A 40,701-nucleotide genomic window follows, 5' to 3' on the forward strand; every position below is an offset into this window, starting at 1 on the left:
CGTCGACAACTGCTACTTCCCGCTGTTCATCCCCCTGGGCTTCTTCGCCAAGGAGGCCGAGCACGTGGAGGGCTTCGCCAAGGAGATGGCGGTGGTCACCCACCACCGGCTGAAGCTGATCGACGGCAAGCTGCAGCCCGATCCGGACGCCAAGCTCGACGAGCCGCTGATCGTGCGGCCGACCTCCGAGACCATCATCGGCGATGCCTTCTCGCGCTGGATCAAGAGCCACCGCGACCTGCCCATGAAGATCAACCAGTGGGCCAATGTGGTCCGCTGGGAGATGCGCACGCGGCTGTTCCTGCGGACCTCGGAATTCCTCTGGCAGGAGGGCCACACGGCCCATGCCAGCCGCGAGGACGCGCTGAAGTCGACGCTGGAAGCCCTGGAGATGTACCGCGAGTTCTCCGAGACCGTGCTGGCTGTGCCGGTGATCGCCGGCGAGAAGCCGGAGAACGAGCGCTTTCCCGGGGCCGACAACACCTTCTCCATCGAGGCCATGATGCAGGACGGCAAGGCCCTGCAGGCCGGGACCTCGCACTATCTGGGCACCAGCTTCGCCCGCGCCCAGAACATCCGCTACCAGGGCGACGCCGGAGAGCTGGAGTTCTGCCACACCTCCAGCTGGGGGACGTCCACCCGGCTGATCGGCGGGCTGATCATGACCCACGGCGACGACGACGGCCTGCGCCTGCCGCCGGCCGTCGCGCCCCGCCAGGTGGTGGTGGTGCCCATGCTGCGCGGCAAGCCCGAGGACGCCGAGGTCCTGGCCTATGGCCAGGCCCTGGTGAAGGACCTGGAGCAGCAGTTCGCCCTGGGCGAGCCGATCCGCGCCCTGCTGGACGTCAAGGACCAGAAGTCGGCCGACAAGCGCTGGAACTGGGTGCGCCGGGGCGCGCCGATCATCGTCGAGCTGGGTCCCCGCGACGCCGCCGGCGGCCAGGTGACCTTCATGCGCCGCGACGACCTGCGCGACGGCGACCGGGTGAAGAACCAGGTCATGGGCCGCGAAGACTTCGTCACCGCCGCGCCCGGCCTGCTGGCGTCCATCCAGCAGACCCTGTTCGGCGAGGCCAAGGCGCGCCTGGACGCCAATATCGTCACCGACCTGACCACCTTCGACCAGGTGGCCGAGCACTTCGGCCAGGTGGCCGACGAGGACGAGGAGGCCAGCCCCTTCCGCGGCTGGATCCGCGCGTCCTGGTCGCGGCCGAGCGGCGACGAACTGGAGGCGGTGGTGCAGAAGCTGAAGGCCTTCAAGCTCACCCTGCGCAACGCGCCGATGGATCAGCCGGCAACCTTCGGTCCCTGCATCTTCACCGGCGCCCCGGGCGTCGAGGAGATCCTGATCGGGCGGGCCTACTAGGCGGGCCGTTCGGCCAGATAGGTTGCGTAGACCGGTTCCTCATAGCTCGCTCGGAGCAAGGTGAAACCGGCCTCCGTGATCAACCGCTCCAGGACCCAGCCGAAGGTGGAATGCTCGTCGCGGACGTGACAGGCCACGTCCTCGCGCGTGTAGCCGGTTTGGGCCGTCATGTAGTCGATCCAGGCCTCGACGGTCTCGGCGATCGCCGTCGGCGCGCAGTTGAAGACCACATCCTCGATGTAGAGCCGACCGCCTGGCTTCAAGGCGTCATGGATCCGCACGAGGGCCGCCGCCTTCCAGAAATCGGGAAGGTGGTGCAGGGCGAACTTGCTGGTCACCAGGTCGAGACCGGAGGCCTCGAACGTCAGGAATCCGGCGTGCTGTAGACCGAGCGCCACGCCTGAATCACGAGTCCTCCGCTCGACCGCCCGCAGCATGGTCTTCGAGACATCGACGGCCTGGACCTGGGCGCCCATGGCGGCGGCCTGGCAGGCCATGATCCCGGTGCCGCAGCCGATGTCGGCCATGGCTGTTCCCGGGCCGACGCCGAGGCGTTCCAGCAGCATGGCGTCCTTCGCGGCGGAACCGCCTTGCCGGACGTCGTAGGTTTCGACCTCGCCTTCGTCCTCGAAATCGAGGCCGACCTGGCGAAGGTCATCGTAGAACCAGTCTTGCATGTGTCTCTCCATCGAGGGGCGCGGATGGAGAATTTGGCCGGTCTCCATCCGCCAGGGGCGGGGGACCGGCCGTTCACGACCTAGTTCAAGGCCGCACGCGTCCGTTGACCCCCGGGGAGGGGGCTACTTGGCGGCGGAGAATGGCGTGGGAACAGCTCACACGGCGAAGCTTAGACCGATCCGGCGCCGCGCGCGAGGGTCCCTAGCCGCCGGTCGAGCGCGCTTGGGCCCGCTGGTAGGCTGGTCTTTCCGCCAGGCGTTCGCGGTAGGCCACCAGGCGGTCGGGGATCGCGCCGTTCAGCGCGCCGCGCCAGATCCCGAGCGCGGTGCTGACGGCGATGTCGGCCAGGCTGAACGCCTCGCCCGCCAGGTAGGGTTGGTCGCCCAGGGTGTCGGAGACATAGCCCAGGGCGTGGGCCATGCGCTCCTCCAGGCCGAGCACCGACCAGTTGCGCTTGTCGACCTCGGGGGCGACGAAGTGCGCGGCCATCAGGGTGTTCATGCTTCCACCGAGCGTCGCCTCGGTCAGCACGGTCATCTGCAGAACTCGGGCGAGCGCCGCCGGATCGTCCCCGACCGGGAGCAGCGGCGTCGGGCCGTAGCGCTCAGCCAGGTAGAGCATGATGGCCACCGACTCGTTGATCGCCACGCCGCCGTCGTCCTCCAGGAACGGCACGCCGCCGGCCGGATTGCGGGCCCGGTAGTCGTCGGGGAACGGGAAGGGGAGGATCTTCACCTCGTATGGCAGGCCCATCTCCTCGCATTGCCAGAAGATGCGCAGGCCCCGGGCGCCGCGGGCGAAGTTGTAGACCTTGATCATTTGGAGCCCCGATAGAGATAGCCGCCGAGCCAGGTGAGCGGCAGGCCGGTGACGGCGAGCGCGATGGGGTACCAGCGCGGCCCCAGTCCCATGTTCCAGGTGGCGACCACGGCCGCCGTGCCGATGGCCGTGCCGATGACGCCCAGGATGAAGGCGTGGCGCAGGGGCCGGCTGGGGGCGAGCCGAGCGCAGACATAGCCGCCGAGCACGGTGATGACGCAGCGATAGGCCAGGGCCAGGGCGTTCAGGGCGGGATCGTGCATGCCCTGCTCAGGGGGCGGGAGGACCTTCAGCGCGTGGAGCACGGCGTCCGTGGCGGTGGACAGCGCCACCACCGTGACAAGGCCCGCGATCACCGCGAGCACGCTTCGCCCGATGCGGCGGGGAGGGGATGCGACATCCATGGTCATTGGAGTTCCTCGGTCTTGGCCGGCGGGGTCCGCCGGGGCTTGGGGGTGCGTGTGAGGTCCCGTAGGGCGTCCTTGCCGATCCAGCGGGCCGTCGGGTCGGCGGAAGCCGCCAGGCGGCGGGCGGTTTCCAGGGCGGCGGCCTTAAGCACGGGACTGCGCTTGCCGCCGATGGCGCGCAGGGCCCAGCTGACCCCCTTCTTGACGAAGTTGCGGTCGTCGTGCGCGGCGGCCTCGATCAGCGCCAGGCCCCGAAGGAAGGGCTCGTCGCCCTCGCCCTTGGCGTGCAGGGCCAGGCTGGCCAGCAGGGCGAAGGCCGCGCGCTTCTGGAATTCGTCGGTCCGCTGCGCCCACGGCGCGACCATGCCGAAGGCGTCGGCGGCCTGGTCGAACAGCTTGAAGCAGACGGTGTCGACGATGCCCCAGTTGTCGAAGTCGGCGCACCAGAGGTCCATCTGTTCCGGCGTCACCTGGGCCGGGTCGTCGATCAGCGAGGCCAGCATCCGCGCCTCGTACCAGCCGGTTTCCCACAGGGCCTGGGCCAGGTCGTGCCGCCGGCCGATGGGCTTGGCGATCTTCTGCATATTGGCCATGGAGACGCCCATGGCTTTCGGCGCATCGATGCCGAAGCGGACCATGTTCTCGCGGTCGTGGTTGGTGGCCCTGGCCCGCAGCGCTTCGAGCGCGGCGGCGACCTCATCCTCCAGCGCGGCCATGGTTCAGGCGGCCAACAGGGCGTCGAGCCGGGCGTAACCCGCCTCCATGCCCGCGGCCATGTCGGTGGCCAGCATGGCGTCGCGCACCGCCTTGGAGGGGTAGAGGATGGAGGTGGTCAGGGTCGTGCGACCGCCGTGCTCGACAAGTTCGGACGTGACCAGGCTGGGGTCCTCGGCCCCGTCAAACAGCTCCGTGGCGACCAGCCGATCCGGCGGGGCGACCTCCTGATAGACGCCGCCCATGCCCATCTCCTCGCCGTTCTCGCCATGCCAGACGTAGCGATAGGCGCCGCCCACCCGTAGGTCGATCTCGCAGACCGGCATGGTCCAGCCGGGCGGGCCAAGCATCCAGCGCCGCAGCAGGTCCGGCTTGGTCATGCAGTCGAACACCAGGCGGCGCGGCGCGTCGAAGTCGCGGACCACGACGATCTCCCGGTCGCTCGGCGCCGTGATCTCCAGTGTCTTTTCCATAGTCACGGTGTTCGTCCTCACGTCTGCTTTTCGTCCGAAGGACGAACGGGGGCGGGGCTATCCGACAGGGGCCTCAACTATCGTGGCGGCGGCGGGTCACGGGCAGGCCCTCCTTCGCCTTCAGTTCGTCCAGCAGGTTGTCCAGCCGCTGGAAGTTGGCGTCCCAGACCTGCCGGTAGCGCTCCAGCCAGTCGTTCACCCCGGCCAGGGCCTGCGCCTCGATACGGCAGGGCCGCCGCTGGGCGTCGCGGCCCCGCGAGATCAGCCCGGCCCGTTCCAGCACCTTCAGGTGCTTGGAGATCGCCGGCTGGCTCATGGCGAACGGCTCGGCCAGCTCCGTCACCGAGGCCTCGCCGGCCACCAGTCGGGCGAGGATCGCCCGCCGGGTCGGGTCGGCCAGGGCCGCAAAGGTGGCGTCGAGCTGGTCGGAATGCGTCATTACATAACTCATTAGTTCTAGAACTATATGGTTATGTACAACGCCTGGGCCGCCGTCAAGCCCCGGTTGGCCGCTAGCTCGGGCGCGGGCGGCCCGGGACGCCGAACGGGCACTCCAGGGCGTCTCGGTCCCAGTTCGCCGCATCGGCCGCCGCAGCGTAGGTAGAGGCGAGAAAGGCCAGCAGGATCGCGTCGGGGTCCCTCGACGTGCGCACAGCCTCGTAGGGCAGAACGAACTCGCCCAGACCAGGATCGAACCTCGCCCCGGCCGGGGCCACGGCTGCCGTCCGGAACCCCGCCGGCTCCGGATAGGCGTAGGAGTAGAAGACCGCCTCCTCGCAGCCTGGCCCGCCGGGCCAGAAGCCGGCGCTGCTGACCTCGTGCGAATAGGCTTCGCGGGCCACGACGTCGGGCAAGTTCGGCACGCCTCCGGGATGGGGAGGCGCGGGCCGGCCCGAAAACCGCGTCACCGCCAGGTCGAAGCTGCCCCAGAAGAAATGCACCGGGCTGGCCTTGCCGAGGAAGCCGGTACGGAAGGTCTTAAACACGCGATCGGCCTGCAGCAGCGCGCGCCAGAACCGCTGCGCCTGGTCGGGATCATAGGTCCGCGGCGCCCGGTCTTGCTCGAACGGCACCGCCTGCGGCAGCTCGTTGGGGGCGCCGTGAATGGTCACCGGGGTCCCCAGGGCCTGCAGAGCTTCCAGCACCTGGATGTGGAACTCAGCGACCGACATCGGCGCCAGGGGCAGGGCGGTCGTGGGTCCGTCGGTGCGAATCCTGAGCACCTGGTCGACGAAGTCGAACTCCAGGTCCAGCGTCCGGGCGCCATGGTGGATGATCCCCGTCGTAAGGCCCCGCGGCGTCACATAGAGCGGCGTCTGCCAGGAGTGGTTCAGCCAGGGGGTCCGAGCCAGGCGCACCTTGCCGACGATCTGGGTCCAGAGGTGCAGGGTGGCGTAGGTGTCCTTCCACGCCGCATAAGGCAGGGCGGGCCAGGCCGTCATGGGTCGATCTCCAACGCGGGCTGTCAGTCGGTCTTGAATCTCAGCGTCCAGGCCAGCAGGGCGGCGAGATAGCGCCGCAGGTGCTGCGTCGTCGCCTCGTCGGTGAGCGCGCCCTCCGCGTCGAACTTCTCGTGGGCCCGGAACACCAGGATCTCCGGCTGGGGCATGGCGAAGGAGTTGGTGAACTCGAAGGCCTGGCGAAGCTGGCTCTGGCCCCGCGCGCTGCCGGTCATGCCGGGCGAGGCGCCGATGATCCCCACCGGCTTGCCGTTCAGGGGCGAGTCCTGGGGCGGGCGGGAGGCCCAGTCGACGGCGTTCTTCATCACGCCCGGGACGCCGTGATTGTACTCCGGGGTGACCATCAGGACGGCGTCGGCGCGGCGCAGGGCCTGCTTGAAGGCGGCCACGCCCTCGGGATCGCCGGCGGCTTCGACGTCGCCGTTGTAGAGCGGGATCGCCGCCAGGTCGAAGGTCTCGAGGACCATCCCGTCAGGGACCAGGCCCTGGGCGGCGCGCAGCAGGGCCCGGTTGTAGGAGCCCTGGCGGAGGCTGCCGGCGAAACCCAGTACGCTTATGGTCATCTGCCTCGCCCTTGCTCGATCCTCGACCAATAGGCGGCGCGGATCAGGTGCTTGTAAAGCCGGCTGGCCGGGATTCGCCCATGCCGCGGCCCTGGGTGATCAGACGCGCGCTGCGCTGGTCGCGGGTGTGGATCCATAGCCAGCTGATCGCCACGCTGAGCCGGTTGCGCACGCCGATCAGGAAGTAGATATGGGCAAGGCCCCAGATCCACCAGGCCAGGGCGCCGCGCAGCTTGATGCGCCCGAAATCGATCACCGCCAGCCGCTTGCCGATCGTCGCCAGGCTGCCGGCATGCTTGTAGCGGAAGGGGATGGGCGCGGTGTCGCCGCGCAGGCGCGCCTTGATGGCCTGGGCCACGTGCTGGCCCTGCTGCTTGGCGGCCGGCGCTATGCCGGGGACCGGCCGGCCGTCGGGGCCGGCGATCGTCACGGTGTCGCCGACGGCGAAGATCTCCGGCCGGCCCGGAACCGTGAGGTCCAGCCCCACCATCAGCCGCCCGGCGCGGTCGGCGGGTGCGCCCAGCCATTCGGCCGCTGGCGAGGCCCGCACCCCGGCGGCCCAGATGATGGTCTTCGCCTCCAGGCTTCGATATCCGTAGACCACGCCCCCGGCCGTGCATGCGGAGACCGGCTGGTCGAGTTCGACCTCCACCCCGAGACCTTGCAGCGCGCGCAGGGCGTAGGCCGAGAGGTCCTCGTCATAGCCCGCCAGCACCCGCGGCCCGGCCTCGATCAGGACCACGCGGGCCTGGCGGGTGTCGATGTTGCGGAAGTCGGGGGGCAGGGTGTCGCGGGCCAGTTCGGCGATGGTGCCCGCCAGCTCCACCCCGGTCGGGCCCGCGCCGACGATGACGAAGGTCAGCAGGGCCGCGCGGCGCGCCGGGTCGGTCTCGCATTCCGCGCGCTCGAAGGCGAGCAGGATGCGGCGGCGGACGGTGGTGGCGTCCTCGAGGGTCTTCAGGCCGGGGGCGAACGGCTCCCACTCGTCATGGCCGAAATAGGCGTGGCGGCATCCGGTGGCCAGAACCAGGGTGTCGTAGGCCAGGGCCTGGCCATCCTCGAGATGGACGCGGCGGGCGTCGGCGCCGATCCCCACCACCGTAGCCAGCAGGGTGGTGACCTCCGGCCGCCCGCGCAGCAAGTGGCGGATCGGCCAGGCGATCTCCGAGGTCGCCAGCGAGGCCGTGGCGACCTGGTAGAGCAGCGGCTGGAAGAGGTGGTGGTTGCGCCGGTCCACCAGGGTGATGTCGACCGGCGCCCCAGCGAGCTGATGGACCGCCTGCAGGCCGCCGAAGCCGCCGCCGACGATCACCACGCGATGGCGGCCTCCGGCTTGAACGTCGGTCGACAGGGTCATGGGGCCAGGCTCCGGGATGCGCGGCGCGCAGCCGACGACGGCGCGCCGTCCCGGTCAAGGCGCGGCTAGACGATCTTCGAGCCTTCCTTGCCCCAATAGGCGTCGCGGATCAGCCGCTTGTAGAGCTTGCCGGTGGGATGGCGCGGCAGCTCCTGCATGAAGTCGATCACCCGCGGCGACTTCACATGGCTGAGATTGGCGCGGCAGAAGGCGGCGAGTTCGGCCTTGAGCTCTTCCCCGGCCGCGGCCCAGTCCATCGGCTGGATCACCGCCACGACCTGCTCGCCCATCTCCTCGTGCGGCGCGCCGACCACGGCGGCGTCGGCGACCTTGGGGTGGGTGATCAGCAGGTTCTCGAGTTCCTGCGGATAGATGTTCACCCCGCCGGAGATGATCATGAAGCTCTTTCGGTCGGTGAGGTAGAGGAAGCCATCTTCGTCCACCCAACCCACGTCGCCCAGCGTCGTCCAGCCGTACTTGTTGGTGTTCTCGGCGATCTTCTCGGGGGCGTTGTGATAGGTGAGCGGCGTGCCGCCCCCGAAATAGACCGTGCCTTCGGTGCGCGGCGGAACCTCCTCGCCGTCCTCGCCGACAATGTGCAGTTCGGCCGTCGTGGCCTTGCCCACCGAACCCTTGTGGGTCAGCCAGTCGTGCGGGCCGATGTAGCAGAAGCCGTTGCCCTCGCTGCCGGCGTAGTACTCGTGGATCACCGGCCCCCACCAGGCGAGCATCTGCTCCTTCACCGGGATGGGGCAGGGGGCCGCGGCGTGCACCGCCGAGCGGAGGGACGAGACGTCGTACCTGGCCCGGACTTCCGGCGGCAGCTTCAGCATCCGCACGAAATGGGTGGGCACGAACTGGCCGACGTCGATCCTGTGTTTCTCGATCAGCCGTAGGGCCTGCTCGGGATCGAACTTCTCCATCTGCACCACCGTGCCCCCCAGGCGCTGGACGCTCATGCACCAGCGCAGCGGGGCGGCGTGATAGAGCGGGGCGGGGGACAGGTAGATGCTGTCCTCCCGGAAGCCGAACAGGCCCATGGCCATCATCGCCAGGGGACTGGGGGCGTCGATGGGGCCCCCGGTCAGCGGCGGCTTTATGCCCTTGGGCCGGCCCGTGGTGCCCGACGAATAGAGCATGTCGGCGCCGGCGGTCTCGTCGGCGACCGGCGTGGTCGGCATCGGCGCGCGGGCGGCCTCGAAGCTCGCATAGGGCGGTCGCGCCTCGCCCACCATGAACAGCTTCACGCCGGGCAGCAGGGCGGGCAATTCGTCGACCACGGCGCCGACCCCGGCGGAGGTGATCAGCACCTGCGCCTCGCAGTCCTTCATGATGTACTCGATCTCGCCCGCGGTGAGCTTGGACGAGACGCAGGCGTAGTAGAGGCCGCAGCGCTGGGCCGCCCAGGTGATCTCGAAGAACCGTGGATGGTTCTCCATCAGGATGGCGATGACGTCCCCGGCCTTCAGGCCCATGGACCGGAACAGGTGCGCCCCCTGGTTGGATCGCTCGTCCAGCTCCTTGTAGGTCACCGTCTCGCCGGACCCGGCCATGATGTAGGCGGCGCGGTCGGGGTAGGTCTTGGCGTGTGTGGCCGGGTGCATTCTGTTCTTCCTCGCGGCGCCCGGACGCGTGTCGCCGCGCCTCGGCCGTCCTCCCAAACTTATCGTTGTTCAGGCACATATGCGGCGCTTGACGGACCGTCCGTCAAGCGGGGCGAGATGCGGAAAATCGCGAGGGAGAACCAGATGGCGGCCCAGACTTTCGAAACCCTGAAACTCGAGGTCGAGGACGGCGTCGCGGTCCTGACCCTCAACCGGCCCGAGAAGCTGAACGCCTTCAACACCCAGATGATGAAGGACTTGATCGCCGCCTTCGACGTCACCGACGCCGACGACGCGGTCAAGGCGGTGATCGTCACCGGGGCTGGACGCGGTTTCTGCGCCGGGGCCGACCTGTCGGCCGGCGCCAAGACCTTCGACTACGAGGCGCGGGGCGGCGAAGACAAGGCCGCTCGCACCCGCGAGGGCGTGCAGCGCGACGGCGGCGGTCTGGTGACCCTGCGGATCTATGAGAGTCTGAAGCCGGTGATCGCCGCGGTGAACGGACCGGCGGTGGGCATCGGGGTGACCATGCAGCTGGCCATGGACATCCGCATGGCTTCGACCGAGGCGCGGTTCGGCCTGGTGTTCGCCCGCCGCGGGCTCAATCCGGAGGCGGCCTCGTCCTGGTTCCTGCCCAAGCTGGTGGGCGTCCAGACCGCCCTGGAGTGGTGCTATACGGGCCGGGTCTTCCCGGCCCAGGAAGCCCTAGACCGCGGCCTCGTCCGCTCTCTGCACGCGCCTGAGGATCTGCTGCCGGCCGCCATGGCCCTGGCGCGCGAGATCGCCGACAATACCGCCCCCGTCTCGATCGCCATCACCCGCCAGCTCATCTGGCGCATGGCCGGCGCCTCGCATCCGATGGAGGCCCACCGCGCCGACAGCCGCGGCATCCAGATCCGCGGCGCCATGGCCGACGCCCGTGAGGGCGTGATGTCGTTCCTCGAGAAACGGCCTCCCGCCTTCCCGAACAAGGTCTCGTCGGACCTGCCGGATATCTGGCCTGACTGGGAGCCGCCGCAGTTCCGCTGATCACCGCCGGTTAAGCAGGCTATGGTCTGATCGCGTTCGATTCGTCATCGGCTCGATCCATGAACCAGGCCGTCCCCTCTTCCGAGCACGATCCTGCCTCCGGCGCCGCGCAGGCCTTCCGCGCGCGCGGCGCCCTGCTGAAGCGGATGGCCGACGTCGTCTGTCTGCCCAGTTCGCGGGTGAACGCCTTCGAACGCTCCATGACCGCCGACCTGCTGGTCGACATGCTGCGCGAGGCCGAGCCGGAAGAGCGTAAGAAGGTGGCGCGCCGCCTGTCCACGCTCACCGAGATCCCGGCCAGCCTGGTGCGCCTGCTGCTACGCGACCATGTGGACGTGGCCGAGGAGCTACTGATCGAGTGCCCCTCGCTGTCGGACGCCGACCTGCTGGACTGCATTCGGCTCACCGATCTGGAGCATCGACGGCTCGTCGCCCTGCGGCGCGGCGTGAACGAGGTGGTCTGCGACGTCCTGATCGAGTTCGGCGAGATCATTGTCATCGAATGTCTGCTGAAGAACGATCTGGCCCGGCTCTCCAACGCCGCGATCGAGGCGATCGTCGCCCTGACCCGCGGGGATACCCGGCTGACCGCGGCGCTGCTGCGGCGCTCGGAATTGCGGCCGGCCCACGCCTATGTGCTGTTCTGGTGGGCCGACGCCGAGACCCGCCGCACCATCCTCCAGCGGTTCGCGGTCAGTCGCGAGGTGTTGCAGGAGGCGACCGGGGACATCTTCGCGCTCGCGGCCGCCGAGGGCTGGCAGGATCCCCTGTCGCGCAAGGCGCTGCAGTTCATAGAGCGGCGCCAGCGCAACCGCGCGGCCATCGACAAGAGCCCGTTCGACAGCCTGGAGGCCGCGGTGGCCGCGGCGCAGGACGGCCTCACCCGGGAAATCGCCGAGGAAATCTCCTACCTCTCCGGGCTCAAGCCCATGACCGGCGCCAAGATATTCACCGATCCTGGCGGCGAGCCCCTGGCGATCCTGTGCAAGGCCACCGGGCTGCCGCGCCAGGCCCTGCGCGCCCTCTGGCGCGGCTTGAAGCGTCCGGAGACCGAGGACAGCGGCGCATTGTCGCAGGCGCTTGAGCGGGTGATGACGACCTACGACATGATCGCAGTCGACCGGGCGCAAACTGTTCTGCGTTACTGGAACTGGTCGCTGACCTCGGCCCTGACACCGGCCCTGCTCAGGGCTATTCGTGACGGCGACGAAGACGGCGTCGACGAATACTCAGCACCCCAAAGGGCCGCCATGCTGGCGCTGTCAAAGGAATTTGGGCGCTAATCTTGGCGTTCGCGCAATGAGCGAGTGACGTCTTCGCGGTTGTGTCTGCAACCGATTGGTGCGGCGCGTCAGTTCTCTAATGACGAAGAACGTGTTCGTTCAATCGCTCAACTGAGTTCCAGCCTTGTGCTTGGGACAAGACCGATATATTGACGCCATGACTGATGTCGTGAATCAGTCATCCCCCAAATTGTGCAACGCACTCACGGAACCGAGAAAAATGGACGAGAAATCGGAAGTCATTGAGATGACGGCGGATATTGTATCCGCTTACGTCGGAAACAATTCGGTCGCGGCGGCGGATCTTCCCAATCTCATCCAAAGCGTCCACCGCGCTCTGGCGGGGATCTCCTCGGGTTCGGACGTTCAGGAAGCCGCGCCGAAGGAACCTGCGGTTCCTGTGCGCCGGTCGATTACGCCGGATCACCTTGTTTGCCTGGAAGACGGCCGCAAGTTCAAGTCGCTGAAGCGGCACCTGCGCACGAAATACAATATGAGCCCGGAGGAATACCGGGCGAAGTGGGGTCTGCCGAAGGATTATCCGATGGTCGCCCCGAACTACGCCAAGGCGCGTTCGGACCTGGCCAAGCAGATGGGCCTGGGTCAAGGCGGCCGTCAGGCTCCGCGCAAGCGGGCCGGCAAGTAGGCTTCGAAATAAATTCGAGCTCCCGGAAACGCCCGCCCACCGGCGGGCGTTTTCTTTTGCGCGTCCCGGCCTCCTGGGCGCTGCGGGGGAGGTTCCCGAGGACAGCTTCGCCACCTTTTGGCCTGATTTCTCGTCGCACCCCCTGTTTTCCACTTGCCGGTGAATCACCGGGTGGGCGATAAGTGATTCGTCGCGATTCCAAGGGGTTGTTAAGGAATCTGAATATGGCCGCACAGATAGGAGCTTCCGCGGCGGCCGCCCGCGCCCATGAAGAACTCTATGCCTATTGGTCGGGGCTGCGACATGGGCCGCAACTGCCAGGCCGCGGCGATATCCGCCCCGAGGACTTCAAGCGCCTGCTGCCCACCGTCAGCCTGATCGACGTGCGGCGCGATCCCCTGGACTTCCGCCTGCGCCTGGCGGGCACCGGCCTCTACAGCGTCTATGGCCGTGAGATCACCGGCCGCAGCCTGACCGAGGTCTATAACTCGACGGCCGCCGAATACTGGCGCACGGAACTGACCAAGCTGGTCCATGACCGCCGCCCCGCCGTCGGCGTGCACAACCTCGCCTGGCGCGGCGCGGCGCACCTATCGATCCTGTGGTTGCGCCTGCCGCTCGCCACCAACGGCAAGGACGTCGACATGATCATGGGCTACGACGCCGTGGTCGGGGTCCAGGGCGACACCATCAGCGGAATCCGCGCCGCTTGACTCTGGAGCGCGCCGGGCGCCGAAATCGGCAGCCACTTTCGGCCGTCGCGCTTTAGGCGGTCGCCGCCAACGCCTCGGCGTCGCGGCGCACCCGCCCCACCATCGACGCCAGTCCGTTCGACCGCTGCGCCGACAGGTGGCCGCTCAGGCCCAGCTTGTCGAACGCCGCCTTGGCGTCGAAGGCGAGGATCGTCTTGGGCGGCTGGCCCGAATAGAGCCGCAGCAGCACCGCGATCAGGCCGCGCACGATGTGGGCGTCGGAATCGCCGCGGAAGTCGACCGTGCCGTCGGCTTGAGGCTCGGTGACCAGCCAGACCTGGCTGGCGCAGCCGCGCACCTTGTTGGCGTCGTTGCGCTCGGCGTCGCTGAGCGGGGCCAGTTCGCGGCCCAGGTCGATCACATAGCGATAGCGCTCTTCCCAGTCTCCCAGCAGGTCGAACTCCTGGGCCAGCTCGTCTAGGTCTTGGTCGATGTCGGACATATCACTGGCGACTTAGGGATCGCCGACCCGCGACGCAACCAGTGTTCAGCCGACGGGCAGCCGGACGGTGGCGGTCAGGCCTTCTCCGGGGGTCGATTGCAGCTTCAGCCGGCCGTTCATGGCCAGGCAAAGCAGGTCGACGATCGGCAGGCCCAGCCCTGCGCCCTCGCTGCGGCGGGTAAGCGCGTTCTCGCCCTGCTCGAAGGGGCGCAGCAGGCGGGGAAGGTCGGCGGGATCGACACCAGGGCCGTTGTCGGAGACATGAATCTCGATATCGCCGTCATGCGGGACGGCGCTGATCCGCACCGTGGCGTCCTCGGGCCCGAAGGCCACGGCGTTCTGGATCAGGTTGGTCAGCACGGTGCGCAGGCCGCGCGCGTCGGCGGTGACCGAGGGCAGGGCGCCCTGGTCGTCGATCACGATCCGGGTCCGGCGGGCGGCGATCTCGTCGCGCAGGCCATCCAGCACATCGTCCAGGGCATGGTCGAGGGTCTCGGACCGCGGGTCCATGTCCATCGCCCGGCCTTCCAGCCGCGCGATCTCCAGGATCTGGTTGACCAGCTTGAGCAGCCGGTTGCCGCTGGTGCGGATGATCCCGGCGTATTCCTTGTACTGCGGGGCGCCCAGCGGGCCGTACAGCTCCGAGGCGATGATCTCGGAGAAGCCCAGAATCGAGTTCAGCGGGGTGCGCAATTCGTGGCTGACCATGCGCAGGAAGGATCGCTTGGTCTCGTCCAGGGCCGCCTCGCGCCGCGCGCGCGGGCTAAGGCGTGGCGATTCGGGCGCGAGCTCTTGCGGTTCCGCCGGGTCGCTGGGAAGGAAAGCCGCCTGGGCCATGGGAAACCGAACGCCTCGAGGGCAGGGGAGGCCAAGGCTATGCTCACGCGCTTACGATTTCGTTTCTGTGGAAGATCATACATTTGACTGGTCGCGCCTCGCGCGAGCGCCCTCGCGGGGACTCAAGCGCGAGGGTAATGTCCCGGCCGGTCTTCCTTTCGAGAGGGCCCTGGTTCGTTTCGAGAGGCGTAGCGCAACATCGTGGTCGAGGGCTTTCCCGCCAGCAGGACGCCGAAGCCGAGGCGCCGATCGACGCCGGACCGCGACGCCGTCTGGTGGTGCGCGGGCTGGCTGGCCGTGGTCGCCGCCGGGGCCGCGGGCCTGGGCCTGGCCGGCTTGGCGCCTACCGAGCGGGCGCTCACCGCGCTTGCCGTCGGCGCGCTTCCGGCCATGGTTGGGCTCTTCCTCAATCGCGCCCACCGGGACGGCGCGCGGCGCGCCCTGATACTGGGCTGGGCCCTCTGCGCCGCCCTGGCGGCCGTGATGACCGGCGGCGTCGCGGGCCCCCTGGCCGTCTGGCTGCTGTCGCCGATGGCCGTGGCCCTGGCCGTGGGCCGGAGACAGGGCCTCGCCTTCGGGGCGGCCACGGCCCTGGGTGCGGTCGGTCTCGCGGCCATGGCGGCTCTCAGCCTGCAGATTCCCCCGCCGCGCGCTGACCTGGCGTTCGGCCTGTCCCTGATCGGACTCGTCTCAAGCGCGCTCGCCTTCGGCGCGGGCCTGGTGGCGTTGCAGCGGCAGGGCGAGCTCGAAGCCCTGCGCCGCGATCGGCGCGAGGCGCGGCTGCGCCAGACCCTGGACGAGCAGCCGCACCAATTGCTGGGCGTCCATCCAGAGGGCCGCCTCACGGCGGTCTGGGGCGCCTCGCCGCCCGGCCTGGCGACGCCGGCCGGGTCCGGAGGTCTGCTTGGCGACCTGGCCGCGCCCGCCGACCGGCCGCGCCTGATCGAGGCCCTGAAACGCACCCTGGCCGAGGGGGCCGCGGAGGTCGCCTTCGTCCCCGACGGGACCCCAGACGGCTGGCTGACGCTGAGCCTGCGCCGCACCTGGGACGGCCGGGCGGTGGGCGCGCTGCGCGACGGGCGGCCTGAACGCGAGCGCATGGCTGGACTGGAGCAGGCCAAGGCCGACGCCGAGGCCCAAAACGCCGGCAAATCGCGCTTCCTGGCCAATATGAGCCACGAGTTGCGCACGCCGCTCAACGCCATCATGGGCTTCTCCGACATCATGAAGCAGCGGCTGTTCGGTCCGCTGTCGGACCGCTACGGCGAGTATGCCGAGCTGATCCACGATTCCGGCACCCACCTGCTGGAGCTGATCAACGATGTGCTGGACATGTCGAAGATCGAGGCTGAGCGGTTCGAGCTGTCGCGCGAGGAATTCGACGCCCGCGATGCGGTCTCCGGCGTCCTGCGGCTGATGCGCGGCCAGGCCGATCGCGCCGGGGTCCAGCTGCGCGGCCTGCTGCCCAAGGAGGACCTTGAGGTGGTCGCCGACCGCCGGGCCCTGAAGCAGATCGTGCTGAACCTGATCTCCAACGCCCTGAAGTTCACGCCCCGCGGCGGGGCCGTGACGGTGACGGTTCGCGAAGAAGACCACCATCTGGAGCTGATCGTCGCCGACACCGGGGTGGGGATCAGCCGTGAAGACCTGGTGCGGTTGGGGCGGCCCTACGAACAGGCGGGGGACGCCAGCCAACGCTCGGCGGGCACCGGCCTGGGCCTCTCCCTGGTGCGCGCCTTCGCCGAACTGCACGGCGGCCGGATGCTCATCGAGAGCCGGCTGGGCGAGGGGACTACGGTCACCGTCCGCATGCCGGTGCTGCACGGCGCGGAACTCCCGGCCCGGACGCCGGAGCCGGTGGCCTAGCGGGCGGCGACCTGCAGGAAGGCGCGGCCGGCGGCGAAGTCGCCGACCTCCACATAGGCCCGCCGCACGCTTTCGCCCTGGCCGTCGGCGAACAGGAACTCCACGGCCACGGCCTCGCGGGGGTCGAGCGCCGCCAGGGCCGCGGCCGCCTTGGCCGGGAAGCGGAAGGCCCAGCCCGACTTGACGTCCTTGGGCAGCAGGTCGCGCCCGGCGCTGCTGCGGGCTTCGGCGGCGTAGGCGGCCTGGGCGGTCGCGGGCGGCAAGCGCCGCGCCAGGGGCAGGCGGCCGATGGCCTCGCCGCGATGATCCAGATAGGGGCCGAGCGTCAGGCCGGCGTCGCGCATCAGCAGCCGCGCGGCATAGGGCTGCTGGCCGTCGGGGAAGCTCGCCACCGCCATCAGGGCGTTGGCGCCGTCACGGCCGGCGAGGCCGAACACCATGCGGTTCCAGCCGAAGCTCACCGGCTGCTGCAGCCGCCAGCGGGCGGCCTCGCCGCTGGCGCGGTCGGCCAGCCAGGGGGCGTGGTCGCCGGGGTAGCTCATCCGGCTGAGCTGGGCGTAGCCCTCGAAGGCTTGGCGCACCCGGGCGGCGGCCAGGTTGAGATCATCGGAATCGCAGGGAGTCAGGGCCGCCTTCTGACGGGCGCGGCTTTCCAGGGCCTTGAGTGTCGCCTGGTCGGTCCCGGCCCGCAGCACGGCGCCACGCGCCTGGGCCTGACCGGCGGCCAGGGCGGCGCCTGTCGGGGCGTCGAACAGGCTGCAGCGGCTGTCGGCGGCGGTCATCACCGTGCGCTCGTAGAAGAGGTCGACAGCCCCCGCCGTCGCGACGCCCGGCGCCGCGACGATCGTCGCGGCCAGCGTCAGCCCCACCCATCCACACCCGGCGAGCTGCGCTGTTCTGCGCGGTCTCGTCATGGCTCCTGCTTTTCTCGTATAGGTTCGAGAACTTGGGCGAAGCCTACAGGTTCGCCCTTTCCGTTCCGTTATCGAGACCAAAAATGCTGCTCTCCACTGACATCTGGGTCGCGGCCCTGATCCGCAGGACCGAGTTGGGCGGCGGTTTCGCGGTGGTGGCGCGCAAGGGCGACGCGCGGGCCGGCAGCGTGCTGGTCAAGGTGTTGAACCGGGCCCAAGGCACGACCCGCCTCTTTGCCGAAGCCACCCGCGGCGACGGCGAGCGGGTTTGGATGCAGCCTTCGCTTTCCGACCAGGAGCCGGAACTCGACCGCTATATCGAGCGCGCAGCGCGCATCGACCCCGATATCTGGGTGGTGGAGATCGACGATCGCGACGGTCGCCACTTCCTGACCGAGCCTGTCGAGCAGGGTTAGCGGCCCATTCACCGCCTTCTTCAACCGCGCTGAAAGCCTCGGCGTGCCAATTGTCGCGTCCCCCAAGACGAGACGCGGCGCCTGCATGCTGTTTTTGATGAACGACGTGGTCCTCAATCTCAGCGGCGTCAGGCTATCGCCGCAGATGGCCGCCCGCCGCTTCCAGTCCCTGTCGTTCGAAGCCGTGGGCAAGCTGGGTTGCGAGCTGTTCGCCGAGAACCCGCTGCTGCACGTCAACCGGCCCGAGCGGGCCTGTCGGCTGGCCACCCTGATCATCGCCCGGGCGCCCCGGGTCAACGCCGCCCTGTTCGTGTCGCCGCGCTACGGCTGCGAGCCCGACGAGGTGATGTTCCGCGTCGCCACCATCGGCCTCGACGTCATGGCCGGGTTGTCGAGCCGCCAGGCCGAGGGCCTGCTGGACACCGTCTCGACCGACCGTGAGGTCTGGCGGCGGCTCGCCGCCTGAGCCTTCAGTTTGCGCCTGGGCCCGGCACGCGCTATCGCCCGCCCATGAGCCATTCTCCCGCCGCCGAGGCCGCCCGCCGGCGCACCTTCGCCATCATCTCCCACCCGGACGCCGGCAAGACGACCCTGACCGAGAACCTGCTGCTGGCTGGGGGCGCGATCCGTGCGGCCGGCCAGGTGCGCGCCCGCGGCGAGAACCGCCGCACCCGGTCCGACTGGATGAAGATCGAACGAGAGCGGGGCATCTCGGTCTCGGCCTCGGTGATGACCTTCGACCACGACGGCCTGATGTTCAACCTGCTGGACACCCCGGGGCACGAGGACTTCTCCGAAGACACCTATCGCACGCTCACGGCCGCCGACGCCGCGGTCATGGTGCTGGACGCCGCCAAGGGCATCGAGCCGCAGACGCTCAAGCTGTTCGAGGTCTGCCGGCTGCGCGACATCCCCATCGTCACCTTCATCAACAAGATGGACCGCGAGGCCCAAGACCCCATCGAGCTGCTGGACGAGATCGCCTCGAAACTGGCCCTCGATCCCGCGCCGCTCTACTGGCCGGCGGGCTCGGGCGGGCGGTTCAAGGGCATGCTGGACCTGCGCCACGACAAGTTCCTGCCCTTCGCCAAGAAGGGATCGGACAAGGACGAGGGCCACCCCGCGGCGATCGCCTTTCACGGCAACGCCATGGGCAGCTACCTCGAACCAGACGAGCAGGCGGAGCTCGAAGAGAACGCCATGCTGATCCGCGAGGCGTCAAAGCCCTTCGATCCCCAGGCCTTCCTGGAAGGCCACATGACCCCGGTGTTCTTCGGCTCGGCCCTGCGTCATTTCGGTATCGACCAACTGCTGCAGGGCCTGGGCGCCTACGCCCCGCCGCCGAAGGCCGTGTCGGCGGCGAAGGCCGGCGAGCCGACCCATGTGGTCCCGGGCGACCCGGAGGTGACCGGCTTCGTCTTCAAGGTCCAGGCGAACATGGACCCCAACCATCGCGACCGCATCGCCTTCCTGCGGCTGTGCTCGGGCAAGTTCCAGCGCGGCATGAAGCTGAAGGTGCAGAACACCGGCCGCCAGCTCTCGGTCAATGCGCCGATCATGTTCTTCGCATCGGACCGCGAACTGGCCGAGGAGGCCTTCGCCGGCGACGTCATCGGCATCCCCAACCACGGGATCCTGCGGGTGGGCGACAGCCTGTCGGAGTCCGGGACCCTGCGGTTCGCCGGCCTGCCCAACTTCGCGCCCGAAATCCTGCAGCGCGTGCGGGTCAAGGATCCGCTGAAGGCCAAGCACCTGACCAAGGCCCTGCAGGGCCTGGCGGAGGAGGGCGTGACCCAGCTCTTCCGGCCCAATATCGGAGCGGACTTCATCGTCGGCGCGGTTGGCCAGCTGCAGCTTGAGGTGATGGCCGACCGTCTGGCCAACGAGTACCAGCTGGAGGTGCTGTTCGAGGCCGCGCCCTATGCCGAGGCCCGCTGGCTGGTGGGCGAGAAGGCTGACCTGGAGGACTTCGCCGGCAAGCACAAGATGGCCATGGCCGTCGACATCGACGACCAGCCGGTGTTCCTGGCCAAGTCGTCCTGGGAGATGGGCTATGTGGCCGAGCGCTTCCCGAAGGTCACCTTCGAGCGGGCGCGGGAACGGGCTTAGCAGCCGGCCAAACACATCCCGATATCTTCTCCTCTCCACCCGTTTTCGGGGAGGAGGAGCCGGGCGCCGGCATCCCACACGCAAGTTCCGGGCCAGAATTGGTTAATGCGACTACACAACAAATTTAGATTTCATTAACCATAACAAGCACATTAACCACTTGTTTACGAACTCGGCTCCGGCTTTGCTCCGTCAGGCCTGAACCCCGCGTGGGCGTCCCGTGTTGAGACGTCGGGGGTTTGTCGGAGCCTGGCCATGTTCGAGTTCGGTCGTGAGCTGAAGCGCCTGTTCGGCCAGGATGGTCTTCGACCTCCCCATGACGGTCTCACGGGCGGCGACTCCTCGCTCCTGGAACTGCTCGATCTCCGGCTGATCACCCAGGAGGGCAAGGCCGCTGACATCGCCGCCGGCCGGGTCGGCGCCAAGGACAAGGCCCAGCGCCGGCTGGAGAGCGCCATTGTCTGGCGCGAGGTGGCCCGCCGATCGGGCGACGCGGCCGCCCTGCGCAAGGCCGCGGCCACCGCCGAAGCCGCCGCCGAGGCCTTCGGCCGCGACCGCCGTCCCGACGGCTGGGCCCGCGCCCGCTGTGAACAGGCCTTCTGCGCCATGCTGGGGGCCGAGCTGTTTGGCGATGAGGGCTTGAACGCCGCCGCCGACGTCGCCTTCCGCGAGGCCCGCGCTGCCGCGCGCGGAGGCCTGGCCCTGCCGCTGGCCGACATCGGCATCGCCGCCATCGAGGCGCGCGAGCGCATGGCCACGGGCGACGCCCAGGCCGCCCGCATCGCCGCCGCCCGTTTCACCGTCCCCATCACGGGACTCGAGGCCCTCACCCGCCGCTGTCGCGCCGCGCGCCTGCTGGCCGTGGAAGCCCGGCTCGTTCAAGCCGACATGCTAATGGGCTGGGGCGCGCGCCTGCGCGACGAGGAATTGCTGGCCGCGGCCCGGGACATCGCCGAGCGGGCCACCGATGGCCTGGATCCGGCCTATGAGCCGCTGAGCTGGGTCCGCGCCGCGGCCCTGCGCGGCCAAGCCCTGGCCCTGCTGGGCGAGATCACCGGCGAGGTCGAGACCCTGGCCGAGGCGGTCGGCGCCCTGGCCGATGTGCTGAACGAACTCACCCGCGACCACAGTCCGCTGGACTGGGCCCGTGTCCAGACCGCGCTCGCCCAGGGCCTGCAGGCGTTGGGCGAGGCTGGGGCCTCGGAACGCGCCTATGAGCAGGCGGTCACCTGCTACGACCGGGCCGCCCATGTGCTGAAGAAGGCGCCGGGCCTGTCGCTGCGGGCCTTCGGCGCGTCGAACCGGGCCCTCTGCCTGGCCCGCTCGGCCGAGCTCTCGGGCGACCTGACCGTGCTGGACGCCGCGGAGTCGGCCTTCAAGATCGAACTTGCCAATCTGGCCGCCAAGCGCGACCCGGCCGCCTGGGCGCTGATCCAGGTCAACCTGGCCCGCATCTACGAGGCGCGGCTGGACATCACCGGCGTCGATCGCGGCGAACGCGCGGCCGCGGCGATGGCGCTCAACGGCGCCCTGGACGTGTTCGGCGAGATGGGTCTGCGCTCGCTCAGCATCGTGGCGGCCGACGGCCTGGCGCGACTGACCGGCGGATCGGCCGCCGCGGCGAGGTAAAGTCGCTTCTCAACCCCAGGTCGCCGTGCCAGCATGACGCGAAGTCTGGGGGACGTTCATGAGACATTTGGCGGCGGCGCTGGCATGCGCGCTCTTGCTTGGCGTTCCCGCGCGCGCCGACGAGGAGCTTGACGTCAAGCCGGACTGGCTAAAGCGGCCAACGCCCGAGAGCCTGATGTCGGTCTGGCCGAGAGAGGCCCTGCAGCGGGGACTCGGCGGCAAGGCGGTCATTTCGTGTTCCGTGTCCCTGCAAGGCGCGCTTCGCGACTGTTCGGTCGTGAGCGAGTCGCCGGCTGGATCTGGCTTCGGCGTGGCCGCCATAGCGCTCACGCCGCAATTGCTGATGAAGCCCGGCATGCGAGGCGGAAAGCCGGTGGTGAGCACGGTCAGGATTCCGATCAACTTCGAAGGCGCGGGACCCGCGCTCGGCAGCCGCCTAACGGGCGCGGGATCGGGCCCCTTGATGCGCATGGTGTTGAGCAACGTCACCTGGCGTCAGGCGCCGACCTATGCGGAGGTCGTGGCCGTCTACCCGGAGAAGGCCAAGGCTCGCGAGGCGGGCGGCCGAGCCACCCTGAACTGCACCTTCAAGGCGGGGGGACTCGTGGGATCTTGCGACACGATCACGGAGGAGCCGAAGGGGATGGGATTCGCCGCTGCGGCCCGCACCCTGTCCAGCCGCTTCGTCGGACCCGAGACCTTGAAGGATGGGCGGCCCACGAAGGGCGTCGACGTGCAGATCCCCTTCGTCTTCGCCGTCGACATGCTGAACCCGGCGAGCCGTACGATCGGCAAGCCCCAATGGACGTCGCTGCCGGACGGCCAGGATATGGTGGCGGGCTATCCCGCCGCCGCCGTGGAGGCCGGCGTTAGGACCGGGCGGGTGGTCATGAATTGCCAGGTTGTCGCGGAAGGACGTCTGAGCGCCTGCGCCACGGAGCGCGAAGAGCCCGCAGGCCTCGGATTCGGCGACTCCGCTGTCGCATTGTCGAAGGCCTTTCGGGTGCAGACCTGGAGCACCGAGGGATTGCCGACGGTCGGAGGCTCGATCCGGGTGCCGCTGCGCTATGAGATGCCGAACGCCCCGCCCGCCAAGCCCTAGGCGGCGGCGACGTCTCGGGTCTGGCGGCGCAGGCGCCAGAAGCGGATGGTCCGCTGGGCGGCCTCGCGCGGCAGGTTCTCGTAGAGTTCGCCATATTCTCGGGCCCGGCCCATGGCGTTGGAGTCGCGGTCGAGGATCAGCACGGCGAAGGTCAGGTACAGCGAACGGTCGAAGCCGGCCGCCTTGCAGACGATGGAGAGCGCATCCAGCTCGCGGCGCTCGAGAATCCGCCGGGCGGTGTGGAAGTCGATCTCGGCCAGTTCCGACAGGGCCACCAGGAACTTGCTGGTCTCGCGCTGGCGCAGGAAGCCGGCCAACACCTGAGGGGTGATGGCGCCGCGCAGGCGCAGGATGCGGACCTGCTTCTCGGCCTCGGAATAGTCCTGCGGCAGGGCGCCGTCGCGTTCGGCCAGCTGCTTGCGGCCGACGGCGAGGGCCGCGTCCAGCTCGGCGGGATCGACCTCGGCGTTACGCGCCAGGATCTCGCCGCGTAGCTTGGCCTCGACCACGAAATACATCTCGTTCAGCAGATCGACCGGCAGGCTCTTGCGGGTGACCACGGCCTCATGCAGGGCCGGGTTCTCCGCGGCGCGGTCGACGACGATCTCGTGGACCTCGCGCGACAGCAGAGCGCCTTCGTTGGCCAGGAGCACGCCGACGGTCTCGTCGTCGCCGCGTTCGACGATGGCTTCCGACAGGGCCTCCGACACCAGGGGGCGCTGGGAGATGGCGCGCAGGTGGTCTTGGCCGCGGGTGCGGGCCACCGACAGCAGGTCGTCCTCGGTCAGGGCGTGGGAGCCCTCCAGCACCGGACGGGCGACCTCGATGGAGGCGTCGCGCGCCAGGTCGCGGATCAGGCCCTGCGGCGCGACCTCGGCCTGCGCCATCCTGTGGGCGAGTTCGGCGCGCACGGCCTCTTCCATCTCGCCGGCGAGCTGGCTCATGACGTCGTCGAACAGCTCCATCTCAGGGCCGCCCTTGAGGTCCTCGCTGGCGAAGAACAGGTCCGTCACCCCGCGCAGCAGCTCGCGCCGCCGTTCGCTGGACGGCTCCTGGGCCATCTCGATCAGGTCGTGGAGTTTGGTGCGCTGCATGAACGGGTCTTCTTCAGAAGACGCCCGGACTGTCGTCCGGATCGTCGTCGTCGGGTTTCGGGGAGGCTTGGACGCCTGCGTCCGGCGGGCCGATCAGGACGTAGCGGTCGCCCCCCGGCTGTTGTGGGATCGCGTCGGGGGTCAGCCCGTAGCCGCGGTGGACCGAGTAGAGCCGGGTCGCGCCGCCGGCGCCGCGCGGGGTCGTGGCGACGGTGGCTGGCGGACCGCCCAGCAGGGCGGGGGCCGGGGCGACCGCGGCGAGCCGCATCGGCTGCGGCTGCGCGACAGGCGCGGGCGGCGGCGCGGCGGCGGCGATCTGTTGGGCGACCGCGGGCGGCGTGTCGTAGAGCGTGCCGGGCAGGTTCGCCTTGGGGGCGCTCCACTGCAGCGGGATCGGGGTTTGCGGCTGGAACGGCTGGTAGGCGCGCGGCTCGGGGCCGCTCTGGATTCGCGGCGCGGGCGGTAGGCCGCCGGCGCGGAACTGGCTGGCGAGCGCCAGGGGCTCGGGCCGCGATGGCGCGTGGGGACCGGCAGCGACCGGCGGGGCGGGCTGCGTCTTGCGCGACCAGGAGAGGGTGGGCCCGTCATAGGAGGCGCCGATGGCGGCGGCCGCGGCGGTGGGCGAGCGGTCGCCATAGCGATCACCCGCCATCTGGGCGGCGGCCGGGGAGGCGCTTGCGAGCGCGACGATGAGGAGACCCAGGCGCATGGTCCGCCAGGGTTAACCCCAAGCCGCTTAACCCCCGACTAACAGCTAAGCCTAACGGCCTCGCCACCATGTCAGGCCCGCGTGCTCAGCTCGGTCGAGGAGGGCGTGCAGCGCGACCCCCATCAGGCCCAGCACCACCAGGGCGGCGATCATGCGGGCGGTCTGCAGCTTGTTGCCGGCGTCGAGGATCTGCCAGGCGAGGCCGCGCACCCCGCCGGAGCCCGCGCTGAACTCGGCCACAACGGCGCCGATGATCGCCAGGCCCGCGCCCACCTTGTGGCCCTCCAGCAGGAACGGCACGGCCGACGGCAGCCGCAACCGCATCACCCGGCTCCAACGCCCGGCGCCATAGAGGTCGAACAGCCGCTCCAGGTCGCGGTCGGCGGCGTGCAGTCCGGTGATCGCCCCGGAGAAGATCGGGAAGAAGGCCACCAGCACCGCGAGCGCGATGATGGCCCTCTCTGGGTGGTCGATGCCGGCCCAGATCAGCACCAGGGGCGCGATGGCCACCACCGGGGTCACCTGCAGCACCGAGGCCAGGGGCCTGACAGCGGCTTCCAGCAGGGGGCTGAGGCCGACCACAACCGCCACAGCCATGGCCGCCAGGCTGGCGATGACCAGGGCGATGATCGCCGTCGACAGGGTGATCCAGGCCGCGGCCATGAGCACCGGCAGGTGCTCGACCAGCGCCAGCGCGACCGCCGATGGGGCGGGCAGGAAATAGGCCGGAACTCCCAGGGCCCGGACCGCGGCCTCCCACGCGCCCAGCAGGACGGCGATCAGGACGAAGGGCGCCAGGGCGCGGATCATGCCGCCAGCCCCGCGCCGCGGGTGAGCAGGCCGGTGACCTCCTCGACAGCCGTCCGGAAGCTTTCACAGATCCGGAACCCCGGGGGACGGGGCAGGGGCCCTTCCACCTGGGCGATCCCGGCGATCCGGCCGGGCCCGCGCGTCAGCACCATCACCCGGTCGGCCATGTAGACGGCCTCCTCCACATTGTGGGTGACGAAGACGATGGCCGGCCGCGAAGCCGCCCAGAGGGCCAGGACGTCGTCGGCCAACGCCCGGCGGGTGATCTCGTCCAGGGCCGCGAAGGGCTCGTCCAGCAGCAGCAGGCGCGGTTCGGTGACCAGGGCGCGGGCCAGCGAGGCCCGCATGGCCATGCCGCCGGAGAGGGTCGCCGGCCGAGCTAGCTCCGCCCCAGCCAGGCCCACCCGCGCCAGGGCCGCCACCGCGCGCTCGTAGGCCTGGGCGCGGGGCGCGCCGGAGAGCTCCAGCGGCAGGGCCACATTGGCCCGCGCGGTCAGCCAGGGCGCCAGGGTCGGCGCCTGGAACACCACCGCCGTCTCGCCGCGTCCAGGCGCCCGTCGGACGCGACCGCGGCTCGGCGCCTCGAGGCCGGCCAGCAGCCGCAAGGCCGTGGACTTGCCGCAGCCCGACGGACCCACGAGGGCCAGGATCTCGCCGGCCTCGACGCGGAGGTCGACGGGTCCGAGCACCGGCCCACGCGGACCGTACTCGACCTCGACATCTTCCAGGACGGCGACTGCGGTCACTTCGCCGCCGGGGCCACGAACTGCAGGGTGTAAGCGCGCTTGAAGTCCATATCCTTCGGATAGACCCCCTGCGACGACGCGACCTCGAAGAACTCAGCCCAGCGGGCGTCGGTCATGACGCCGATCCCGCCCGCCTGGGCGTCGCCGGACTCGACGATGCCGTAGGATTTCAGCTTCTCGCGCGCCTGGTCGAGGATGTCCTGGGTCATTTCCGGATTGTCCTCGCGGATCAGGGCGTCGGCGGCCTTGGGGTCGCCGTGGAGGTAGTCCTTCCAGCCCTGGGCCGTGGCCTCGACGAAGGCTTTCACCGCCGCCGGGTCCTTGGCGATCAGGCTGTCGGGGACCAGGATCATGGTGGCGTAGCCGGGATAGCCCTCATCGGCGAGCAGGAAGACCTTCGGTTTGATCCCGACGGTCTTCTCGATGGTGTAGGGCTCGCTGGTGACATAGCCTTGCTGGGCCACGCGCTTGTCGGCCAGGAACGGGGCGGCGTTGAAGGTGTACTTGCGCACCTGGTCGTCGGTGAAGTCGTACTTGGCCTTCAGCCACACCCAGAAGGCCGAGACCGAGGCGTCCGACAGCAGGATGGGATGGCCCCTCAGGTCGGCGATCTTCTCGATCCCCTGGCCGGGGTGGGCGATCAGCACCTGCGGGTCCTTCTGCATCATCGCCGCCACCGCCTTCACCGGCACGCCCTCCTGGGCGAGGTTCATGACGATGAAGCTGTTGGAGCCCATCCCCGCTTCGACCGCGCCGGAGGCCAGGAGCTGGGGCACGTTCACCCCCGGACCGCCCTGGACGATCTGCACGTCGAGCCCGCGCTTGGCGTACTCGCCCGAGGCCAGGGCCTGGTAGAAGCCACCGTGCTCAGCCTGGGCCCGCCAGTCGGTGGCGAAACGGATGGTGGTCCGGCCGGCCTGGATGGGGGGTTCCTGCTTGGCCGGAGAACAGGCGCAGACCAGGGCGGCGAGCGCGACGGCGGCGAGGCGCAAGAGTTTCATGGACATCCCCCAACTGGACCGGGCGCGAGCCTAGTCGGCGATGCGGACGCTTCCAAGGCCCGCGCCGCGCAGGAAGGGGATTTCTAGGCCGCGGCCTCGGCGGCGGGATTGTCCGACGCAGCCAACCACTTGGCGATGATGGCGTGCAGCGCCTGAATCTGGACGGGCTTGCCGATCGCGTCGTTCATCCCGGCCTTGAGACAGGCGGTCTCCATCTCCGGCATGACGTCGGCGCTCATGGCGATGATCGGGATCGTGGCGTTCGGCCCGCCCAGGGCGCGAATCTTGCGAGTTGCCTCCAGGCCGTCCATGCGCGGCATATGTACGTCCATCAGGATCAGGTCGCAGCCGCCCGAGCGCGCGGCCTCGACAGCCTCCTCGCCATTCTCGGCCAACACCACCTCGCAGCCCAGCAGGCCCAGCACCGTGGCGCCCAGTTCGCGGTTCATCGGATGGTCGTCGACCAGCATTATGCGGGCTCGCAGTTCCTCGGCGGCCGGCGCAGCGGCCTCCACGGCCGCGGCGACCTCGGCCTGGGCGGCGGGAATCTCGAACCAAAAGATCGAGCCGGCGCCCGATCCGCCGTCGACGCCGATCTGGCCGCTCATCAGCTCAGTCAAGCCCTTGCAGATGGCCAGACCCAGCCCCGTGCCGCCATGGGCGCGGCTGACGGAGGAATCCACCTGGCTGAAACGCTTGAACAGCCGCTCGATCTTGTCGGAGGGCACCCCCACGCCGGAGTCGGTGACCGTGAAGCGCAGGGCGAAATCGCTCTCGTTCTCGCGGACCTGGACGTCCAGACGCACCCGGCCAGTCTCAGTGAACTTGATGGCGTTGGACAACAGGTTCAGCAGGACCTGACGCACCCGCAGGTCATCGATCATCAGCGGTCGCTCGACCGGACCGATGAAGCCGAGCTGCAGATCCAAACCCTTGCGCCGGGCGGCCTCGGCGACGATGGCGAGCGAATCCTGAGCGAGAGCACGCGGGGTGACCGGGCGGCGCGCGAGTTCGACCTCGCCGGCCTCCATCTTGGAGAAGTCCAGGACGTCGTTGACGACGGTCAGCAGAGAGGCGCCGGCCCGGTCGATCAGGCTCAGCTGGCGGCGGGCGGCCTCGGGCAGATCGTCACGCCGCAGCAGCACCTCCGTGAAGCCAACGATCGAATTCATCGGCGTGCGGATCTCGTGGCTCATGGTGGCCAGGAACTCGGCCTTGGCCTGGCCGGCGGCGACGGCGCGGGCCTGGGCGGCGCGGGCGACCCGGGTGCGGCCGGCCCACAGGCGCTTGAGGCGCTTCTGGTCGGCGATGGCGAGCCCCATGGACAGGCTGGAGAAGAAGGAAATGGCGATCAGGAACTGCAGGCTGCGGGTCTTCTCCACCATCGTCCAGATCGCCCCAGTCGCCGGGCGAAAGTCGTTCAGCATGAGACCGGCGCCGATCGCCGCCAGGACGAGCGCCGAAACCGCCGCCCCGCGCGGGCCCAGCCGGACGGCGATCAGGGTCAGGATGGGAAACACCATCAACGGCATGGGGAAGCGGATGGGCAGGAAGCAAAGGACGCTGGCCGCCGCGATCAGGCCGTAAAGACCGACCTGCTCCAGGACCGAACGCCGGAAGTCCTCGCTGAGGTCGCGCCGGGAAACCATCAGGATGACCGGCAGCACGATCGCCACACCCAGGGCGTGGGAGTAGAACCAGGGGCCCAGGACCTCGTTGAAGCTGCGCCCGAACAGGGTCAGCGCGTCGGCCGCCAGCACGGCGCTGGCCGCCGTGGCCGGCGCCACGGCGAAGCCGATCAGCCGCGCCACCCGCTTCAGGCTGGTCAGCCGCATGGTCTGGCCGCAGGTCTTGTGGGCCAGCCAGGCGGTGGCAAGGGACTCGCCCAGGCAAAGCAGCGAGAAGGCCAGGCCGATCAGGGGCGGGTTGATCCGCAGATTGTACAGGAATTGGAAGGCGAAACAGATCGCGGCGACACCGAATCCCCAGCGACGCGGCAGGAGCAGCAAGGCGGCGGCCACGATGCCGCTGCCGAGCCAGATCGTCGCCACGCCGCCCGCGGCGCGGGTCAGGCTCAAACCGAACACCACGCTCGCCGCGAACCCCATGATCAGGACCACGCTCAGCGCCAGGTGGCGTGATCGGCCGGCGCTCGGGCGCTTGGTGTTCTCCCGGGTCATGCGGCGATTTTCGCGCGGTGTGGCGACCAAAGCCTTAAGGATGACGGCCAAACGTCAGTATGTCGCATGTGCGCATAGCAAGAGGGCGACGCCACGGTCGCCCGGTGCGTCGCCCTCTAATCCAGATCCGTTGGGGGATCTGCGCCTTCAAGGTCGGTCGGCGACTTCGATCACGGGCTTCCCCGCAGGTTTCCGTCGCAACCGTTGTCCCTGGAGGGCCGGTCTCCGGGTCGCCCCAGTTTCCGTCCTCCGAGAACCTTCCGCTCGTCTGGCGGTCCGGTTTCCCGGTCCGCCCGCGCCGCGGTCCCTCTCGGCCCCTTGACGTTCCCACCACACCCGCTATGACGCAAGCGCCCGACCTTGCCGTGGTGTGGGCGACGCCGCTGGAATCGGTGGAAGGCCTGTGGACAGGTCGGGGATTTCGGCGAAATTCATCAGTTATTTCAAACTCTAAAATAATCCACAGGATTGCTGCGCCGATGGTTCGGCGCGCGTCGTCGCCGGTTTTGGAGCCGGTGGTCTGGAGCGCGGCGGCGATCTGTGCGACGACGACGTGACACGGTTAAGATCGCGCGTTGGCAGGTCCGCGGCGGTTCGCGGGGGCAGGGATGAGCATTCAGGGTCTGGGCGCCGGCCTGGCGGTCGCCGTCGTTCTGTCAGGCGCCTCGGCGGCCCAGGATTTCGATGGGTCCCTGAGCGCGGCCGAGCGCCGGGCGGTGGCCGCCAGCGGCCTGCCGCGCGCGCAGGTGGTTTCGATCAAGCGCGACCTGGTGGTTGCGATCCAGAACCGCGGAACGACCAAGGGCGGGGTCCTGTTCGAGGGCGTCCAGCTGCGCGGCGAGGCGGTGAGCGCCGAGGCCGGTCGCAATCTGGGTTACCGCTCCATGCGCTCGACGGTGAACGTGGACTGCGCGCGTCGCCGCGACATGGTCCTGCGGATGACCATCTATCCGGAGCCGAACGGCAAGGGCGAACCGATCCTGCGCCAGGTTCCGGGCGGCTGGATCCAGCCCTCGCCCAGCGCCTTCATGTCCGACGTGATCGCCTCGATCTGCAGCGACGCGCCCAGCGCGGTGATGGCGTCGCCCGAGCGGCCGCCGCCGCCGGCCACGCCCAAGGCGGCCCCGCCGCCGGTCCGAGCGCCGGAGCCGGCTGCGCCGCAACCGATCGCCGCCGCCGAAGACTCAGAGACCATCGCCACCGCCGTGAGCGCCCGCCGACGCCTGCTCATGCCGCCCGGCGAGCCGGCCGCCGCACCGTCGCCGTCGCAACCCATTGTCGCGGCCGGATCCGCTCCACCGCCGCTCCCAACACCGACGGCCAGCGGCAATTTCAAGGTCCAGATCGTCGCGGTCGGCACGGCGCGTCAGGCCGAAAACGCCTTGGCCGAACTCGGCCCTCTGCCCGAGCCGCTGCGCAAGAGCGTCGAGCTGGCCACGGTTGACGGCCGCATCTTCCACCGCGCCCTGGTCACCGGCTTCACCAACCGCGCCGAGGCGAAGCTGTTCTGCGAGGTGGTCGTCGAGGCGGGCGGAGTCTGCTTTGTCCGCTAGCGGCCGGCTTCCAGCGCCTCGCGGCGTTCTTCCAGCTCCAGCCAGGCTTCTTCCGAAGCGGCCAGTTCGGCGCGGGCGGCTTCCAGGGCCTTGTTGATCGTCTGGAACTTGGCCGGATCGCGGGTGTAGAGCGCTGGGTCGTGCAGGTCGGCCTCCATCTTGGCGATCTTGCCGGGCAGGGCGGAGATCGCGGCCTCCAGCTCCTGCAGCCGGCGCTGGTCCTTGTAGGAGAGCTTGGTCGGCTTGGCCGCTTCGCTCCTGGCCGGTGCGGGCTTGGCGGCGGCCGACGCGGCCTTCGCCGCGATGGCCTGGAAGAAGCCGGGGTTCTGGGACAGGAAGTCCTGCCATCCGCCCGGCGTCTCGACCACCTTGCCGCGGCCGTCGAGGGCGATGGTGGAGGTGGCCAGCCGGTCGATGAAGTCGCGATCGTGGCTGACCAGGATCAGGGTTCCCTCATAGTCGGCCAACAGGTCTTCGAGCAGGTCGAGGGTGTCCATGTCGAGATCGTTGGTCGGCTCGTCCAGGACGATCAGGTTGGCCGGCGTGGCCAGCGCCCGGGCCAGCAGCAGGCGGTTGCGCTCTCCCCCCGACAGGCTGCGCACCGGCTGGCGAAGCTGGTTGTCGGTGAACAGGAATTCGCGGGCGTAGGAGGCCACGTGCTTGGGCTGGCCGCGGACCATGACCTGGTCGCCGCCCAGCGGGGTCAGGACGTCGCGCAGCAGCATCTCCGGCTTCAGGTCGGCGCGGGCCTGGTCGATATAGGCCACGTCCAGATTGACCCCGAGATTGACGCTGCCCGCGTCGGGCGGGATCTCGCCCAGCAGCAGCTTGACCAGGGTGGTCTTGCCCGCCCCGTTGGGGCCGACGATGGCCACCCGGTCGCCGCGCAGGATGCGGGTGGAGAAGCCCTTCAGCAGGGTGCGGTCGCCATAGGTCTTCTCGATGCCCTTCACCTCGGCCACGCGCTGGCCCGAGGTCCCGGAGGAGGCGATGTTCATGGAGAGCGACCCACGCGCCTCCTTCAGCCGCTCGGCCTTGGTCTGGCGCAGGTCCATTAGGGCGCGGCGGCGGCCCTCGTTACGGGCCCGGCGTCCGGTGACGCCGCGCTGCAGCCAATACTCCTCGCGCTCCAGCTGCTTGTCGAGGCGGCGCCCCTCCTCGGCCTCGGCGGCTAGGATGCGCTCGACCCAGTCGTCGAAGTGCTTGAAGCCCTTGTCCAGGCGGCGGACCCTGCGGTGCTCCAGCCAGAACGAACGGTTGGTGGTGCGCTCCAGGAAGGCGCGGTCGTGGCTGACGATCAGCAGGGCGGCCTTGGACTTGGAGAGCTCGGCTTCCAGGGTCTCGATGGCCAGGATGTCCAGGTGGTTGGTCGGTTCGTCCAGCAGCAGGATGTCGGGCTGCTCGGCGACGGCGCGGGCCAGGGCCGTACGCCGGATCTCTCCGCCCGACAGGCCGGAAGTGGACTTGGCCGGATCGACGCCGAACAGGGCCAGGGCCGCCTCGGCCTCGTGGGGGGCCGCGCCGCCGGCGGTGGCGTGGTCCAGCAGGGTCGCGCCGACGATCTCCGGCTCCTGGGGCACATAGGCCACGCGGGTTCCGGGCTGGATGGCGCGCTCACCGTCGTCAGCCTGGACCTGGCCGGCGAGGATCCGCAGCAGGGTCGACTTGCCCGCCCCGTTGCGGCCCACCAGGCAGGCGCGCGAGCGCGGCTCGACGGCCAGGTCGACGCCGTCGAACAGCATCTTGGGCCCGTCGGCGAGGCGGACGTCCTTGAGCGCGAGAATGGGGGGCTTCATGCGGGGAGGGACATAGCCGCGACCGGCCAGCTTACCAAGCCCGTCAGTTCGGGAGGCGCTCGTCGCGATAGGGCTCGGGATCGCGCGGATAGGGCTCGGGCTCGGCTGGCGGCTCAGCGACCGACGGTTCCGGTTCCGGCTCGGCCACCTGGGAGAACTCATCGGCCAGGTCGTCATAGAAGGCGTTGCGCGGATCGTCCTGGTAGTCCACAGGCCCGCCGGGCGCGAATTCGCCCTCGCCACCCTCGGGATCGGGCAGCAGCCAGTCGAACTCGCGCACCGGCAGGGTCTCGTGGGCGACCAGCATGTAGCGCCGCCAGATCTCGGCCGCGACCTCGCCACCGGTGACCCGGTTCATCGGCCGGTCGTCATCGTGACCGACCCAGACCCCGGCGGTCATGTCGGGGGTGAAGCCGATGAACCAGGCGTCGCGCCAGTTCTGGCTGGTCCCGGTCTTGCCGGCCGCCGGCCGGCCGATCGCCGCCCCCGTGCCGGTGCCCGAGGTGATCACCTTCATCATCATCCGCACCATCATGCTGGCGCGCGGCAGGTCGTAGACCGGAACCGGAGAGGCGGTCTGGTGGCTGAACACCGGCTGACCGCTCACGGTCTGGATCTCGTCGATGACATAGGGGGTGATGCGGTTCCCGGCCTGCTGGAACACCTGGTAGCCCGAGACCATCTGGATCAGCGGGACCTCATAGGCGCCGAGCGTCACCGACAGGTTGGGGTTGGCCGGGATCGTGGTCAGGCCGAAGCGCTTGGCCAGTTCCCCGATCGCCGCCGTGCCGGCCTCGTAGCCCAGCTTCACCGCCACCGTGTTGATGGAGAGCGCGAGCGCGGTGCTCACGCTGACCGGGCCGCGATAGCCGCCGCCGTAATTGCCCGGGCTCCAGTCGCCGTACCTCACCGGGCCGTCGATGCGGGTGTCGGACGGCAATATGCCGTGCTCCAGGGCCGCGGCGTAGATGAAGGGCTTGAAGGACGACCCCGGCTGGCGCCTGGCCTGGACGGCGCGGTTGAAGACGCTTTGGCTGTAGTCGACCCCGCCGACCATGGCGCGGATCGCGCCGCGCTCGTCAATGGCCAGCAGGGCGCCCTGGCTGGGACCGCCGCGTCCCTGTCCAGCCACCACGGCGCGCAGGGCCGAGGCGCCGGCGGCCTGCAGGCGCGGATCGATGGTCAGGCGCACCATCAGGTCGGGGGAGTTGGGTCCGACCATGGCCAGGACCTCGTTGGTCGCATAGTCGAGGACGTAGCCATCGTCGCCGCCGTCGGCCATCGCCCGCGAACCGATCCTGGGTCGCTCGGCCAGGGCGGTCTGGAGCTGGGCGTCGGTGATCCAGGTCTCCTCGCGCATCCGCCGCAGCACCAGGCGCTGGCGCACCTGGGCGCGCTCCATGTTCCGGTGCAGCGCCATGCGCGAGGGCGCCTTGGGCAGGGCCGCCAGCAGGGCGGCCTCGCCCAGGGTGAGCTGGCTGGCCGGCTTGTCGAAATAGGTCCGGGCCGCCCCGTCCAGGCCGAAGGTGTTGGCCCCGAAATAGATGCGGTTGAGATAGAGCTCGAGCACCTCGTCCTTGGTCAGCATGGCCTCCAGGCGATAGGCGAGCGCCGCCTCCTGGATCTTGCGCCTCAGCGTCTGGTCCGGGGCGAGGAACATGTTCTTGGTGATCTGCTGGGCTAGGGTCGAGCCGCCCTCGACGACCGCGCCGGCCTTGTAATTGGCGTGGGCGGCGCGGGCGATGGCCCAGACGTCGACGGCGCCGTGCTTGTAGAAGCGCCTGTCCTCGGCCGCCAGGAAGGCATACGGGACATGGGCGGGCAGCTCGGCCACCCGGACCCGGTCGCCGTATTTCGGACCGCGCGAGGCGATCAGGGTTCCGCTTCGGTCGAAGAACTTGATCGCCGGCGCCCTGTTGATCGCGTAGAGCCGTTCGCGGCCGGGCAGGGGCGGCAGATCGGTCAGAAAGACCTGCTGCAGGTAGTAGGCGCCCCCCGCGGCGGCGAGCGCCACGGCGGCAATCAGGACGATCAGCAGCTTGACCAGCCAGCCCATTCGGCGGCGCGGCGGCTTGCCGCCGGACGGCGGAGCACCCTTGCCTTTCTTGGCCGGGCGCGGCAGGTCGGCGCGGAACGGCGTCCCGGCGTCCGGCTCGGGCGCGGGCTTGCCTCCAGGCCGCAGGCCTTCCGGTCGCCCGTTCGGATGGTCGTTCTCGTCGGTCACGGATATTCTGGGCCGGTCGGGCTCGTTGGATGCAGGACGCCCATAGCATGGCTTCGAGACCTTTCTGGGAAACGAAAGCCCTCACGCACATGACCGTGCGCGAGTGGGAGAGCCTGTGCGACGGCTGCGGCCTGTGCTGCCTGGTGCGGTTCGAGGACGAGGATTCGGGCGAGGTGATCCCCACCCGGGTCCACTGCAAGCTGTTCGATCCCGACAAATGCACCTGCACCGACTATGCGAACCGCAAGCGCCACGTGCCCGACTGCATCAAGCTGACGCCGCACAATATCGACGCCCTGGCCTGGATGCCGCTGAGCTGCGCCTATCGGCGGATCAATGAGGGGCGAGGGTTGGCCGACTGGCATCCGCTGGTCTCGGGAGATCCCGAGAGCGTCCACGCCGCCGGGGTTTCGGTGCGCGGCCAGACCATCAACGAGGACACCCTGCCGGAGCCGGAGGACGCCATGGACTACGCGGCCTGGGACCTCATGGAGGAGCGCGGCAGGGACTAGTACTCGGCTTGGTATTCGGGCGGCTCCCCGAAGCGGTTCTCGCGGCGGGAGCCCGGCTTGGAGCCGACGAAGGCCAGCAGGCCCAGGGTGAAGCCCATGGCGCAGGCCATGGGCACGGAGAATCCGACCAGGCGCAGGGCCGAAGGCGTTCCCTCGGCGCCGCCGATGAAGCTGAATACGATCCCGCCGATCACCAGGGCCGCGCCGACCGCCAGAGCCCAGAAGCCGGATCGATTGACGTCGTGCAGGCGTTTGACCAGCAAGGCGCCCTGCAGATACCCCCAGATCGCCCAGCCGAGATAATTCAGCACCCACCCGCCGGTCAGGTACTGATAGACGAGCAGCAACAGGAACAACCCGGCGGAGGACAGCAGGAAGACCGCCCGTCCGATCCGACCCGTGAACGAAAACAGCACCGCGCCCATGACGCCCCCGCTAAAGCGACAGCCTAGACTCGGCGCGCGCCCATGGATGTGATATTTTTGCCACAATAGAGCTTGCGCCCCGCTGCAAACCGCCTAATTGAAGGCCCTACACCTTCCCCCCCTTCCACGAGGTTCCTTTCCCTTGGCGCGCGATCCCTATCAGGAGCTGGGCGTGTCTCGCGGCGCGAGCGCCGACGAGATCCGCAAGGCGTTCCGAAAACTCGCCAAGCAGCATCACCCTGACGCCAATCCCGGAAACAAGGCCGCCGAGGATCGCTTCAAACAGGTGAGCGCGGCCTTCGACATCCTGGGCGATCTTGAGAAGCGCAAGAAATTCGACGCCGGCGAGATCGACGCCGACGGCCGCGAGACCATGCGCGGCTTCGGCGGCGGCGGTAGTCCCTGGGGCGGCCAGCAGGGCGGTCAGTGGAACACCAGCCGCGGCGGCCCGGAGGGCATGGAGAGCGGTGACCTGGGCGACCTGTTCAGCGAGATCCTGGGCCGGCGCGGCCAGGGCGGTGGATTTGGCGGCTTCTCCCAGCGTGGCGCCGACGTGCGCGCCAAGCTGGAGATCGACCTGGAGGAGACCATCCACGGCGCCAAGAAGCGCATCGGCTTCTCCGACGGCCGCACCATCGACGTCACCATCCCCAAGGGCGCCGAGGAGGGCCAGACCCTGCGTCTGAAGGGCCAGGGGTCGCCGGGCCGCGCGGGGCCGGGCGACGCCTTCATCGAGCTTTCGGTCAAGCCCCACCCGATCTTCCGCCGCGAGGGCTCGGCCCTGGTCATGGATCTGCCCATCAGCATTCCCGACGCCGTACTGGGCGGGAAGGTCGAGGCGCCCACCCCCGACGGCGTGGTCTCGCTCACCATTCCCAAGGACGCCAATAGCGGCCAGTCCCTGCGGCTGAAGGGCCGTGGGCTCTCGGACGCCCGCGGCAAGCGCGGCGACCTGCTGGGCCGCATCGTGCTGATGCTGCCCGACAAGCCCGACTCCGAGCTGGAAGCCTTCGCCGAACGCTGGCGTAAGGATCGCCCCTATACGCCGCGCCGCAAAGGATAGGCCCCGCGGCGTGACAGACCGCCGCAACCCCTGCATAAACCCGCTATTCAGGCCCGGTTCAGTGATCGGGCGTTAGATTTAGCGCCATGAAGCGTCTGTTCGTCATCGCCGCCCTGCTGGCCGCCGTCCCTTTCGGGGCGCACGCGCAGCGTGGGCCGGACTTCGACCGGCCGTCGTACGGCGGCGGTCGCGGGGACCAGGACACCGCGCGCGAAGCTGTGCGCGGCGGCCGCCAGGTGCCGCTGTCGCAGGTGATCGCCATGATCTCCGCGCGCACGCCGGGCCGTCAACTCAACACCACCCAGGGTGAATTCGGGGGCCGCTCGGCCTATTTCGTCCAGTGGCAGACCAATGACGGCCGGGTCATCATCTTCATCGTCGACGCCCAGAGCGGCGCGATACTCTCCCGCCAAGGCGGCTAAGGGGTTCCCATGCGCATCCTGCTGGTCGAGGACGATCCGGACCTTTCGCGGCAACTCAAGGCGGCGCTCGGCGACGCCGGTTACGCGGTCGACCACGCCCCCGATGGCGAAGAGGCCCAGTTCCTGGGTGAGACCGAGCCCTATGACGCCGTGATCCTGGACCTGGGCCTGCCCAAGGTGGACGGCGTCTCGGTGCTGGAGCGCTGGCGGCGCGGGAACGTGGCCACACCGGTGCTGATCCTCACCGCCCGCGGCGCCTGGAGCGAGAAGGTCGCCGGTTTCGACGCCGGCGCCGACGACTATCTGACCAAGCCCTTCCACACCGAGGAACTGCTGGCCCGGCTTCGCGCCCTGCTGCGGCGTTCGGCGGGCCACGCGGCGCCCAGCCTCTCCATCGGCGGCCTGCGGCTGGATCCGCGCGCGGCGCGGGCCACGGTGAACGGCGAGCCTCTGCGGCTGACCTCGCTCGAATACCGCCTGCTGCACTATCTGATGATGCATGAGGGCCGGGTGATCAGCCGCACGGAGCTGGTCGAGCACCTGTACGACCAGGACTTCGACCGCGACTCCAACACCATCGAGGTGTTCATCGGCCGGGTGCGCAAGAAGATCGGCGCCGACCGGATCGAGACCGTGCGGGGCCTCGGCTACCGCCTGACCGCGCCCGCCGAGGAGTTGGGCGGCGCCGCGACGTGACCCTCGAGGCCCTGAGCCGTCCCTCCCTCGTCCGGCGGCTGGTGATCCTGGCGGCCGGATGGACGCTCGCGGTGCTGATGGTCTCGGCCATCGTGCTGGCCCTGCTGTTCCAGCAGGCGGCGATCCGGCGGTTCGACCAGGGGCTGGCCGAGCTGATCGACAACCTCACCGCCGGCGCCTCGATCGACGACCGGGGCCAGGTCATCGCCCCGGCCCTCACCGATCTGCGGGCCCTGCGCGCCTATTCAGGCAAGTATTGGCAGATCGCCGAGCCGACCCCGCAGGGCGGCATCCACGTGCTGGTGCGCTCGCGCTCCCTGTGGGACTCCGAACTCGAGGCGCCGGCCGACATCGCCGCGCAGCTCCGCAGCCGGCCAGGCCAGCCGGTTTCCTACGACACCCGCGACGAGCTCAATAAGCCCCTGCGGGCCATGGCCACCCAGGTGAAACTGCCCAATCGCGCCGCACCGGTGATCTTCATGGCCGCCGAGGACCGCGGCCCCGTGGACCGCGACGTGCGCGGCTTCATCACCGCCACGGCCGTGGTCTTCGTCCTGCTGGGCGTCGGCATGGTGGCCGCGGTGGTGATCCAGGTCCGGGTGGGCCTGAACCCGCTGTTCGCCCTACGCCGCGAGGTGGCCTCGGTGCGGCGGGGCAACGCCGAGCGTGTCGTGCGGGTCTATCCCACGGAACTCTCACCCCTGGCCGACGAGCTCAACGCCCTGATGGCCCACAATCAGGAGGTCGTGGAACGCCAGCGCACCCATGTGGGCAACCTGGCCCACGCGCTGAAGACGCCGCTGTCGGTGATGCTGACCGAGGCGCGCCAGACCAAGGGCTCGCTGGCCGGCGTGGTCGAGGAGCAAGCCGAGGCCATGCGCCAGCAGGTCGACCACCACCTGCGCCGCGCGCGCGCGGCCGCCCGCACCCAGGGCTCGGGCGAACGGACGCCGGTCGCCGAGGTGCTGGACGAATTGTCGCGGACCCTGGAGCGGATCTTCGTCGACAAGGGGGTGGTCATCGACTGGGACGCCCCCGACGACCTCTACTTCCTGGGCGAGCGCCAGGATCTGCTGGAGCTGGCCGGCAACGCCATGGAGAACGCCGGCAAGTGGTGCAAGGCCAAGGTCCGCATCCGCACGACGCCGATTTCCCCAGAACGCTTCCGGCTTTCCATCGAGGACGACGGCCCCGGCCTGACCCCCGAGGAGCGCGAGGAGGTGGTGCGGCGCGGCGCGCGGCTGGACGAGAGCGCGCCCGGATCGGGACTGGGCCTCTCCATTATCGACGAACTGGCCCGGGCCTACGGCGGTTCGCTGGCCTTGGGCCCGTCGCGGCTGGGCGGGCTTCTGGTCGAGTTGGACCTGCCCCGTGCTGAAGCTTGAAATGGTTTGGTTTTCGGAAAGCCTTAACCGGCGGCAAGCATAAGTGGTCCAAGCGCGGATTGTGACCGCGCCTGGAGTTTCCCCCCGATGGCCGGGCTGCCCGACGCCAAGATCGACATCGTCCGCAACCTCGTCGAGCACGCGCCCGACAAGGTGGTCACCGGCTTGCAGAACGCGCTTGCCGCCGCGGCGGGCGACACGGCCCTGGCCGGGGTGCGGCGGGTGGTCGAGGCTGAGGTCGCCGACCGCAACCTGCGCAACCGCGTGCTGGAGCCCATCGCCCCCCTGTTCACGGGCGACGCCGCCGACCAGGCCCGCATCGCCTTCCCGCGCGCGGCCCTTGCCCTCATCTGGCGCGGGCTGAAGGCCCAGGCGCCGTTCGAAGTGGCCAGCGCCGCCCGGGCGCTGGTGGAATATCGCCCCGGAGCCAGCTCCACCGAACCCTTCGACATCCTGACCCAGATGGCCGCGGACGGCCTGCGAGCGGGAGAACAGCGCGACTTCATCGCGGCCATCGACGCCATTGAGCCGACCCGGCCCGGCGGGACCCAGCACCTGCTCTCCTGCCTGACCCTGGCGCCGATCGTGCGCCAGGCGACCCTTCGGCTGCCCGAATGGATCGGCCGGTTCAACGAGGAGCACGCCGCCGCCGCGCGGGTGGCCTACAAGGACGCCGGCCTCGAGGCCGAGGATGCCGGCCCGCGGTTCTTCGAGATGCTCTCGGCTCAGCTCGCCGAGCCCTGGACCATCCTGCGGGTGGTTTCGGCGGTCATGGACCGGCCGAACGAGCACTACCTGGCCGACTCCGAGCTGGCGATCTTCGCGATCCGGCTGATGGACGCCATCGACGCCAATCTGAAGAAGGTCGCCGACTTCGATCTGAACAGCGGGCCGCCCGGCGGGCTGGCCGCGGCGGCCACGGTGGAGACCCTGACCCTGCAGATCGCCGAGATGGAGAACTCCATCGAGCTGTCGCGCGAGAGCGGCTGGGGCTTCCGCGTCCAGAAGCAGAAACAGACCCTGGCGGCCGTCGTCGAGGGCCGCTTGCGTGAGTTGGACAAGGTCCTGGGCGCGGCCCTGCCCAACCACAAGGTCCGGGTGGCGCGGATGATGCGCACCGAGCCGCGCCTGACCCTGGAGCCTGACGCCAAGCTGGTCGACCGCTGCCGCACCCTGCTGGCCTTCGCCGAGGCCATCCGGCCCAGCGCCAACTATGGCGGTTTCGCCTCGACCCGCGCCAAGGTGATGGAGAAGGCCGGCGAGAGCTTGGACACCTATGTCGAGGAAGTCCTGTCTCTGGTGCGCGACAATGAGGTCCCCGATCGGGAGATCGCCGCGCGCTTCCTGCAGATCGCCGCCGAGTTCGCCGCCCCCGTCCACGAACCCCGCGCCGGGGACATCGTGCGCCGCCGTGCGGCCACCGCCTTCGGCGCCAGGAAGCCGGCGCCGCAGGTCTTCGCCGAGGACCCGGCCAAGCCGGTCTAGGCGGTAGTGACGATTTAGGATTCCCTGACTGGCGCTGTTCTGATTCAACGCTTCTCTTTGGAGGGTGTGTTGGAAGGCGAGGTTCTTCGGGACGATCAGTGGGCGCGGATCGAGCCGTTCGTGCCGGGCGGTCG

At 69.5% G+C, this 40,701-nt stretch carries 40 protein-coding genes; 18 read left to right on the forward strand and 22 right to left on the reverse strand.

All coding sequences use genetic code 11. The annotated features are described in order from the left end of the window. The coding region (locus Q8Q88_RS22355; protein WP_305677388.1) for an aminoacyl--tRNA ligase-related protein at positions 1-1,366 on the forward strand (1,366 nt) is incomplete at its 5' end. On the opposite strand, the gene Q8Q88_RS22360 is transcribed toward Q8Q88_RS22355, so the two are convergent. From Q8Q88_RS22360 to Q8Q88_RS22405, 10 genes are all read right to left on the reverse strand, one after another. Further along, a complete protein-coding gene (locus tag Q8Q88_RS22360) occupies positions 1,363-2,043 on the reverse strand; it encodes a class I SAM-dependent methyltransferase (RefSeq protein WP_305677389.1) in 681 nt (226 codons plus the stop codon). The two genes, Q8Q88_RS22355 and Q8Q88_RS22360, sit on opposite strands and share 4 nt — an antisense overlap. 202 nt (positions 2,044-2,245) lie before the next feature. Next, positions 2,246-2,863, reverse strand: a complete 618-nt coding sequence (locus Q8Q88_RS22365) for a glutathione S-transferase family protein (RefSeq protein ID WP_305677390.1) — start codon at positions 2,861-2,863, stop codon at positions 2,246-2,248. Further along, the gene (locus Q8Q88_RS22370) at positions 2,860-3,267 is read right to left on the reverse strand and encodes a hypothetical protein (protein ID WP_305677391.1); all 408 of its coding nucleotides are present in this window, start codon (positions 3,265-3,267) and stop codon (positions 2,860-2,862) included. The genes Q8Q88_RS22365 and Q8Q88_RS22370 overlap by 4 nt, the downstream gene beginning before the upstream one ends. Positions 3,268-3,269: 2 nt before the next feature. Beyond that, the gene (locus Q8Q88_RS22375) at positions 3,270-3,986 is read right to left on the reverse strand and encodes a DNA alkylation repair protein (protein WP_305677392.1); all 717 of its coding nucleotides are present in this window, start codon (positions 3,984-3,986) and stop codon (positions 3,270-3,272) included. A 3-nt stretch (positions 3,987-3,989) separates the two neighbouring features. After that, complete coding sequence (locus Q8Q88_RS22380) at positions 3,990-4,457, reverse strand: SRPBCC family protein (protein ID WP_305677427.1); 468 nt, start codon at positions 4,455-4,457, stop codon at positions 3,990-3,992. Between the two features lie 73 nt (positions 4,458-4,530). Further along, entirely contained in the window at positions 4,531-4,896 is a 366-nt protein-coding gene (locus Q8Q88_RS22385) for a helix-turn-helix transcriptional regulator (protein ID WP_305677393.1), read from the reverse strand. 73 nt (positions 4,897-4,969) lie between these two features. Continuing rightward, positions 4,970-5,899, reverse strand: coding sequence for a DUF5996 family protein (locus tag Q8Q88_RS22390; RefSeq protein WP_305677394.1), 930 nt, complete (start codon positions 5,897-5,899; stop codon positions 4,970-4,972). Positions 5,900-5,922: 23 nt separating this feature from the next. Further along, positions 5,923-6,480: an NADPH-dependent FMN reductase gene (locus Q8Q88_RS22395; protein ID WP_305677395.1), complete on the reverse strand. Its 558-nt coding sequence runs from the start codon at positions 6,478-6,480 to the stop codon at positions 5,923-5,925. Positions 6,481-6,523: 43 nt separating this feature from the next. Then, a complete protein-coding gene (locus tag Q8Q88_RS22400; protein ID WP_305677396.1) occupies positions 6,524-7,837 on the reverse strand; it encodes an NAD(P)/FAD-dependent oxidoreductase in 1,314 nt (437 codons plus the stop codon). A gap of 65 nt (positions 7,838-7,902) precedes the next feature. Further along, the gene (locus Q8Q88_RS22405; RefSeq protein ID WP_305677397.1) at positions 7,903-9,441 is read right to left on the reverse strand and encodes an acyl-CoA synthetase; all 1,539 of its coding nucleotides are present in this window, start codon (positions 9,439-9,441) and stop codon (positions 7,903-7,905) included. Positions 9,442-9,585: 144 nt separating this feature from the next. On the opposite strand from Q8Q88_RS22405, the gene Q8Q88_RS22410 reads away from it, so the two are divergent. From Q8Q88_RS22410 to Q8Q88_RS22425, 4 genes are all read left to right on the forward strand, one after another. Next, positions 9,586-10,470: a crotonase/enoyl-CoA hydratase family protein gene (locus Q8Q88_RS22410; RefSeq protein WP_305677398.1), complete on the forward strand. Its 885-nt coding sequence runs from the start codon at positions 9,586-9,588 to the stop codon at positions 10,468-10,470. Between the two features lie 59 nt (positions 10,471-10,529). After that, the gene (locus tag Q8Q88_RS22415; RefSeq protein ID WP_305677399.1) at positions 10,530-11,753 is read left to right on the forward strand and encodes a DUF2336 domain-containing protein; all 1,224 of its coding nucleotides are present in this window, start codon (positions 10,530-10,532) and stop codon (positions 11,751-11,753) included. Positions 11,754-11,973: 220 nt separating this feature from the next. Then, a complete protein-coding gene (locus Q8Q88_RS22420) occupies positions 11,974-12,399 on the forward strand; it encodes a MucR family transcriptional regulator (protein WP_305677400.1) in 426 nt (141 codons plus the stop codon). A 224-nt stretch (positions 12,400-12,623) separates the two neighbouring features. Next, positions 12,624-13,112, forward strand: a complete 489-nt coding sequence (locus Q8Q88_RS22425; protein ID WP_305677401.1) for a PAS domain-containing protein — start codon at positions 12,624-12,626, stop codon at positions 13,110-13,112. A 52-nt stretch (positions 13,113-13,164) separates the two neighbouring features. Here Q8Q88_RS22425 and Q8Q88_RS22430 read toward each other — a convergent pair whose 3' ends face one another. Continuing rightward, complete coding sequence (locus Q8Q88_RS22430; protein ID WP_305677402.1) at positions 13,165-13,593, reverse strand: SufE family protein; 429 nt, start codon at positions 13,591-13,593, stop codon at positions 13,165-13,167. A gap of 45 nt (positions 13,594-13,638) precedes the next feature. Beyond that, positions 13,639-14,430: a sensor histidine kinase KdpD gene (locus Q8Q88_RS22435; protein WP_305677403.1), complete on the reverse strand. Its 792-nt coding sequence runs from the start codon at positions 14,428-14,430 to the stop codon at positions 13,639-13,641. A gap of 201 nt (positions 14,431-14,631) precedes the next feature. Between Q8Q88_RS22435 and Q8Q88_RS22440 the strand changes: the two genes are divergently transcribed. Further along, positions 14,632-16,296 carry an MFS domain-containing histidine kinase gene (locus Q8Q88_RS22440; RefSeq protein WP_305677404.1) on the forward strand — a complete coding sequence of 555 codons (1,665 nt, stop codon included), beginning with the start codon at positions 14,632-14,634 and terminating at the stop codon, positions 16,294-16,296. Here Q8Q88_RS22440 and Q8Q88_RS22445 read toward each other — a convergent pair. Further along, a complete protein-coding gene (locus Q8Q88_RS22445; RefSeq protein ID WP_305677405.1) occupies positions 16,293-17,210 on the reverse strand; it encodes a hypothetical protein in 918 nt (305 codons plus the stop codon). The two genes, Q8Q88_RS22440 and Q8Q88_RS22445, sit on opposite strands and share 4 nt — an antisense overlap. A gap of 83 nt (positions 17,211-17,293) precedes the next feature. Here Q8Q88_RS22445 and Q8Q88_RS22450 point away from each other — a divergent pair, with 83 nt between their 5' ends. The 5 genes from Q8Q88_RS22450 (at position 17,294) to Q8Q88_RS22470 (ending at position 22,466) form a co-directional block, all read left to right on the forward strand. Continuing rightward, a complete protein-coding gene (locus Q8Q88_RS22450; protein WP_305677406.1) occupies positions 17,294-17,626 on the forward strand; it encodes a DUF1491 family protein in 333 nt (110 codons plus the stop codon). Between the two features lie 85 nt (positions 17,627-17,711). Continuing rightward, on the forward strand, positions 17,712-18,092 hold the full coding sequence (locus Q8Q88_RS22455; protein WP_305677407.1) for a hypothetical protein: 381 nt from the start codon (positions 17,712-17,714) through the stop codon (positions 18,090-18,092). 44 nt (positions 18,093-18,136) lie between these two features. Then, positions 18,137-19,735 (forward strand): peptide chain release factor 3, encoded by a 1,599-nt coding sequence (locus Q8Q88_RS22460; RefSeq protein WP_305677408.1) that lies wholly within the window; start codon positions 18,137-18,139, stop codon positions 19,733-19,735. 255 nt (positions 19,736-19,990) lie between these two features. Then, positions 19,991-21,364, forward strand: coding sequence for a hypothetical protein (locus tag Q8Q88_RS22465; RefSeq protein WP_305677409.1), 1,374 nt, complete (start codon positions 19,991-19,993; stop codon positions 21,362-21,364). A 58-nt stretch (positions 21,365-21,422) separates the two neighbouring features. Beyond that, positions 21,423-22,466, forward strand: a complete 1,044-nt coding sequence (locus tag Q8Q88_RS22470; RefSeq protein WP_305677410.1) for an energy transducer TonB — start codon at positions 21,423-21,425, stop codon at positions 22,464-22,466. Here the strand turns inward: Q8Q88_RS22470 and Q8Q88_RS22475 are convergent. The 6 genes from Q8Q88_RS22475 to Q8Q88_RS22500 form a co-directional block, all read right to left on the reverse strand. After that, on the reverse strand, positions 22,463-23,560 hold the full coding sequence (locus Q8Q88_RS22475) for a DUF2336 domain-containing protein (protein ID WP_305677411.1): 1,098 nt from the start codon (positions 23,558-23,560) through the stop codon (positions 22,463-22,465). The two genes, Q8Q88_RS22470 and Q8Q88_RS22475, sit on opposite strands and share 4 nt — an antisense overlap. A gap of 13 nt (positions 23,561-23,573) precedes the next feature. Next, a complete protein-coding gene (locus Q8Q88_RS22480) occupies positions 23,574-24,269 on the reverse strand; it encodes a hypothetical protein (protein ID WP_305677412.1) in 696 nt (231 codons plus the stop codon). A 51-nt stretch (positions 24,270-24,320) separates the two neighbouring features. Further along, complete coding sequence (locus Q8Q88_RS22485) at positions 24,321-25,079, reverse strand: ABC transporter permease (RefSeq protein ID WP_305677413.1); 759 nt, start codon at positions 25,077-25,079, stop codon at positions 24,321-24,323. Then, positions 25,076-25,825 carry an ABC transporter ATP-binding protein gene (locus Q8Q88_RS22490; protein ID WP_305677414.1) on the reverse strand — a complete coding sequence of 250 codons (750 nt, stop codon included), beginning with the start codon at positions 25,823-25,825 and terminating at the stop codon, positions 25,076-25,078. Before Q8Q88_RS22490 ends, Q8Q88_RS22485 begins: the two co-directional genes overlap by 4 nt. Then, on the reverse strand, positions 25,822-26,826 hold the full coding sequence (locus Q8Q88_RS22495) for an ABC transporter substrate-binding protein (RefSeq protein ID WP_305677415.1): 1,005 nt from the start codon (positions 26,824-26,826) through the stop codon (positions 25,822-25,824). Before Q8Q88_RS22495 ends, Q8Q88_RS22490 begins: the two co-directional genes overlap by 4 nt. 83 nt (positions 26,827-26,909) lie before the next feature. Continuing rightward, the gene (locus Q8Q88_RS22500) at positions 26,910-29,006 is read right to left on the reverse strand and encodes an ATP-binding protein (protein WP_305677416.1); all 2,097 of its coding nucleotides are present in this window, start codon (positions 29,004-29,006) and stop codon (positions 26,910-26,912) included. A gap of 608 nt (positions 29,007-29,614) precedes the next feature. On the opposite strand from Q8Q88_RS22500, the gene Q8Q88_RS22505 reads away from it, so the two are divergent. Continuing rightward, complete coding sequence (locus tag Q8Q88_RS22505) at positions 29,615-30,559, forward strand: SPOR domain-containing protein (protein ID WP_305677417.1); 945 nt, start codon at positions 29,615-29,617, stop codon at positions 30,557-30,559. Here the strand turns inward: Q8Q88_RS22505 and Q8Q88_RS22510 are convergent. Both Q8Q88_RS22510 and Q8Q88_RS22515 read right to left on the reverse strand, forming a co-directional pair. After that, positions 30,556-32,355 carry an ABC-F family ATP-binding cassette domain-containing protein gene (locus tag Q8Q88_RS22510; RefSeq protein ID WP_305677418.1) on the reverse strand — a complete coding sequence of 600 codons (1,800 nt, stop codon included), beginning with the start codon at positions 32,353-32,355 and terminating at the stop codon, positions 30,556-30,558. The two genes, Q8Q88_RS22505 and Q8Q88_RS22510, sit on opposite strands and share 4 nt — an antisense overlap. A gap of 43 nt (positions 32,356-32,398) precedes the next feature. Next, positions 32,399-34,579 carry a PBP1A family penicillin-binding protein gene (locus Q8Q88_RS22515; protein ID WP_305677419.1) on the reverse strand — a complete coding sequence of 727 codons (2,181 nt, stop codon included), beginning with the start codon at positions 34,577-34,579 and terminating at the stop codon, positions 32,399-32,401. A gap of 47 nt (positions 34,580-34,626) precedes the next feature. Here Q8Q88_RS22515 and Q8Q88_RS22520 point away from each other — a divergent pair, with 47 nt between their 5' ends. Continuing rightward, the gene (locus tag Q8Q88_RS22520; RefSeq protein WP_305677420.1) at positions 34,627-35,091 is read left to right on the forward strand and encodes a YcgN family cysteine cluster protein; all 465 of its coding nucleotides are present in this window, start codon (positions 34,627-34,629) and stop codon (positions 35,089-35,091) included. On the opposite strand, the gene Q8Q88_RS22525 is transcribed toward Q8Q88_RS22520, so the two are convergent. Continuing rightward, positions 35,088-35,516 carry a DUF805 domain-containing protein gene (locus Q8Q88_RS22525; RefSeq protein WP_305677421.1) on the reverse strand — a complete coding sequence of 143 codons (429 nt, stop codon included), beginning with the start codon at positions 35,514-35,516 and terminating at the stop codon, positions 35,088-35,090. The genes Q8Q88_RS22520 and Q8Q88_RS22525 overlap by 4 nt on opposite strands. Before the next feature lie 142 nt (positions 35,517-35,658). Here Q8Q88_RS22525 and Q8Q88_RS22530 point away from each other — a divergent pair, with 142 nt between their 5' ends. The 5 genes from Q8Q88_RS22530 (at position 35,659) to Q8Q88_RS22550 (ending at position 40,567) form a co-directional block, all read left to right on the forward strand. Then, the gene (locus Q8Q88_RS22530; protein ID WP_305677422.1) at positions 35,659-36,579 is read left to right on the forward strand and encodes a J domain-containing protein; all 921 of its coding nucleotides are present in this window, start codon (positions 35,659-35,661) and stop codon (positions 36,577-36,579) included. A gap of 86 nt (positions 36,580-36,665) precedes the next feature. Beyond that, the gene (locus tag Q8Q88_RS22535; RefSeq protein WP_305677423.1) at positions 36,666-37,001 is read left to right on the forward strand and encodes a PepSY domain-containing protein; all 336 of its coding nucleotides are present in this window, start codon (positions 36,666-36,668) and stop codon (positions 36,999-37,001) included. Positions 37,002-37,010: 9 nt separating this feature from the next. Beyond that, on the forward strand, positions 37,011-37,697 hold the full coding sequence (locus Q8Q88_RS22540; protein ID WP_305677424.1) for a response regulator transcription factor: 687 nt from the start codon (positions 37,011-37,013) through the stop codon (positions 37,695-37,697). Continuing rightward, positions 37,694-39,082, forward strand: a complete 1,389-nt coding sequence (locus Q8Q88_RS22545; protein ID WP_305677425.1) for a sensor histidine kinase — start codon at positions 37,694-37,696, stop codon at positions 39,080-39,082. Before Q8Q88_RS22540 ends, Q8Q88_RS22545 begins: the two co-directional genes overlap by 4 nt. A gap of 87 nt (positions 39,083-39,169) precedes the next feature. Continuing rightward, on the forward strand, positions 39,170-40,567 hold the full coding sequence (locus tag Q8Q88_RS22550) for a hypothetical protein (RefSeq protein WP_305677426.1): 1,398 nt from the start codon (positions 39,170-39,172) through the stop codon (positions 40,565-40,567). Positions 40,568-40,701: the final 134 nt, after the last annotated feature.

Source organism: Phenylobacterium sp., from assembly GCF_030697925.1.
GTDB lineage: Bacteria > Pseudomonadota > Alphaproteobacteria > Caulobacterales > Caulobacteraceae > Phenylobacterium.

Bases quoted from the DNA above. Each gene is read 5' to 3' on its own strand.
- Q8Q88_RS22360 (WP_305677389.1), bottom strand. From the start codon at position 2,043: ATGCAAGACTGGTTCTACGATGACCTTCGCCAGGTCGGCCTCGATTTC.
- Q8Q88_RS22365 (WP_305677390.1), bottom strand. From the start codon at position 2,863: ATGATCAAGGTCTACAACTTCGCCCGCGGCGCCCGGGGCCTGCGCATC.
- Q8Q88_RS22370 (WP_305677391.1), bottom strand. From the start codon at position 3,267: ATGGATGTCGCATCCCCTCCCCGCCGCATCGGGCGAAGCGTGCTCGCG.
- Q8Q88_RS22375 (WP_305677392.1), bottom strand. From the start codon at position 3,986: ATGGCCGCGCTGGAGGATGAGGTCGCCGCCGCGCTCGAAGCGCTGCGG.
- Q8Q88_RS22380 (WP_305677427.1), bottom strand. From the start codon at position 4,457: ATGGAAAAGACACTGGAGATCACGGCGCCGAGCGACCGGGAGATCGTC.
- Q8Q88_RS22385 (WP_305677393.1), bottom strand. From the start codon at position 4,896: ATGACGCATTCCGACCAGCTCGACGCCACCTTTGCGGCCCTGGCCGAC.
- Q8Q88_RS22390 (WP_305677394.1), bottom strand. From the start codon at position 5,899: ATGACGGCCTGGCCCGCCCTGCCTTATGCGGCGTGGAAGGACACCTAC.
- Q8Q88_RS22395 (WP_305677395.1), bottom strand. From the start codon at position 6,480: ATGACCATAAGCGTACTGGGTTTCGCCGGCAGCCTCCGCCAGGGCTCC.
- Q8Q88_RS22400 (WP_305677396.1), bottom strand. From the start codon at position 7,837: ATGACCCTGTCGACCGACGTTCAAGCCGGAGGCCGCCATCGCGTGGTG.
- Q8Q88_RS22405 (WP_305677397.1), bottom strand. From the start codon at position 9,441: ATGCACCCGGCCACACACGCCAAGACCTACCCCGACCGCGCCGCCTAC.
- Q8Q88_RS22410 (WP_305677398.1), top strand. From the start codon at position 9,586: ATGGCGGCCCAGACTTTCGAAACCCTGAAACTCGAGGTCGAGGACGGC.
- Q8Q88_RS22415 (WP_305677399.1), top strand. From the start codon at position 10,530: ATGAACCAGGCCGTCCCCTCTTCCGAGCACGATCCTGCCTCCGGCGCC.
- Q8Q88_RS22420 (WP_305677400.1), top strand. From the start codon at position 11,974: ATGGACGAGAAATCGGAAGTCATTGAGATGACGGCGGATATTGTATCC.
- Q8Q88_RS22425 (WP_305677401.1), top strand. From the start codon at position 12,624: ATGGCCGCACAGATAGGAGCTTCCGCGGCGGCCGCCCGCGCCCATGAA.
- Q8Q88_RS22430 (WP_305677402.1), bottom strand. From the start codon at position 13,593: ATGTCCGACATCGACCAAGACCTAGACGAGCTGGCCCAGGAGTTCGAC.
- Q8Q88_RS22435 (WP_305677403.1), bottom strand. From the start codon at position 14,430: ATGGCCCAGGCGGCTTTCCTTCCCAGCGACCCGGCGGAACCGCAAGAG.
- Q8Q88_RS22445 (WP_305677405.1), bottom strand. From the start codon at position 17,210: ATGACGAGACCGCGCAGAACAGCGCAGCTCGCCGGGTGTGGATGGGTG.
- Q8Q88_RS22450 (WP_305677406.1), top strand. From the start codon at position 17,294: ATGCTGCTCTCCACTGACATCTGGGTCGCGGCCCTGATCCGCAGGACC.
- Q8Q88_RS22455 (WP_305677407.1), top strand. From the start codon at position 17,712: ATGCTGTTTTTGATGAACGACGTGGTCCTCAATCTCAGCGGCGTCAGG.
- Q8Q88_RS22460 (WP_305677408.1), top strand. From the start codon at position 18,137: ATGAGCCATTCTCCCGCCGCCGAGGCCGCCCGCCGGCGCACCTTCGCC.
- Q8Q88_RS22465 (WP_305677409.1), top strand. From the start codon at position 19,991: ATGTTCGAGTTCGGTCGTGAGCTGAAGCGCCTGTTCGGCCAGGATGGT.
- Q8Q88_RS22470 (WP_305677410.1), top strand. From the start codon at position 21,423: ATGAGACATTTGGCGGCGGCGCTGGCATGCGCGCTCTTGCTTGGCGTT.
- Q8Q88_RS22475 (WP_305677411.1), bottom strand. From the start codon at position 23,560: ATGCAGCGCACCAAACTCCACGACCTGATCGAGATGGCCCAGGAGCCG.
- Q8Q88_RS22480 (WP_305677412.1), bottom strand. From the start codon at position 24,269: ATGCGCCTGGGTCTCCTCATCGTCGCGCTCGCAAGCGCCTCCCCGGCC.
- Q8Q88_RS22485 (WP_305677413.1), bottom strand. From the start codon at position 25,079: ATGATCCGCGCCCTGGCGCCCTTCGTCCTGATCGCCGTCCTGCTGGGC.
- Q8Q88_RS22495 (WP_305677415.1), bottom strand. From the start codon at position 26,826: ATGAAACTCTTGCGCCTCGCCGCCGTCGCGCTCGCCGCCCTGGTCTGC.
- Q8Q88_RS22500 (WP_305677416.1), bottom strand. From the start codon at position 29,006: ATGACCCGGGAGAACACCAAGCGCCCGAGCGCCGGCCGATCACGCCAC.
- Q8Q88_RS22505 (WP_305677417.1), top strand. From the start codon at position 29,615: ATGAGCATTCAGGGTCTGGGCGCCGGCCTGGCGGTCGCCGTCGTTCTG.
- Q8Q88_RS22510 (WP_305677418.1), bottom strand. From the start codon at position 32,355: ATGAAGCCCCCCATTCTCGCGCTCAAGGACGTCCGCCTCGCCGACGGG.
- Q8Q88_RS22520 (WP_305677420.1), top strand. From the start codon at position 34,627: ATGGCTTCGAGACCTTTCTGGGAAACGAAAGCCCTCACGCACATGACC.
- Q8Q88_RS22525 (WP_305677421.1), bottom strand. From the start codon at position 35,516: ATGGGCGCGGTGCTGTTTTCGTTCACGGGTCGGATCGGACGGGCGGTC.
- Q8Q88_RS22535 (WP_305677423.1), top strand. From the start codon at position 36,666: ATGAAGCGTCTGTTCGTCATCGCCGCCCTGCTGGCCGCCGTCCCTTTC.
- Q8Q88_RS22540 (WP_305677424.1), top strand. From the start codon at position 37,011: ATGCGCATCCTGCTGGTCGAGGACGATCCGGACCTTTCGCGGCAACTC.
- Q8Q88_RS22550 (WP_305677426.1), top strand. From the start codon at position 39,170: ATGGCCGGGCTGCCCGACGCCAAGATCGACATCGTCCGCAACCTCGTC.